At 65.9% G+C, this 55,471-nt stretch carries 52 protein-coding genes, 1 tRNA gene and 1 pseudogene (1 of these 54 cut by a window edge); 26 read left to right on the forward strand and 28 right to left on the reverse strand.

Features of this window, described 5'->3' with window-relative positions; genetic code table 11:
* From ACQR50_RS08025 to ACQR50_RS08040, 4 genes are all read left to right on the forward strand, one after another.
* Positions 1 to 768, forward strand: the 3' portion of a protein-coding gene (locus ACQR50_RS08025) for an MFS transporter (protein ID WP_428970666.1). Its footprint begins 555 nt before the window's first position; only the last 768 of its 1,323 coding nucleotides appear in the window; its start codon lies beyond the left edge, outside the window; it ends in the stop codon at positions 766 to 768.
* Positions 769 to 844: 76 nt separating this feature from the next.
* Positions 845 to 2,116, forward strand: a complete 1,272-nt coding sequence (locus ACQR50_RS08030) for a PQQ-dependent sugar dehydrogenase (protein WP_428970530.1) — start codon at positions 845 to 847, stop codon at positions 2,114 to 2,116.
* A gap of 20 nt (positions 2,117 to 2,136) precedes the next feature.
* The gene (locus ACQR50_RS08035; RefSeq protein WP_428970531.1) at positions 2,137 to 3,003 is read left to right on the forward strand and encodes a hypothetical protein; all 867 of its coding nucleotides are present in this window, start codon (positions 2,137 to 2,139) and stop codon (positions 3,001 to 3,003) included.
* A gap of 75 nt (positions 3,004 to 3,078) precedes the next feature.
* Positions 3,079 to 4,503, forward strand: coding sequence for a L,D-transpeptidase family protein (locus ACQR50_RS08040; RefSeq protein ID WP_428970532.1), 1,425 nt, complete (start codon positions 3,079 to 3,081; stop codon positions 4,501 to 4,503).
* A gap of 12 nt (positions 4,504 to 4,515) precedes the next feature.
* Here ACQR50_RS08040 and ACQR50_RS08045 read toward each other — a convergent pair whose 3' ends face one another.
* Positions 4,516 to 5,358 carry a type 1 glutamine amidotransferase gene (locus tag ACQR50_RS08045; protein ID WP_428970533.1) on the reverse strand — a complete coding sequence of 281 codons (843 nt, stop codon included), beginning with the start codon at positions 5,356 to 5,358 and terminating at the stop codon, positions 4,516 to 4,518.
* A 278-nt stretch (positions 5,359 to 5,636) separates the two neighbouring features.
* On the opposite strand from ACQR50_RS08045, the gene ACQR50_RS08050 reads away from it, so the two are divergent.
* Complete coding sequence (locus tag ACQR50_RS08050; protein ID WP_428970667.1) at positions 5,637 to 7,721, forward strand: TonB-dependent receptor; 2,085 nt, start codon at positions 5,637 to 5,639, stop codon at positions 7,719 to 7,721.
* Between the two features lie 2 nt (positions 7,722 to 7,723).
* Positions 7,724 to 8,794 carry a PepSY-associated TM helix domain-containing protein gene (locus ACQR50_RS08055; protein ID WP_428970534.1) on the forward strand — a complete coding sequence of 357 codons (1,071 nt, stop codon included), beginning with the start codon at positions 7,724 to 7,726 and terminating at the stop codon, positions 8,792 to 8,794.
* Positions 8,795 to 8,798: 4 nt separating this feature from the next.
* Here ACQR50_RS08055 and ACQR50_RS08060 read toward each other — a convergent pair whose 3' ends face one another.
* The 3 genes from ACQR50_RS08060 to ACQR50_RS08070 form a co-directional block, all read right to left on the reverse strand.
* Positions 8,799 to 9,050, reverse strand: coding sequence for a hypothetical protein (locus ACQR50_RS08060; RefSeq protein WP_428970535.1), 252 nt, complete (start codon positions 9,048 to 9,050; stop codon positions 8,799 to 8,801).
* Positions 9,051 to 9,121: 71 nt separating this feature from the next.
* A complete protein-coding gene (locus tag ACQR50_RS08065) occupies positions 9,122 to 9,292 on the reverse strand; it encodes a (2Fe-2S)-binding protein (protein WP_042489390.1) in 171 nt (56 codons plus the stop codon).
* A gap of 80 nt (positions 9,293 to 9,372) precedes the next feature.
* The gene (locus ACQR50_RS08070) at positions 9,373 to 10,620 is read right to left on the reverse strand and encodes a DUF418 domain-containing protein (protein WP_428970536.1); all 1,248 of its coding nucleotides are present in this window, start codon (positions 10,618 to 10,620) and stop codon (positions 9,373 to 9,375) included.
* Positions 10,621 to 10,702: 82 nt separating this feature from the next.
* Between ACQR50_RS08070 and nhaA the strand changes: the two genes are divergently transcribed.
* Positions 10,703 to 12,109: a Na+/H+ antiporter NhaA gene (gene nhaA / locus ACQR50_RS08075; RefSeq protein ID WP_428970537.1), complete on the forward strand. Its 1,407-nt coding sequence runs from the start codon at positions 10,703 to 10,705 to the stop codon at positions 12,107 to 12,109.
* Between the two features lie 10 nt (positions 12,110 to 12,119).
* On the opposite strand, the gene purL is transcribed toward nhaA, so the two are convergent.
* Positions 12,120 to 14,345, reverse strand: a complete 2,226-nt coding sequence (gene purL / locus ACQR50_RS08080; protein ID WP_428970538.1) for a phosphoribosylformylglycinamidine synthase subunit PurL — start codon at positions 14,343 to 14,345, stop codon at positions 12,120 to 12,122.
* A gap of 98 nt (positions 14,346 to 14,443) precedes the next feature.
* Between purL and ACQR50_RS08085 the strand changes: the two genes are divergently transcribed.
* A complete protein-coding gene (locus ACQR50_RS08085) occupies positions 14,444 to 15,385 on the forward strand; it encodes a hypothetical protein (RefSeq protein WP_428970539.1) in 942 nt (313 codons plus the stop codon).
* Here the strand turns inward: ACQR50_RS08085 and ACQR50_RS08090 are convergent.
* Both ACQR50_RS08090 and map read right to left on the reverse strand, forming a co-directional pair.
* Entirely contained in the window at positions 15,382 to 16,893 is a 1,512-nt protein-coding gene (locus ACQR50_RS08090) for an ABC1 kinase family protein (RefSeq protein ID WP_428970668.1), read from the reverse strand. The genes ACQR50_RS08085 and ACQR50_RS08090 overlap by 4 nt on opposite strands.
* 7 nt (positions 16,894 to 16,900) lie before the next feature.
* A complete protein-coding gene (map, locus tag ACQR50_RS08095; RefSeq protein WP_428970540.1) occupies positions 16,901 to 17,728 on the reverse strand; it encodes a type I methionyl aminopeptidase in 828 nt (275 codons plus the stop codon).
* Positions 17,729 to 17,778: 50 nt separating this feature from the next.
* Between map and ACQR50_RS08100 the strand changes: the two genes are divergently transcribed.
* Both ACQR50_RS08100 and ACQR50_RS08105 read left to right on the forward strand, forming a co-directional pair.
* Entirely contained in the window at positions 17,779 to 18,549 is a 771-nt protein-coding gene (locus tag ACQR50_RS08100; RefSeq protein ID WP_428970541.1) for a competence/damage-inducible protein A, read from the forward strand.
* Between the two features lie 178 nt (positions 18,550 to 18,727).
* Positions 18,728 to 19,705, forward strand: a complete 978-nt coding sequence (locus ACQR50_RS08105) for an NAD-dependent epimerase/dehydratase family protein (RefSeq protein WP_428970542.1) — start codon at positions 18,728 to 18,730, stop codon at positions 19,703 to 19,705.
* Between the two features lie 25 nt (positions 19,706 to 19,730).
* Here ACQR50_RS08105 and ACQR50_RS08110 read toward each other — a convergent pair.
* From ACQR50_RS08110 to ACQR50_RS08125, 4 genes are all read right to left on the reverse strand, one after another.
* Positions 19,731 to 19,804: transfer RNA gene (locus ACQR50_RS08110), tRNA-Gly, on the reverse strand.
* A gap of 68 nt (positions 19,805 to 19,872) precedes the next feature.
* A complete protein-coding gene (locus tag ACQR50_RS08115; protein WP_428970543.1) occupies positions 19,873 to 20,505 on the reverse strand; it encodes a L,D-transpeptidase family protein in 633 nt (210 codons plus the stop codon).
* A 35-nt stretch (positions 20,506 to 20,540) separates the two neighbouring features.
* Positions 20,541 to 21,497, reverse strand: a complete 957-nt coding sequence (gene dmeF, locus ACQR50_RS08120) for a CDF family Co(II)/Ni(II) efflux transporter DmeF (RefSeq protein ID WP_428970544.1) — start codon at positions 21,495 to 21,497, stop codon at positions 20,541 to 20,543.
* Between the two features lie 47 nt (positions 21,498 to 21,544).
* Entirely contained in the window at positions 21,545 to 21,820 is a 276-nt protein-coding gene (locus ACQR50_RS08125; protein WP_428970545.1) for a metal/formaldehyde-sensitive transcriptional repressor, read from the reverse strand.
* A 141-nt stretch (positions 21,821 to 21,961) separates the two neighbouring features.
* Here ACQR50_RS08125 and ACQR50_RS08130 point away from each other — a divergent pair, with 141 nt between their 5' ends.
* Positions 21,962 to 22,792: a PEP-CTERM sorting domain-containing protein gene (locus ACQR50_RS08130; RefSeq protein WP_428970546.1), complete on the forward strand. Its 831-nt coding sequence runs from the start codon at positions 21,962 to 21,964 to the stop codon at positions 22,790 to 22,792.
* On the opposite strand, the gene ACQR50_RS08135 is transcribed toward ACQR50_RS08130, so the two are convergent.
* The 4 genes from ACQR50_RS08135 to hppD form a co-directional block, all read right to left on the reverse strand.
* Positions 22,782 to 23,141 carry a Rieske (2Fe-2S) protein gene (locus ACQR50_RS08135; RefSeq protein ID WP_428970547.1) on the reverse strand — a complete coding sequence of 120 codons (360 nt, stop codon included), beginning with the start codon at positions 23,139 to 23,141 and terminating at the stop codon, positions 22,782 to 22,784. The two genes, ACQR50_RS08130 and ACQR50_RS08135, sit on opposite strands and share 11 nt — an antisense overlap.
* The gene (gene maiA / locus ACQR50_RS08140) at positions 23,138 to 23,770 is read right to left on the reverse strand and encodes a maleylacetoacetate isomerase (RefSeq protein WP_428970548.1); all 633 of its coding nucleotides are present in this window, start codon (positions 23,768 to 23,770) and stop codon (positions 23,138 to 23,140) included. Before maiA ends, ACQR50_RS08135 begins: the two co-directional genes overlap by 4 nt.
* The gene (gene hmgA / locus ACQR50_RS08145; RefSeq protein ID WP_428970549.1) at positions 23,767 to 25,047 is read right to left on the reverse strand and encodes a homogentisate 1,2-dioxygenase; all 1,281 of its coding nucleotides are present in this window, start codon (positions 25,045 to 25,047) and stop codon (positions 23,767 to 23,769) included. Before hmgA ends, maiA begins: the two co-directional genes overlap by 4 nt.
* Positions 25,048 to 25,166: 119 nt before the next feature.
* On the reverse strand, positions 25,167 to 26,228 hold the full coding sequence (gene hppD, locus ACQR50_RS08150) for a 4-hydroxyphenylpyruvate dioxygenase (protein ID WP_428970550.1): 1,062 nt from the start codon (positions 26,226 to 26,228) through the stop codon (positions 25,167 to 25,169).
* Positions 26,229 to 26,291: 63 nt separating this feature from the next.
* On the opposite strand from hppD, the gene ACQR50_RS08155 reads away from it, so the two are divergent.
* On the forward strand, positions 26,292 to 26,762 hold the full coding sequence (locus tag ACQR50_RS08155; RefSeq protein WP_076716162.1) for a MarR family winged helix-turn-helix transcriptional regulator: 471 nt from the start codon (positions 26,292 to 26,294) through the stop codon (positions 26,760 to 26,762).
* Here ACQR50_RS08155 and ACQR50_RS08160 read toward each other — a convergent pair.
* The 5 genes and pseudogenes from ACQR50_RS08160 to ACQR50_RS08180 all read right to left on the reverse strand — a co-directional run.
* A complete protein-coding gene (locus ACQR50_RS08160; protein ID WP_428970551.1) occupies positions 26,741 to 27,748 on the reverse strand; it encodes a glycosyltransferase family 4 protein in 1,008 nt (335 codons plus the stop codon). The genes ACQR50_RS08155 and ACQR50_RS08160 overlap by 22 nt on opposite strands.
* Positions 27,745 to 29,334, reverse strand: a complete 1,590-nt coding sequence (locus tag ACQR50_RS08165; RefSeq protein ID WP_428970552.1) for an alpha-amylase family glycosyl hydrolase — start codon at positions 29,332 to 29,334, stop codon at positions 27,745 to 27,747. The genes ACQR50_RS08160 and ACQR50_RS08165 overlap by 4 nt, the downstream gene beginning before the upstream one ends.
* Positions 29,331 to 30,446: a glycosidase gene (locus ACQR50_RS08170; protein ID WP_428970553.1), complete on the reverse strand. Its 1,116-nt coding sequence runs from the start codon at positions 30,444 to 30,446 to the stop codon at positions 29,331 to 29,333. Before ACQR50_RS08170 ends, ACQR50_RS08165 begins: the two co-directional genes overlap by 4 nt.
* Before the next feature lie 56 nt (positions 30,447 to 30,502).
* A complete protein-coding gene (locus tag ACQR50_RS08175; RefSeq protein WP_428970749.1) occupies positions 30,503 to 30,949 on the reverse strand; it encodes a TetR/AcrR family transcriptional regulator in 447 nt (148 codons plus the stop codon).
* Between the two features lie 39 nt (positions 30,950 to 30,988).
* Positions 30,989 to 31,135 (reverse strand): annotated as a pseudogene (locus tag ACQR50_RS08180) (hypothetical protein); the annotation flags it as partial.
* A gap of 128 nt (positions 31,136 to 31,263) precedes the next feature.
* Here ACQR50_RS08180 and ACQR50_RS08185 point away from each other — a divergent pair.
* The 4 genes from ACQR50_RS08185 to mtnP all read left to right on the forward strand — a co-directional run bounded on the left by ACQR50_RS08185 (position 31,264) and on the right by mtnP (position 38,147).
* Entirely contained in the window at positions 31,264 to 32,457 is a 1,194-nt protein-coding gene (locus tag ACQR50_RS08185; RefSeq protein WP_428970554.1) for an efflux RND transporter periplasmic adaptor subunit, read from the forward strand.
* Positions 32,458 to 32,475: 18 nt separating this feature from the next.
* Positions 32,476 to 35,688 carry a multidrug efflux RND transporter permease subunit gene (locus ACQR50_RS08190; RefSeq protein WP_428970555.1) on the forward strand — a complete coding sequence of 1,071 codons (3,213 nt, stop codon included), beginning with the start codon at positions 32,476 to 32,478 and terminating at the stop codon, positions 35,686 to 35,688.
* Positions 35,681 to 37,150, forward strand: coding sequence for an efflux transporter outer membrane subunit (locus tag ACQR50_RS08195; protein ID WP_428970556.1), 1,470 nt, complete (start codon positions 35,681 to 35,683; stop codon positions 37,148 to 37,150). The genes ACQR50_RS08190 and ACQR50_RS08195 overlap by 8 nt, the downstream gene beginning before the upstream one ends.
* A 118-nt stretch (positions 37,151 to 37,268) precedes the next feature.
* Positions 37,269 to 38,147, forward strand: a complete 879-nt coding sequence (mtnP, locus tag ACQR50_RS08200; RefSeq protein WP_428970557.1) for an S-methyl-5'-thioadenosine phosphorylase — start codon at positions 37,269 to 37,271, stop codon at positions 38,145 to 38,147.
* A gap of 3 nt (positions 38,148 to 38,150) precedes the next feature.
* Here the strand turns inward: mtnP and ACQR50_RS08205 are convergent, their stop codons facing one another.
* From ACQR50_RS08205 to ACQR50_RS08215, 3 genes are all read right to left on the reverse strand, one after another.
* Complete coding sequence (locus ACQR50_RS08205) at positions 38,151 to 39,443, reverse strand: MFS transporter (RefSeq protein WP_184104472.1); 1,293 nt, start codon at positions 39,441 to 39,443, stop codon at positions 38,151 to 38,153.
* A gap of 40 nt (positions 39,444 to 39,483) precedes the next feature.
* Positions 39,484 to 40,971 carry an alginate export family protein gene (locus tag ACQR50_RS08210; RefSeq protein ID WP_428970558.1) on the reverse strand — a complete coding sequence of 496 codons (1,488 nt, stop codon included), beginning with the start codon at positions 40,969 to 40,971 and terminating at the stop codon, positions 39,484 to 39,486.
* Between the two features lie 112 nt (positions 40,972 to 41,083).
* The gene (locus tag ACQR50_RS08215; RefSeq protein ID WP_056434979.1) at positions 41,084 to 42,415 is read right to left on the reverse strand and encodes a dicarboxylate/amino acid:cation symporter; all 1,332 of its coding nucleotides are present in this window, start codon (positions 42,413 to 42,415) and stop codon (positions 41,084 to 41,086) included.
* Between the two features lie 209 nt (positions 42,416 to 42,624).
* Between ACQR50_RS08215 and ACQR50_RS08220 the strand changes: the two genes are divergently transcribed.
* The 5 genes from ACQR50_RS08220 (at position 42,625) to ACQR50_RS08240 (ending at position 48,068) form a co-directional block, all read left to right on the forward strand.
* On the forward strand, positions 42,625 to 44,415 hold the full coding sequence (locus ACQR50_RS08220) for a sensor histidine kinase (protein ID WP_428970559.1): 1,791 nt from the start codon (positions 42,625 to 42,627) through the stop codon (positions 44,413 to 44,415).
* Positions 44,412 to 45,728, forward strand: a complete 1,317-nt coding sequence (locus ACQR50_RS08225; RefSeq protein ID WP_428970560.1) for a sigma-54-dependent transcriptional regulator — start codon at positions 44,412 to 44,414, stop codon at positions 45,726 to 45,728. The genes ACQR50_RS08220 and ACQR50_RS08225 overlap by 4 nt, the downstream gene beginning before the upstream one ends.
* A 70-nt stretch (positions 45,729 to 45,798) precedes the next feature.
* On the forward strand, positions 45,799 to 46,104 hold the full coding sequence (locus ACQR50_RS08230) for a DUF485 domain-containing protein (protein ID WP_056434975.1): 306 nt from the start codon (positions 45,799 to 45,801) through the stop codon (positions 46,102 to 46,104).
* Positions 46,101 to 47,804, forward strand: a complete 1,704-nt coding sequence (locus tag ACQR50_RS08235; protein WP_428970561.1) for a cation acetate symporter — start codon at positions 46,101 to 46,103, stop codon at positions 47,802 to 47,804. The genes ACQR50_RS08230 and ACQR50_RS08235 overlap by 4 nt, the downstream gene beginning before the upstream one ends.
* 96 nt (positions 47,805 to 47,900) lie before the next feature.
* The gene (locus ACQR50_RS08240; protein WP_167345429.1) at positions 47,901 to 48,068 is read left to right on the forward strand and encodes a hypothetical protein; all 168 of its coding nucleotides are present in this window, start codon (positions 47,901 to 47,903) and stop codon (positions 48,066 to 48,068) included.
* Here ACQR50_RS08240 and ACQR50_RS08245 read toward each other — a convergent pair.
* A complete protein-coding gene (locus ACQR50_RS08245) occupies positions 48,065 to 49,375 on the reverse strand; it encodes an MFS transporter (protein ID WP_428970562.1) in 1,311 nt (436 codons plus the stop codon). The genes ACQR50_RS08240 and ACQR50_RS08245 overlap by 4 nt on opposite strands.
* Positions 49,376 to 49,489: 114 nt before the next feature.
* Here ACQR50_RS08245 and pgsA point away from each other — a divergent pair, with 114 nt between their 5' ends.
* From pgsA to ACQR50_RS08260, 3 genes are read left to right on the forward strand one after another with little or no spacing between them, the layout of a single operon-like run.
* The gene (gene pgsA / locus ACQR50_RS08250; RefSeq protein WP_428970563.1) at positions 49,490 to 50,044 is read left to right on the forward strand and encodes a CDP-diacylglycerol--glycerol-3-phosphate 3-phosphatidyltransferase; all 555 of its coding nucleotides are present in this window, start codon (positions 49,490 to 49,492) and stop codon (positions 50,042 to 50,044) included.
* Positions 50,044 to 50,301: a molybdopterin converting factor subunit 1 gene (gene moaD, locus ACQR50_RS08255; RefSeq protein WP_428970564.1), complete on the forward strand. Its 258-nt coding sequence runs from the start codon at positions 50,044 to 50,046 to the stop codon at positions 50,299 to 50,301. Before pgsA ends, moaD begins: the two co-directional genes overlap by 1 nt.
* Positions 50,298 to 50,738: a molybdenum cofactor biosynthesis protein MoaE gene (locus ACQR50_RS08260; protein ID WP_428970565.1), complete on the forward strand. Its 441-nt coding sequence runs from the start codon at positions 50,298 to 50,300 to the stop codon at positions 50,736 to 50,738. The genes moaD and ACQR50_RS08260 overlap by 4 nt, the downstream gene beginning before the upstream one ends.
* Positions 50,739 to 50,788: 50 nt before the next feature.
* Here the strand turns inward: ACQR50_RS08260 and ACQR50_RS08265 are convergent, their stop codons facing one another.
* The 3 genes from ACQR50_RS08265 to ACQR50_RS08275 all read right to left on the reverse strand — a co-directional run bounded on the left by ACQR50_RS08265 (position 50,789) and on the right by ACQR50_RS08275 (position 53,113).
* Positions 50,789 to 51,409 carry a fasciclin domain-containing protein gene (locus tag ACQR50_RS08265; RefSeq protein ID WP_428970566.1) on the reverse strand — a complete coding sequence of 207 codons (621 nt, stop codon included), beginning with the start codon at positions 51,407 to 51,409 and terminating at the stop codon, positions 50,789 to 50,791.
* Positions 51,410 to 51,523: 114 nt separating this feature from the next.
* Positions 51,524 to 52,144 (reverse strand): fasciclin domain-containing protein, encoded by a 621-nt coding sequence (locus ACQR50_RS08270; RefSeq protein ID WP_076716182.1) that lies wholly within the window; start codon positions 52,142 to 52,144, stop codon positions 51,524 to 51,526.
* Between the two features lie 66 nt (positions 52,145 to 52,210).
* Positions 52,211 to 53,113 (reverse strand): hydrogen peroxide-inducible genes activator, encoded by a 903-nt coding sequence (locus tag ACQR50_RS08275; protein WP_056434969.1) that lies wholly within the window; start codon positions 53,111 to 53,113, stop codon positions 52,211 to 52,213.
* A 156-nt stretch (positions 53,114 to 53,269) separates the two neighbouring features.
* On the opposite strand from ACQR50_RS08275, the gene ACQR50_RS08280 reads away from it, so the two are divergent.
* Positions 53,270 to 53,815: a peroxiredoxin gene (locus ACQR50_RS08280; RefSeq protein WP_042488670.1), complete on the forward strand. Its 546-nt coding sequence runs from the start codon at positions 53,270 to 53,272 to the stop codon at positions 53,813 to 53,815.
* Between the two features lie 124 nt (positions 53,816 to 53,939).
* On the forward strand, positions 53,940 to 54,461 hold the full coding sequence (locus ACQR50_RS08285) for a carboxymuconolactone decarboxylase family protein (RefSeq protein WP_056434968.1): 522 nt from the start codon (positions 53,940 to 53,942) through the stop codon (positions 54,459 to 54,461).
* A gap of 132 nt (positions 54,462 to 54,593) precedes the next feature.
* Here ACQR50_RS08285 and ACQR50_RS08290 read toward each other — a convergent pair whose 3' ends face one another.
* Positions 54,594 to 55,358, reverse strand: coding sequence for a sulfite exporter TauE/SafE family protein (locus ACQR50_RS08290; RefSeq protein ID WP_428970567.1), 765 nt, complete (start codon positions 55,356 to 55,358; stop codon positions 54,594 to 54,596).
* Positions 55,359 to 55,471: the final 113 nt, after the last annotated feature.

Below are 55,471 nucleotides of genomic sequence, written 5' to 3' on the forward strand. Positions count from 1 at the left end.
GTCATCACCGGACTGTTCAACCTCGTCTGGCTGACCGCCTGGTGGCGGCTCTATCACCCGCCGCAGAGCCATCCGCGCATCACGCCCGAGGAACGTGCCTGGATCGAGGCCGAGCCGGTCGAGGCGACGGGCAGCGCGGGGGGCCGCGCGGGCTTCCTGACTGTCCTGCGCCACCGCGAGTCCTGGTCCTATATGACCGGGCGCTTCCTGATCGATCCGGTCTGGTGGACCTTCCTGTTCTGGCTGCCGGACTTCTTCCACAGCCGCTATGGTTATGACCTGAAGAATTTCGGGCCGCCCCTGGTCGCCATCTATATCATGGCCGATGTCGGGGCGATCGTCGGCGGCTGGTATTCGTCACGGCTGCTCAAGCGCGGCGTCGAGACGGGCCGGGCGCGCAAGCAGGCGATGTTCGCCTGTGCACTGTTCGCGCTGCCCGTGATGTTCGCCGCACAGGCGAGCAGCATCTGGATCGCAGTGGCGATGATCGGCCTGGCCTGTGCCGCGCATCAGGGCTTTTCGACCAATCTCTTCGCGCTGCCCGGCGACCAGTTCCCGCGCTATGCGCAAGGAACATTGATCGGTCTGGGCGGCTTTGCCGGGGCGACCGGCGGGTTCATCGCGTCCAAGGCGCTGGGCGCGCTGCTCGACCGGGTAGGGAGCTATCAGCCCTTCTTCATCGCATGCGGCGTCGCCTATCTGGTCGCGCTGCTGATCTTCCATATCCTCAATCCGCGCTACCGCGACGTAAGGATCGGCTCCATGTAACATTTCATGTCCCGATCGCGGCGGCGGATATATGGCCGGATCGGGTGGTTTCTCGCTGACACAGCCGGGAGCCAATATGAACAGGATCGCCTTCGCCCATCTTCTTCTCGCTTCGACGATGGTCGCAGGCGGGGTTTCTGCCCAGTCGACGTCGCAAGTCGTCGGACTGCCGCCCCAGCCCGAGCCCTATGCAACCGAGTCGGTGGTCAATCACCCCAAGACCATCGGCTGGCCGGAAGGGCGCAAGCCCGTCGCACCGCGCGGCTATGAGGTGGTGAAGTTCGCAGGTGGGCTCGATTACCCGCGTCAGGCACTGCTGCTGCCCAATGGCGATGTGATCGTCGCGGAGGCGCGGACCAAGCCCAAGCTCGACGCCGATCCCGAGGTTCAACGCGGTCAGGCGCTGTCCAAGACCACCGGTTTCAGCGCCAACCGCCTGACGCTGCTCCGCGATGCGGACCGGGACGGGGTGGCGGAGCAACGCTTCGTGTTGCGCGAAGGGCTGAACCAGCCGTTCGGGATGCAATATGTCGGCGGGCGGCTTTATGTCGCGAACACCGACGGCGTGGTGAGCTTCCCCTACCAGCCCGGCCAGACGACGATCACTGCCGCCCCCAAGACGCTGATGACGCTGCCCGCCGGGGGTTATAACAACCACTGGACCCGCAACCTGCTGCTCAGCCCCGATGGCCGTACGCTCTATGTCTCGGTCGGCTCGGCGTCGAATGTCGGTGAGTTCGGCATGGACGAGGAAACTCGCCGCGCCGCCATCCTCGCGGTCGATCTGGCTAGCGGGCGCGAGCGTCTCTACGCCTCGGGCTTGCGCAACCCGGTCGGCATGGCCTGGGCGCCCGGCGGGGTGTTGTGGACGGCGGTCAACGAACGGGATGAGATCGGCGACGATATCTCGCCCGATTATCTGGTCGGCGTGAAGGAAGGCGGCTTCTATGGCTGGCCGTATAGCTATTACGGAAAGCAGGATCCCCGCCATGCCAATGAGCGTCGTGATCTGCTCGCGACGACGCTGATGCCCGACGTTGCGGTCGGCGCCCATGCCGCCGCGCTCGGCGTGGCGTTCGACAAGGGAAATGCGGGGCAAACCGCCTATGTCGCACGGCACGGTTCGTGGAACCGGTCCAGCTTCAGCGGCTATGACGTGCTGGCCGTGCCCTTTGCGAGCGGACGCCCGACCGCCGCGCCGCAGCCCTTCCTGACCGGCTTCGTGGCCGACGCCAAGAAGGGCGAGGTCTATGGCCGTCCGGTCAGCATCCAGACCCGCGAGGACGGCGCGATCTTCGTGCTGGATGATGCGGGCGATACGGTCTGGCTGGTCCGTCGGAGTTCGTGAGACGCGGACATGGTGCGGCGATGGCGGCTATCTTGTTCGCCATCGTCGCGGTCGCAGGCCCCGCCCGGGGTCAATCCATCCCCTTCGCCGATACCGAGGATGCCACGCTTTCCGAAATCGACGTGAAGGACGGGGTCAGGAATTGGCATCCGGTCGTGACGCTCGACATCCGCAACGGGGATTATGCTCGCGGTGCATTGGATGACGACGATGCCGCGCTCGATCGGGTGCCGGTGCATGTCGCCTTCGGCGGTGCGTTGGTGCTTCGGCGCGGACGGGATGGCAGCGGCGACCTGTTCGTCATCGGGCAAAGCTCGAACGGCTTTCACGCGCCGCGAGCCGACGAGCGCGCCGCGCCGCGCGCCTGGTATGAGAGCAACAACCTGCTCGGACTTGCCTGGCGTCCGGCGGACGGGCTGACGACCGCTGCGACCTATACGATCAAGACCAGCCCCAATGGGGTCGCCTCCACCACGCATGAAGCGAGCCTGAGCATCCTCTACACGGCGGATCGAGGCCTCGGACGGTTGAAGCCCCGTGCGGCGATCACCCGCCGGACGCAGGGGGAGGGCGGTCTCTATACGATTGCCGGGATCAGTCCGTCCTTCGCGCTTACGGGGCGCGAGGAAGGGCCGTCGCTCAGCGTGCCGGTACTGGTCGGCGTCGGCTGGAACGGCTTCTATGCGGAGGATAGCGGCACGCGCGTTTACGGAAGCGGGGGTCTGTCCATCGCCTATCCCATCAAGCTCGGCGACAGCGCCGCGACCTTGCAGGGCGATATCCTCGCCCTGGTCCGGGATGACAGGCTGCGCCGACTCGACGCGCCGGGCGGTACGACGGCGGCGGTGGTCCCGCACGCCACCATCTCGCTGATGCTGGCGTGGTAAGCCATTCCAAACGAAGCGGGAGCCGACTTCATTTCGGTGCGTTTACGATCCGAAACGAGGGAGCGACGAACGGATATGCGGACGGGATCGGTATTGGCGCTGGGACTGCTGCTGTCGGCATGTGGCGGTCAGGTCGCGACGGATCAGAATGCGACGTCTCCGACGAACGAGCAGGCCGGTCCCGCCCAGTGGAGCGACCGCACGCGCGGGCAGTTGCGTCAGGCGATCGACGGACGGGCGGCGCATGGCCTGGACCATATGCCGTTCGACATGTCGGCCGGCGATGAGGTCAAGACCACCGAACAGGCACTCCGCTTCGCCACGGCCCTGGCACGGGGCGCGACCGATCCGACCAAGCTTTACGACGTCTATACCGTGCCGCGACCGTCACCCGACCTGAAGGCCGGACTGGCGGCGGCGCTGCGCAGCGGCGACCTGAGCAAATGGCTGAACAGCCTCGCGCCGCAGGACGGCAACTACAAGCGACTGTCCGAAGCCTATCTGAAGCTGCGTCAGCAGCCCCAGGATGCCGACGTCAAGATCGCGGGCACCGGCGAGCCGATCAAGCCAGGGGCGACCGACCCGCGCCTGCCGGTGATCATGCACGAGCTGGTCGTCCTCGACTATCTCGCACCCGAAGCCGCGCAGGGGACCAGCTATGCCCCGACCGTCGTCGATGCGGTGCGCCGGATGCAGGCCGATTACGGCATGAAGCCCGACGGCATCATCGGCAGCGAGGCGCTGGCGATCCTCAACATGTCCAACGCCGACCGGGCGCGGGCCATTGCGGTGGCGATGGAACGGCTGCGCTGGCTGGAGCGGACGCCGCCAGCGACGCGGATCGACGTCAACATCGCCGCCGCGCGCCTGACCTATTGGCGGGACGGTAAGATCGTCGACAGCCGCAAGGTCGTGGTCGGCGAGCCGGATACCGAGACGCCGCAGCTGGGGTCGCCCATCTATCGCCTCGTCGCCAACCCGACCTGGACCGTGCCGCGCTCGATCCAGCAGAAGGAACTTGCCAAGAAAGGCTCCGGTTATCTGAAGGCCAACAACATGGTCTGGAAGGACGGCTGGATCGTCCAGCAGCCGGGGCCGAAAAATTCGCTTGGGCTGGTCAAGTTCGACATGCTGAACGACCATGCCATCTATCTGCACGATACGCCTGCCAAGGCGCTGTTCGGCATGGTCCAGCGCCAGCGGAGCCATGGTTGCGTCCGCGTGGACGACGCGCTGGGCTTTGCCGAGATGCTTGCCAGGGACGAGGGCGTGCTGGACGAGTGGCACAAGGCACGCGAGACGGGCGATGAGAGCTTCGTCAAGCTGCCGCGACAGATCCCCGTCCGGCTTCTCTACCAGACGGTGCTGTTCGACGATGGTGGCGAGCCGATCGTGCGCAACGATCCCTATGGCTGGGACGACCGGGTCGGTGCGGCACTGGGCTTCAAGGCGGGCAAGGCGCTCCGGGTGGTGACGGGCGCAGCGGATGTCGGGCCGTAACGGCCCGGCGGCCTAGCCTCTCAACTTGCTGAGGTGGGACAGGAAATTGGCGATTTCGCGGCGGCGCAACCGTTCCTCCGCGAACTCTCCATCCACCCCGAGCCGCCAGCGAAGCGCCCGGTCGTCGGGTGCTTCGTGAAGCGCGTCGAGATCGCTGCTCCACGCTTCGACATCGCCTTCGGTATCCGCCAATCCCGCCTCGACAAGGTCACCGGCCTGTGCGGCGATGGCCAGCGCGATCTCGCGCAGCGCCAGTTCGGGATGATATTGCACACCCCAGAAGACGCCACGGTCGAAACGGATCTCCGCCGCCTGCACCCGTGTGACGGCATTGCTGGCGAGCAACGTCGCGCCGGGCGGGAGTACCTCCACTTCATCACCATGGATCGCGGGTGCGTCCCAGCTGAGCGGTCGACCCGCGAGCAGCGGATGGTCGCGCCCCGCCTCGGTCGGGGTGATGCGTCGGGCAATGCCTGCCTCCATCCGCTCCGGCATTTTGCGCACCCGTCCGCCCGCTGCCGCGACCGCGATCTGCAAACCGGCGCAGGAGCCGAAGGATGGTACGCCCGCCGCGAATACGCGCGTCATGAAATCGAGCTGACGCCGGACCTCGGGGCTGTCGTCATAGACGTGCATCGGCGAGCCCGTGAGGAACACCGCGTCGAACGTGGCCAAACGGTCGGTCGAAAAGCCGGAGGCGGCGTCGTCGGCCGGGGAGACGATCGTCGTGGCAATGTCCGGCTGCATCTGTTTCAGCGTTGCGGCATAGGTCTCGCCCGAGCTTTTGCCGGCACGGCGGCGACGGGCTTCGCGTTCCTCGGGCAATTCGCTTTGCGCGATCAGATAATGCGGCATTGCATGCTTTCGATGATGAGCCGCGACAACGCATGCCCGCGTCGGATGGTCCGTCTCTAAGCTTCGAATAATCCCCGGAATATGGGCGAGATAGTGGGTCCGGTGGCTGACGGCGAAAAGATTTGTCGCCGTCTAGCTAATGCGACCGATTTGCAATCCCGCATTCTTTTGCCTAAGAGCCGCCCACCGCAAAGGGGGTGGCGAATATGAATATGGGTTGGCGGCTTCTGGCGATGACCTCGGTCGCATTTTATCCGGCGATCGGTCACGCGCAGGATATGGCGCAGGTGCAAGATGCGGGCGATGCGCCGACGCAGGATATCGTCGTCAGCGCGGCGCGCTCGATCCTGCCGCCCAACGCCTTGCCGCTGACCATCGACATCATCGACAAGCAGGCGCTGGATCAGCAGATCGCCATCTCCGGCTCGGTGGTCGATGCGGTGGCGACGCTGACCCCGTCCTTCTCACCGACGCGCCAGAAGCTGTCGGGCGCGGGCGAGACCCTGCGCGGACGCTCGCCGCTCTACGCGATCAACGGCATTCCGCAGACGACGCCGCTGCGCGACGGCAGCCGGGACGGCTATACGATCGACGGCTTCTTCATCGACCGGGTCGAGCTGATCTATGGATCGAACGCGTTGCAGGGCGTCGGCGGAACGGGCGGTATCGTCAATCAGGTGACGGTCGGCGCGCCGCGTCGCGAGGGTCTGAGCGGCCGCGCCTTGGTACAGGGCACCGCCGACACCGATTTTCACGGCGAAGGACTGGGCGGCAAGGTCGGCGGACTGCTCCAGTACAAGTCGGGCCGCTTCGATATCAGCGCGGGCGCGGTCTATGAAAAGCGCGGTGTTTTCTATGACGGTGAGGGGCGCAGGGTCGGCCTGAACCTGACCCAGGGCGAGACGCAGGATTCGCGCACGACCTCTCTGTTCGCGCGAGCGGGCTATGCCGTGACCGACACGATGCGGCTCGACCTGATCGCCAGCAGGTTCGAGCTGAAGGGCGACGGTGATTATGTCGCGGTGGCGGGCAACCGCCTGACCGGCCTGCCGACCAGCGCCCGGCGCGGCAATCCGCCGGGTCGCAGTGCCGCCAGCCGGACGGAGAGCGTCGCGCTGTCGCTGACCGATCCCGACCTGGCCCAGGGCAACCTCGTCACCCAGATCTTCTGGAACCGCACCCGCGACACCTTCGGGGCGGAGATCAACCCGATCGCGACCTTCCAGGATCCGCTGATCGCGCCGGTGGGCACACTGATCGACCAGTCGCAGAACCGCAGCCGCAAGATCGGCGGCAAGATCAGCTATGAGCGCACGATCCCCGGTTTCGAGGCGCTGACCGCGATCGTCGGTTTCGATGCTCTGTGGGACAGGACCGAGCAGCGGCTGATCCTGACGAACCGCGTCTGGGTGCCGCCCAGCGACTTCCGCAGCCTGGCGCCGTTCGGCCAGTTGAACCTCGCGCTGTTCGACAAGGCGGTGCGACTGGCGGGCGGCGTGCGGTGGGAGAATGTCCGCATCCGCATCGACGACTATACCACCCTTGCCACCTCCAACCGCGTCGCGGTGAAGGGCGGCACGCCGACCTTCCAGGACGCGCTGTTCAACGGTGGCGTCATCGTCGAGCCGATCCGCGGCATCCGCGCCTATGCCAGCTATGCCGAGGGTTTCACCGTGCCCGATATCGGCCGCATTACCCGCGCCGTGAACCGGCCGGGCGTTTCGATCGACACCTTCCTCGACATCGCGCCCATCGTCTCGAACAATCGCGAGATCGGCGTCGAGGTGAAACGCGGGCCGTTCGATGCCAGCACCGCCTATTTCTGGTCGTCGAGCGACAAGGGGCAACTCCTGATCGCCAATCCGGGTGGCATCTTCGATGTGCAGCGGCTGCGGACCGAGATCCAGGGGCTGGAGATCAATCTGGGCATGCACCTGCCGCTGCCGGGGACGCGCCTGTCGATCGGCTATGCGCATCTGTCGGGCCGTTATGACAGCAAAACGCCGCCCGACGGGATCGTCGATACCGATCTAGACGGCGCCAACATCTCGCCCGACCGGCTCAACTTGGCGGCCAGCTATGATCGCGGGCCTTGGTCGGCGCGGTTGCAGAGCCAGTTCTTCCTGTCGCGCACCTTCAAGGGGCGTCTGCGCGATCCGCGTAACGACTTTGGCGGCTATACCGTCGTTGACGGGACCATCGCCTATAATATGGGCAAGGGGACCATCTACCTCGCGGCGCAGAACCTGCTCGACCGCTTCTATATCGACTATTCCAGCGACACCCGGTTGCCGACCGACAATTTCAGCTATTTCGCCGGGCGCGGGCGTACCGTTACGCTGGGCTGGGACGTGAGGTTCTGACGATGAAGTGGCTCGATCTGCTCCACCGCTGGACGGGCGGCGTCATCGGTCTGGTGCTGGGTCTGCTGGGTCTGACCGGATGCCTGCTGGTCTGGAAGACCGCGCTGATCCTAGTGCCGGGCAAGGCGATGCCGCTGATCCGCGATCCGGCCTCCGTCGCGGCGGCGGTCCAGCGCCTGCTCCCGCAGCCCAAGGGCGGCGAGAGCGTGGTGTTCGCCGACAACGGCTTTGCCCTGCACCAGCTTCGCCTTGCCCATGGGGCAGGGGCCTATGCCGATCAGGGTGGGCGGGTCGTCGATCGCTGGAGCAGCCAGTGGGAGCGGCCCGAGCTGTGGCTGTTCGATTTCCACCACCATCTGTTCGCCAGCGATATCGGCGAGACGGTGATCGGCATCGCCGGGTTGTGCGGGCTGTTCTTCGTGGTGTCGGGCACGATCCTGTGGTGGCGAACCCGGCGGACGTTCAAATGGCGGCTGTTGCCCAAGCGGATGAGCCGTCCGGCGATCCTCATGCATCACCGCGATCTGGGGATCATCGTTGCGCCGCTGCTGCTGCTGTCGAGCATCACCGGCGCGGCGATGGTGTTTCGGCCAGTGGCGATGATCGTCGTCGCACCCTTCGGCTCCCCCGCCAAGGCGCTGGCGGCGCTGCGGCCGGGCAAGGTGCATGGCGGACCGCTGGCGGCCAGCCCGCCCTGGCAAGCGATGCTGACGACGGCGAGCCGGCGTTTCCCCGACGCGGTTCCCCGTATCCTGACCATGCCGCGCAAGCCGGGGGACCCGATCATGCTGCGGATGCGGCGGGCAGACGAATGGTTGCCCAATGGGCGAACCACCCTGGTCTTCGACGCCGCCACCGGCCGTCTGTTGTCGAGCAACGACGCGATGGCGATGCCGCGAGCTGCCCGCGTTTATAACATGCTTTATCCGCTCCATGCCGGGCGTGTCGGCGGATTGGCGTGGAAGCTGCTGATGACCGTCAGCGGCCTGGCCCTGACCCTGCTGGGGTCGTTGGCGGTCTGGACCTTCTGGTTCCGGCGGCCACGCCGCCCCGTCAGAGCATCCCGCCTATAGAGGATTACCGAGGCTTTTGCAGGGCAGAGGCGAGTGCGATACCGGCCGCCAGTTGCAACAGGCCATAGGCTCGGCGGCGCAGGGGACGGTCGGCGAAGGGGCGGACGAGCAGATCGACCGCCGGGACGTCCGATCGCCAGAGTTCGACATGCCGTTTCGGCTGCAACAGGCCGAGCAGCCCGTCGCCGATCATGAAGACGGCGGCCATTTCGCCGCTGCGGCGCAGGCCGATCTGAAGGTTGGTCCGGTCGCTCATCGCCGCTCTCCCAAAACACCCCAACGCGAAAGAGGGGTTATGGTCGCATGGCGGCGGGCCTGCCGCGCGACTCAGGCGGCGGCGCGTTCTTCTTCGATGATGGCCCGTGCCAGGACCGCGCACTGGCCGCATTTGGGCTGGCGACCCAGCGCCTGATACATCTGACACGGGGTCATGGAACCGGCGCGAGCCGCGTCGCGGACCTGGGATTCCCGGATGGCATTGCAGACGCAGACGACCAAGGCGCTCTCCATCGATTACGCCTCCCGTCTAGCGCTAATGAGAGTGGATCGCAAGCATATTGCGAGGCGTTTGCAGAAAATTATCGCGTTCTGCCAACCATTCCCCGGCTCGCCAGTCGCCATAGGCGCTCGAGCGGTCCCTGTCCGAAACGGGCGAGCCAGGGCTGCGACCAAAGCATCATCAACCCCCACATCAGGGGCGCCAGCATATAGAGTTCTGCCCGGTTCCAGCGGGCGAACTGCCCCAGGCCGTGACCGTAGAAGACCGCCGTCATGAGGAGGCTGGTTGCGATATAGTTGGTGAAGGCCATCCGCCCCGCCGCCGCGATCCGGACCGTCCACCAGCCGCCCGGCCGCATCAGCAGCAGGATCAGTGCGGCATAGCCGATCGTCCCGATCAAGCGGAAGGGCACGTTCAGGAGCAGCTCGACCAGAGTGACCGCGCGAACGTCGTATCCGCTGGCCATGATACCGAAAGCCATCGCGGCATAGGCGGGGATGGTCAGGCCAAGGCCCATTATCGCCCAGCGGCGATAGGCGGCGCGCGGCCAGTCGCCCGTCAGGAAGCCCGACTTGAACGCGGCCATGCCCAGCAGCATGGCGCTGAGCGTGTCGGGGCCGATCTGAACGAGGTCGATCAACGGATTGCCGTTATTCTCCAGCCGAAAGTCGGTCGCCATGGCCCAGGACCCGCGCATCGCTGCGATCTCAGGCGCGAGGCTGGCGGCGGGAGGCGTGCCGAACGCCAATTGATAGCTATCCCACAGGCTCGCCATTTGGGGCGTATTCCGCGCGGCGGCGACGAACAGCCCCAGACAGTCCAGCGCACCGAATGCCATGGACAGTCCGGCAAAGCCCAGGGCGGTCCAACACAAGGCCCGTGGCGTCAGGCCGACAAAGGCGAGGGCGACGATCCCGACCAGCGCATAATGGGCCAGGATATCGCCGGTCCAGATGAAGGTCAGGTGGACCAGACCCAGGACGAACAGCACCGCCATCCGCCGCAGATGGAAGGACGCTCCGTTCCACCCCGCCGCATCCGCCCGCTGGATGACCAGCAGCGTCGATGCCCCGAACAGCAGCGAGAACAGCCCCCGCATCCGACCGTTGACGAAGCTTTCGGTCAGGAACCACATGGCGATGTCGATCGGTCGCCGCCCGCCCCATGCCATCGGGTTGGAATAGGCCGGGTCGGGCAAGGCGAAACCGGGCAGATTGGCGAGCAGGATCGCCATCACCGCCACCCCGCGCAGCACGTCCAGCGACAACAGCCGCTCACCGGGGGCGGCCGACGTCAGGGTGGGGGCAGGGGCAGGACTGTCGGCCAAGGAATAGCTCCGTCGCACTTGCCGGGGCTTAGCCTGCGTTGGCGGGGATGCAACCACCGTGCTGGCGACGCATTGGAATCCCATGGGATTATCGCCTCGCCTGACCGGCCGCGCCACCGCGCGCGCGCATCACTCGCCCGCCGCGTCGGCATTCCTGCGCAAGATCGAGCCGCTGTTCGCAGGACGGGAGGTCACGGGCGGGCCGTTGCTGCTCGCGACGATCTTGGCGCTGGCGATGACCAACAGCCCCTGGGCGGGCGGCTTCGAGCGCTTCTGGGATACGCCCGTCACCATCGGGTTCGGAACGAGCGAGGTGTCGCACCGGCTGGCCGAGTGGATCGACCACGCGCTTCTCCCGCTGTTCTTCGTGATCGTCGGCGCGGATGTGAAGCGGGAAATGGCGATAGGGCCATTGGCGCACTGGCGCAGCGCGGCGTTTCCCCTGTCGGGGGCGTTGGGCGGGATGCTGGTGCCGGTGGGGCTCTATCTGGCGGTCGCCGGGGGCACGCCCGCGCAACCCGGCTGGGGGGCGGTCATCACCACCGACACGGCTTTCGGCCTCGCGCTGATCGCGGTGTTTGCGAACCGGCTGCCTGCGGGCTTGCGCGCGACGATGCTGGCCTTCGCGGCCGTCGACGATGTCGGCGGGCTGCTGGTCATCGCCTTCGCCTATAGCGGCGCGATCGATCCATGGGGGCTGGTTGTCGCGGCGGCTGGGCTGGCGGGCATCATGGGGCTACGCCGGATCGGCTGGGTGTCGTCGGTGCCCTATGTGCTGCTCGCGTTGGTCGTGTGGGGCGGCGTTCTGGAGTCCGGCATCCATGCAACGATCGCCGGGGTTCTGATCGGCCTGACCGTCCCCGTCGAGCCCCGGCTGCAACAGCATGCCTTTGCGCAGCGGGTCCAGCGACGCGTCGACGAATTCCGCGACGCGCATGATGCGGCCGAGGATGCCCATGACGACGAGGAAGAGCATCGGCATCGCGAGCGGGCCGAGGAACGGCTGGGCTATCTGCACGAAATGGCGTCCGCGACCCGTGAGGCGAGCAGCCGGTTGATCGAGGTGCTGACCCCCTGGGTCAATTACGTCGTGCTGCCGCTGTTCGCGCTGTCGAACGTGCGCATCCACATTTCGGGGGATCTGCTGTCGATGATCGGGGGGCCGCTGGTGATGGGCGTGGTGCTGGGCCTCGTGATCGGCAAGCCGCTGGGCTTCCTGACCTTCACATGGGCGGCGACTGCGCTGGGTCTGGCGCGGCGGCCCGACCAGGTGACATGGCCGATGGTGGCGGGCGTCGGCGCTTTGGCCGGGATCGGCTTTACGATCTCGCTATTCATCGCGGGGCTGGCATTCGGCGACGGCGAGATGCGCGAGGCGGCGTCGCTGGGCGTGCTGCTGGCCTCGGTGCTGGCGGCGGCGATCGGCTATGCGATCCTACGCCACTGTGCGGAGCCCCGGCACGCCGCCGAGGCTCCGTCAGAGGATTAGGGGCAGAGCGTTAGGCGAGGGCGGCGTCCGCGCCCATCAGCGCGGGGAAAAAGCCCTCATGCGCGCGACGCAGATCGTCCAGCGCCACGACGAAATCGCCGTCCTCGCGCTCGAAGATCAGGCGCGTGCCCGCCGTGCGGCCGATCCGCTCGACCTCGACGCCCGCCTGATGCGCGTTCGCCAGGAAGTCCATCAGCGCGGTATCCTCGACCGTGGCGAGGTACAGGCCCTGATCCTCGGCGAAGAGCTGACGGCAGGCCTCGCCCTGTTCCGGGAACTGGATCAGCGCGCCGATATTGCCCGCCAGCGCCATCTCGGCGACCGTCACCGCGATGCCGCCGTCCGAGACGTCGTGCACGGCGGTCAGATGGCCAGCGGTGATCGCCTCGCGGACCAGATCGCCGGTACGACGTTCCGCATCTAGGTCGATCGACGGGGGCGGGCCAGCCTCGCGGCCTTCGATCCCATGCACCTCGCACAGCCAGAGCGACTGGCCGATTTCGCCCTTGGGGGTGCCGATCAGCACGATGACGTCACCCGTGCCCTTGAAGGCCACCGTCGCCGACTTGGACCAGTCGGCCATCAGACCGACGCCGCCGATCGCCGGGGTCGGCAGGATCGCCGAGCCCCCGCCGGTCGCCTTGGACTCGTTGTAAAGCGAGACGTTGCCCGACACGATCGGATAGTCGAGCGCGCGGCACGCCTGGCTCATGCCCTCGAGGCAACCGACGATCTGGCCCATGATCTCGGGGCGCTGCGGGTTGGCGAAGTTGAGGCAGTTGGTGATGGCGAGCGGCTTGGCACCGACCGCCGTGATATTGCGCCACGTCTCGACCACGGCCTGCATGCCGCCGGTCACCGGATCGGCATAGCAATAGCGCGGCGTGCAGTCGGTGCTCATTGCGAGCCCCTTTTGCGTGCCATGGACGCGGACCACGGCGGCGTCGCCTCCGGGGCGCTGCACCGTATCGCCGCCGACCATATGGTCATACTGCTCCCAGATCCACCGGCGCGAGGCGATGTCGGGCGAGCCCATCAGCTTCAGCAGATCGGCGGCCGGGTCCTGGCAACCCGGCGAGGTGATCGCGGCGGGCACCTCGGTCGGCACATGCGGACGGTCGTAGAGCGGGGCGTCGTCGGCCAGGGGGGCGAGCGGGATGTCGCACACCACCTCGCCCTTGTGGCGCAGGACCATACGGCCGGTCTCGGTAACATGGCCGATGACCGCGAAATCCAGTTCCCACTTGCGGAAGATCGCCTCGGCGAAATCCTCGCGGCCGGGCTTCAGCACCATGAGCATGCGCTCCTGGCTCTCCGACAGCATCATCTCATAGGCCGTCATGCCCTCTTCGCGCTGGGGCACGTCATCCATGATCAGTTCGATGCCGACGCCGCCCTTGGACGCCATCTCGACCGACGACGAGGTCAGGCCCGCCGCGCCCATGTCCTGGATCGCGACGATCGCGTCCGACGCCATGAGTTCCAGGCACGCCTCGATCAGCAGCTTCTCGGTGAAGGGGTCGCCGACCTGCACGGTCGGACGCTTCGCCTCCGCATCCTCGCCGAAATCGGCCGACGCCATGGTCGCGCCATGGATGCCGTCGCGGCCGGTCTTAGAGCCCACATAGACGATCGGATTGCCGACGCCGCTGGCGGCCGAATAGAAGATCTTGTCCTGATCGGCGACGCCCACGGTCATCGCGTTGACCAGGATGTTGCCGTCATAGGCCGGGTGGAAATTCACCTCGCCCCCCACGGTGGGCACGCCGACGCAGTTGCCGTAACCGCCGATGCCATGGACGACGCCCGAGATCAGGTGGCGCATCTTGGGGTGATCGGGACGGCCGAAGCGCAGCGCGTTCAGGTTGGCGACCGGCCTCGCACCCATGGTGAACACGTCGCGCAGAATGCCGCCGACGCCGGTCGCCGCGCCCTGATAGGGCTCGATGTACGAGGGATGGTTGTGGCTCTCCATCTTGAAGATGGCGGCCTGGCCGTCGCCGATATCGATGACGCCCGCATTTTCGCCGGGACCACAAATGACCTGGGGCCCCTCGGTGGGCAGCTTCTTCAGGTGGATGCGGCTCGACTTGTAGCTGCAATGCTCGGACCACATGACCGAGAAGATGCCAAGCTCCACGAGGTTCGGCTCGCGGCCCAGCGCGGTCAGGACGCGCTGATATTCTTCTTCGGACAGGCCGTGGTCGGCGACGATCTGGGGCGTGATCTCGGTCATGGCCCGCGCCTTTAACGTGGTGTCGCGGGTTCGTCACTATCGGTCTTGCGCCAGATGCGTCATGATCGCCGCGGGGCAACAAGCAAGGGGCGGGCGCAGTGATTCTGGCGTTGATGATGGGTGCCGCTCTGGCGGGGGGCGAACTGCCGCCCAAGCGGGAGCGGGCGATGCTGGCCGAGGCACAGCATATCTATCGAGGTGCTGGAAACCGTCTTTGGCCGGGCTTTGCCAAGGTGCCCCTGGACTTGGTGCTGATCGGGCCGAAGCGCGAGACCCTGTTTTGCCACCGGGCGGTCAAGGGCTTTGCGTCAGCGGGGCGTGATCCGCTCACAAAATGTTCGTTGCAGATCCGCCCTCGTGAACTGGATATCGGCCTGTCCGCCGCTGCCGATTTCTTTTCGGGCGGGGAGACGATCGCGATCGGTTATCCCGAGGCTTTGGAAATGAGCGCCGCCTATTGGAAAGCCATGGTGCTGCACGAGGCATTCCATCTCTATCAATCGCATATGCCCAACTACGCCCGAACAGTCGAAGCATTGGGCTTAAGTGCTGGATCGAGCGATGGCAGCTGGATGCTCAATTATCCATTCCCCTATGCCGACCCTGGAGTGGGGGCGGCCTTTTTGACGATGGGGAATGCGGCCTTGGCCTTTCTGGACGCCAAGTCGCCACAGGAGCGTCGTTCTGCGACCAATGCCTATGTGACGGCGCGTGAGGCGGCGCTGGCGAAGGTCAGTCCGGCGGACCGGCGCTATTACGAGTTTCAGGTCGGTCAGGAAGGCGTTGCGCGCTGGACCGAACTGACCCTGGCCCGGCAAGGCGATGCCGCCATGCGCAACGACTCGGCGGGACGCTGGAGCGGACTTGCAACGAGCCTGCGCGCGGTTCGCGACCAAGGCTTGAAGGTCTGGAAACGAAGCGCATTATACGTCTATGGCGCGATCGAAGCAGAGATGTTGGAGCAAGCGGGCGTGAATTGGCGCGAGGAGTATCGCCGCCATCCCTTCGGTCTTGGTGATCAATTGAAGCGGCTGAACTAACCCAGCCGCATCGCCACCGCGATGGCGACGCCGGAAAAGGCCAGTGCGGTCGCGATCCAGCCTGCGCCGGTGCGGATCGCCGCTTCGATGCCGCTGGTGGAAAGGCCCGACTGTTCGCTCTCCAGCTTGCGGGTGGTCGCGCGGATCAGGCGGGGGAGGTCGTCGCCCAGCCGGTCGAGCTCCAGCGCCAGCGCTGCGGCCCGCCTGGTCCAGCGTTCGGGGGCGAGACGCGCCTCTACGATTCGTGTGCTGGCCCGGCGCAGCGCGGCCGACAGGTCGAAGTCGGGCTGGATGCCGCTCAGCACGCCGTCGATGGTGATGAGCGCCTTGAACAGCAGCAGCATGTCGGGCTGCAGGACGATGCGTTCTTCGCGCAGTACCGGGAATATGTCGCCGAGGATCGCCGCGAGCCGCAACGCGCCGCCACCATGCCGGGCCACCAGCCGGTCCGCGACCGCCTGAAAGCGATCGGGCGGAATATCATCGGTTTGCGACCATTGCTTCAGCGTCTCTGCCAGCAAGGCCGGGTCGCTGTTCGCGATCGACTGGGTAAAGGCGATCACCTCTTCGCGCCGACGCGGGGAAACATGGCCGATCAGGCCGAGGTCGAGCATGGCGATCCGGTTGCCGGGCAGGCAGAGCAGATTGCCGGGATGCGGGTCGCCGTGGAAGCGCCCGTTGATGAGCGTCATGTCGAGCACGATGTCCGCCCCGGCCGAGGCGATGGCCGACGGATCGATCCCCGCCTGTTGCAGGATCGCGGCGTTGCGCGGCGGCACGCCTTCGATGAAGTCCATCACCAGCAGTGTTTCGGACGTCTGCGTCCAGTGGATCGTCGGGACGACCACCCGCGTGTCGCCTGCGAAATCCTCACGCATGCGGTCGGCGTTACGGCCTTCGTTGGTGAAGTCGAGTTCTTCCAGGATGTCGCGGCCGAGTTCGCGCACCATTCGTACCGCGCCATAGCGCCGAGCTTCGGCATTGGTCGCCTCGACCATCACGGCGAATTGGGTCAGCAGGCGCAGGTCGGCTTCCATCACCGGGCGGATGCCGGGGCGGCGGATCTTGAGGACGACCTCCGTGCCATCCGCCAGCGCCGCGCGGTGAACCTGCGCGATCGAAGCGGCGGCCAGCGGTTCGGGATCGAACCGGGCGAAGGCGGTCTCGGGCGGCTCGCCCAGCGCGGCTTCCACCTGTTCGCGCAAGTCAGCGAAGGGCAGGCGCGGAGCGGCGCTGTGGAGTTGTTCGAGCTCGGCAATCCATTCGGGCGGCAGCAGGTCGGCGCGGGTGGCCAGGATCTGGCCGAGCTTGACCCAGACCGGGCCGAGGGCCTCCATCGCCTGCCGAGTGCGCGCGGGCAGGTCGAAGGGCAGGGCATCCGGATCCCGCCGCGCCGGATCGAGCCCGAGCCGCGCCAGCAGCATGTCCAATCCGAAGCGCGAAGTGGTCGCGATCACCTCGGCCAGTCGGGTGCGGTCGCGTGCGGCAACCCGGATCGCACCCAGCATCATGGCCTTAGATATAGGGCGGCTGGGTATAGCCCGCCGGGCTGAGCGTGAAAATTTCGCAGCCCTCTTCGGTAATGCCGATGGAATGCTCGAACTGTGCCGACAGCGAGCGGTCGCGTGTCACCGCCGTCCAGCCGTCATCGAGCAGCTTCACGTCGGGGCGCCCGATATTGATCATCGGTTCGATGGTGAAGATCATGCCGGGCTTCAGCTCGGGGCCGGTGCCGGGGCGACCGACATGGACGACTTCGGGCGCGTCGTGGAACAACAGGCCCAGGCCATGGCCGCAGAAATCGCGGACCACGCCGTAACGATGCTTTTCGGCATGCTGCTGAATGGCATGGGCGACATCGCCCATATGATTGCCGGGCCTGGCCTGCTCGATGCCCAGCATCAGGCACTCATAGGTCACCTCGACCAGCTTGCGCGCCTTGAGCGGCACGTCGCCGATCAGGTACATGCGGCTCGTATCGCCATGCCAGCCATCGACGATCGGGGTGACGTCGACATTGACGATATCGCCCGACTTCAACGTCTTTTCGGACGGAATGCCGTGGCAGACGACATGGTTGATCGAGATGCAGGTCGAATGGGTGTAACCGCGATAGCCCAGGGTCGCGGGCACGCCGCCGCGCTCGAGGATGAACTGGTGGATCAGGCGGTCGATCTCGGCGGTGCTGACGCCCGGCACCATGTGCGGGACCAGCATGTCCAGCGTCTCGGCGGCCAGACGGCCCGCCTTGTGCATCCCGTCGAACGCCTCGCGGCCCCAGAGCTTGATCGCGCCGGTCCGCCCCTGGGGCGCGTCGGCTGAAACGGTCACATAATCGGTCATGACGGCGATATAGCGTGGCGCGACTGTTTTTGCGAGGCTATGTCGGGCGCATGGAAACCGCGACCCCATCCGAGCGCATCTGGACCGCCGCGCTGATCGTCATCGGCGACGAAATCCTCTCGGGCCGGACGCAGGATCGCAACATCGCGCAGCTGGCCACCTGGTTGAACGTACAAGGCATAAGATTGGCCGAAGTGCGGGTCGTCGCCGACCGGCCGGACGCGATCGGCGAAGCGGTGAACACGCTGCGCGTCCGCAACGACTATCTGTTCACGACCGGCGGCATCGGGCCGACGCATGACGACATCACGGTCGACGCGATCGCTGCGGCGCTGGGCGTGCCGGTGATCGAGCATCCCGAAGCCCGCGCGGTCCTGGAGGATTATTATACAACACGCGGCGGGGTGACTGCCGCCCGCGCCCGGATGGCGCGGACGCCGGAAGGCGCCTCACTGATCCCCAATCGTGTGTCGGGCGCGCCGGGTATCCGCATCGGCAACATCTTCATCATGGCGGGCGTGCCGCACATTACGGCTGGCATGCTCGACGCGCTGACCGGCACGCTGGAGGGCGGCCGCCCGGTCGTGTCGGGAACAATCGGCTGCTGGGTCGGCGAGAGCGAGGTCGCCGAGTTGCTCCGTCAGACCGAAAAGACGCATGAGGGCGTGGCCATCGGCAGCTATCCCTTTTTCCGCGAGGGGCGGACGGGGGCGAATTTCGTCGTGCGAAGCCCCGATGCGGTGCAGGTCGACGCCTGTCTGCGGGATCTGACCCTCGCTCTGGAAGCCGATGGTCGCAACGTCATCGCGGGCGGCATCTGAGCCGCCGATCCTTTTGAATTGTTCGTACTTTTTCAAGACTGGCGCCCTAAAGGCGGGTCATGAGGTAGCGTATGCCTACCCCGAATGGTCGATGATATGGAGTGGTTCCGGATGCGGATTGCGGTGACTGGAACAGGGTGGATCGTTCGCCCCGATGCGGTTTTGGGACTCTAAGCCAATGGCCGCCCCCATCCTCGTTACCGGTGTGGCAGGCTTTATCGGTCACGCCACCGCCCATCGCCTGCTCGCACGTGGTGAGACGGTCATCGGGATCGATAATCTCAACGACTATTACGAACCGGCGCTGAAGCGAGCGCGGCTTGCCAGTTTGCAGGGCGTTCCCGGATTTTCCTTCCATGCGATGGATGTTGCGGATGCCGGAGCCGTCGCCGCGCTGTTGCGGGACCATGGCGTGGACCGCGTCGTCCACCTCGCGGCGCAGGCGGGCGTGCGCCACAGCATCGACCATCCCTTCGCCTATGAACGGTCCAATATCGGCGGGCAACTCGCGGTGCTGGAGGCCTGTCGCCACCAGCCGGGTTTCGTCCATCTCGTCTATGCCTCGTCCAGCTCGGTCTATGGCGACAAGCCGATGGGCGGGCAAGGGTTCAGCGAGGACGAGCCGTCCGTTTCCCCCGTGTCACTCTATGCCGCGACCAAGCGCGCCTGCGAATTGATGAGCCAGTCCTATGCGGCGCTCTACGGCTTTCCACAGACGGGGCTGCGCTTCTTCACCGTCTATGGCCCATGGGGGCGGCCGGACATGGCCTATTTCTCGTTCACCCGGAAAATCCTGAACGGCGAGCCGATCGAGATTTTCGGCGAGGGCCGGATGGCGCGCGACTTCACCTATATCGCGGACATCGTCGACGGCATCGTGGGTGCGCTGGACCACCCGCCCGAGCGCGGTAGCCACCGCATCCTGAACATCGGCGACAGCCAGCCGGTCGGTTTGATGGACATGATCTCCACGCTCGAGCGGACGCTGGGCCGCAACGCGATCAAGATCATGAAGCCGATGCAGCCGGGCGACGTGACCGCCACCTATGCCGATGTGTCGAAGCTCAACGCGCTGACCGGCTATGCCCCCAAGGTCGCACTGGCCGAAGGCCTGGAGCGCTTTGTCGCCTGGTATCGCGATTATTATCGCGTGTAAGAGGACGCGACGGCCATCGGTGTGATGGAGCGGGTGAAGGGAATCGAACCCTCGTATTCAGCTTGGGAAGCTGCTGCTCTACCATTGAGCTACACCCGCGTCGTGGTGCTGCCTATTCAAGCCATGGGAATTTAGCAAGCGGTTGGGGCCAAATTTCTTCGGGGTCGTCAGCCCAGGATCGACTGGCCCAGCGCCATGGTCTTGCCGTTGGTTACGATCACCCGGTCGCCCAGTTTCGTCGCGGCGAACAGCTTTTTGGCAAAGCCGGTAGGTACGCCGATACAGCCATGGGTGGCGTTGCCGTAGCGCACATCGCTGGCGTGGATGGCGACGCCGTCATTGGTCAGCCGCAGCATATAGGGCATGGGCGCGTCGTACAGATTGGAGACGTGGTCCGCGTCCTTTTGCAGGATGGGAAACACGCCGAGGGGCGTCGGCATATTGTCCGCACCATAGATGATCGCAGCTGTCCCGATCTCATAGCCGTCGCGGAAGATCGAGACGACCTGCGCGGTCAGATCCACCGTGATGACGATGGGACCGCCGGGCGCGCCGCTTTCATCCCATACGAAGTCGCCGTGCTTCAATGGCCCCTTCAGGTCCAGGATACGGCGGACGACGAAGGGCGCGGGCGTCGGGGTAGGCGAGGGGGCCGCGACCGGTGGCGGCGGAAGGATGCGTGGCGCTGTCGTCTTGGCGGGCCGGGGCGCGTCATCGCGAGCGGCATGGCGGGCCAGCATCACGCCGCCGCCCGCCACGCCCAGAAGTATGGCTCCCGCCAGAATTTGCAGCGCTCTCATCCCGCGCCTTCTACCACCCCTTCTTCAACAAGGGATTAGCGGATTTCGACCGTGACATGGCCGAGCGCGGCCATCCCCTCCAGCCGCCGATGGATCGTCGCGCTGGTCAGCGCCGTGTCGATGCCCTCGACCGACAGGACCACGGCATGGGCGGTGGGTCCGATCCGCCAGATGTGGAAGTCGTGGATGCGCAGGTCGCCGGGTGCCTCCACCCGGTCGCGGACCTGACTGGCGAGCTTGGGATCGGCCGCGTCGAGCAATACGGTCGAGGCCTGGCGCATCAGTCCGACCGACCAGTTGGCGATGACCGCCGCACCGAGCAGCCCGACCGCCGGATCGAGCCAGACCCAGCCCAGATAGCGCCCCGCCACCAAAGCCAGGATGGCCATGACCGAGGTCAGCGCATCCGCCAGGACATGGATATAGGCCGCGCGCATGTTGGTGTCGCCGCCATAGCGGTCATGCGAATGCCCGTGATCATGGTCATGATCGTGATGATCGTGCGAATGGCCGTGGCCATGGGAGTGGCCGTGGCTGTGTCCATGATCATGCCCGTGGCCATGGCCGAGCAGCCAGGCGCTGGCGATGTTGACCAGCAGACCCAGTACCGCGACGAAGATCGCATCCCCGAATGCAACCGCATGCGGATCGGCCAACCGCATGACCGACTCATAGGCGATGCCCAGCGACACCAGCCCCAGCACCATCGCCGATCCGAAGCCCGCCAGTTCGCCGACCTTGCCGGTGCCCCAGCTATAGCGCGGATTGGCGACATGACGCTTGGCATAGGAATAGGCGATCGCCGCGATCCCCAATGCCCCGACATGGGTCGCCATGTGGAAGCCATCGGCCAGCAGCGCCATCGATCCGGTCAGATAGCCCGCGACGATCTCGCCGACCATCATCCCCGTCGACAGCCACACCACCAGGCGGGTGCGGCGCGCATTCTCGTCATGGGCATGGCCCAGATAGTCATGGCTATGCGTATTCATGGGGGCGTTCACGGGGCTGTTCACGGCAAGACGTCCTTGATCGGCAATCAGCGGAAATGACGGCGGAGCAACTTGGCCAGCTCGGTCGCCGCGGCCTTGCGTTCCTCGTCGGACAGGTCGGGGGCTGCGACATGGGCGTGGAGGTGATCCTCGACCAGCTCGTCCATCAATCCCGCCACCGCGCCGCGAACGGCCGCGACAAGATGCAGCGTCTCGGCGCAATCGGCTTCGGCCGTCACCGACCGCTCGATCGCGGCCACCTGTCCCGCGATCCGCCGGACACGCGCGATGATCTTTTCCTTGCTGGTAGTGACATGCGCCATAATGGATAGGGGTATAGGGTATATGGCAGTTTCGATCAACTGGCGGGTTGCATATCCGCTGCGGCATCCGTCAGAAGGGCTGCCATGAAGAGCAAAGGTACGGGCATGATGGGAAAAATTCGGCGTGGGGGTTTGATAGCGGTGGCATTGACCGCATCCGCCCCGGCGGCGGCGGAGTCGATCCTGTTCGTCGGCAACAGCTTCACCTTCGGCGCGCATTCGCCGGTCATGCGCTATCGCCCCGATCTGGTCCGCGACCTGAACCGGGAAGGCATTGGCGGCGTGCCCGCGCTGTTCAAGACCTTTGCGAAGGAAGCGGGCCAGGACTGGCAGGTCAGCCTGGAAACCGCGCCCGGTCGCGACCTCGCCTATCATTACGAGCAGAAGCGCAAGGAGATCGACCGGCGCTGGGATGTCGTCGTGCTACAGGGCTATAGCACCCTCGATGCGCAGCGGCCGGGCGATCCGACGCGTCATGCCGAGGCCGCCGGGCTGCTGACCGCCATGCTGCGCCGGGCCAATCCGCGTGTTCGGGTCGAGCTGGTGTCCACCTGGAGCCGTGCGGACCTGACCTATCGTACCGCCAGTCCCTGGCGCGGCAAGCCGATCACCGCGATGGCGGACGATCTGGCGGTCGGCAACGCCTATGCCGTGCGACGCTATCCCGAAATCTCGGGTACGATCCCGGTGGGGCAGGCATGGAACAGGGCCTGGGCAGAGCGGGTCGCCGATCCGAACCCTTATGACGGCATCGCCTTCGGACAGGTCGATCTGTGGAGCTGGGACCAGTATCATGCCAGCGCGGCAGGCTATTATCTGGAGGCGCTGGTCGTCTTCGGAAAGATCACCGGGTTCGACGTCCGGCGGCTGGGCGAACAGGAGCGGGCGGGGATCGATCTCGGGCTGGAGCCGCGTCTCATCGGCCGGTTGCAGGCGATCGCCCATGCCGAGGTGACGGCCGTCACGCCGTAACGATCGCGCCATCGCGCACCGTGACCGGCCAGGGCGTCAGGCGCTGTCCCATACAGGGGCCGCCCAGACATTGGCCGTCCGCCACGTCGAAAATCGCACCGTGCCAGGAACAGACGATCCGTTCCCCATTCGGGGTCAGATAGGCGTCGAGTTCCTGTGCCAGCGGCAAGCCCATATGCGGGCAGCGGTCGACATAGCCTTGGACCGCTTCGCCACGCCGCACGACGAAGCCGTGAAAACGGCCCGCCCGCATCTGGAGCACGAAATTGCGTGCCGCGCCGTCGGCGACGGTATCGAGTGGGCCGAGCGTGATCCCGGCGGGCGTAGCGGTCAGGCGTTCGTCGCTCATGCCGCGTCGCCCTGAACCTCGGGTGATGCCTCGGGCACCCGTTCGCGCAGGCGCTGGGACGCCGCGACGAGCAGGGGAAAAGGCGACAGGTCGACAGCGAACCGCTGGGCATTATAGACTTGCGGGAGGATATGGCAGTCGGCCAGCGTCGGCGTATCGCCATAGGCATAGCCCGCGCCGTGCCGCTCGATCAGCGTCTCCAGTGCGGCGAAACCCTCCGTCACCCAATGGCCGATCCAGCGGGTGATGGTGGCTTCGTCGGTGCCCATATCCTGCCGCAGCATCGTCAGGACGCGCAGATTGTTGATCGGGTGGATATCGCACGCCACGATCGCCGCCATCGCCCGCACCACGGCCCGCCCGGCGCTGTCGCCGGGGAGTAGCGGCGGATCGGGATAGCGTTCCTCCACCCATTCGAGAATGGCGGGGCTCTGGATCAGCGGACCGTCCGGCCCCTCCAGCACCGGCACCAGGCCCTGCGGCTGGAGCGCGCGATAATCGGCGGCTCGCTGCGCCCCCATACGCAAGTCGTGAGCGACGCTGATATAGGACAAGCCTTTCAACGCCAGTGCCAATCGCACCCGATAGGCGGCGCTCGACCGCCAATAGCCGTGGAGAGTCAGGCTCATAGGGGCAGCTTGGCCTTGGGAAAGTCCTTCCACACGGCGTCGTAATCGAGCTGCGCATGCGACAGCGCATGGGTCGTCGGGCGATAGGGCCAGCAGCTTTCGACCATGAAGGCCATGGTGCCTTCGATCCGGTGCGGCTTCAGCTCCGCGTTGCTCGCCCCCTGCCAGCTGGCGAGGTCGGGGCCGTGGCCCGCCATCAGATTGTGGAGCGACAGGCCGCCGGGTCGGAAACCTTCCGCCTTGGCGTCATAGGCGCCGGTGATCAGGCCCATCGCCTCCGACATGACGTTGCGATGGAACCAGGGCGGACGGAACGTGTCCTCCGCGACCATCCAGCGCGGTGGAAACAGGACCAGATCGGCATTGGCGCGGCCCGGCACGTCGCTGGGTGAGGTCAGCAGGGTGAAGATCGACGGATCGGGATGGTCGAAGCTGACCGTGTTGATCGTGTTGAAATGCGACAGGTCGTAGCGCCAGGGCGCGAGATTGCCGTGCCACGCCACCACGTCGAGCGGGCTGTGGTCGAGCGTCATCGTCCAGAGCGAGCCGAGGAATTTCTGGACCACCTGGGTCGGCTCGTCGCGATCCTCGAACCAGGCAATGGGCGTCTCGAAATCGCGCGGATTGCCCAGCCCGTTCGCGCCGATGGGGCCCAGATCGGGCAGGCGGAACAGGCTGCCATGGTTTTCCGCGACATAGCCCGCCGCCTCGCCATCGGGCAGTTCGACGCGGAAGCGGACGCCGCGCGGGACCAGCGCGATCTGGCCTGGCGCGATGTCGATCCGGCCCAGCTCGGTCAGGATGACCAAGCGGCCCGATTGCGGCAGGAAGACGAGTTCGCCGTCCGCATCGACGAACACGCGTTCCATGTTGCGGTTGCAGGCATAGACATGGACGGCGACGCCCTCCAGATCCGCCGGATCGCGGTTGGCGAGCATCGTCGTCATCCCGTCGATCCAGTCGGTACCCGGCGGCGTCATCGGCGCCGGATCCCAGCGCAGGCGATTGGGGGGCAGGGGGCTGGTGCTGGTGCCGGGCGCGAAACGCGGCGCGCCGTCATAGGGCTCGTAGGGCGGATGCTCGGCGGTCGGGCGTAGGCGGTAAAGCCAGGAGCGACGATTTTCGTGACGCGGCGCGGTGAAGGCGGTGCCGGACAGTTGCTCTGCATAGAGACCGTAAGCCGGGCGCTTTGGTGAGTTGCGGCCGATGGGGAGGGCGCCGGGAGCCGCCTCGGTCGCGACGTGGTTGCCGAAGCCGGGGATGTAGGATCTCGTCATCTCTTTTCCTCTCCACAACACGCCAGCGCGTCAGACGCGGCCAAGCCGCGCCTTATGCGCTGGCTCGGCCGCGCTGGCCGGGCTTGCTCGCGCACCTTCGTGCGCGCATCGGCGGATGCTTATGCATCCACCGTGATGACGCCGCGCCGGATCTGGTCCAGCTCGATGCTCTCGAACAAGGCCTGAAAATTGCCGTTGCCGAAGCCTTCATTGCCCTTGCGCTGGATGATCTCGAAGAAGATCGGACCGACCATATTCTCGGTGAAGATCTGGAGCAGGATGCCCTCTTCGCCGACATTGCCGTCGATCAGGATACGGTTCTTGCGCAGCCGCTCCAGATCCTCGCCATGGTTGGGCACGCGCTTGTCGACCAGTTCGTAATAGGTCTCGATCGTGTCCTGCAACCGGACGCCGCGTGCGCGCAGCTTTTCGACGGTTTCGTAGATATTGTCGGTGGTCAGCGCGAGATGCTGGATGCCTTCGCCATTATACTCGCGGATGAATTCCTCGATCTGGCTCTTCTCATCCTGGCTCTCGTTCAACGGGATGCGGATCGCCTTGTCGGGGGCGATCATCGCCTGGCTGAACAGGCCGGTCGCCTTGCCCTTGATGTCGAAATACTTCTGTTCCTCAAAGCCGAACAGCTTGGAGTAGAAGCCCGACCAGGTGCGCATCTCGCCGCGCCGGACATTGTGGGTCAGGTGGTCGAGCAGGTCGAGCCCGACATTGTTCTCCATCTCGGCCTGCTGCCAGCCTTCGATCTCGGTCCAGTCGGCGAACAGGTCGCTGCCCGCCTCGACCAGATAAAGATAGCTGCCGCCGATCCCTTCGATCGCCTTGGCATCCGGGGTCAGGCACCCGCGCGCCGCGTCGACCGGGGTGGCACCGCCCTTGACCGCGTGGTCGAACGTCTCGGCCGGGTCGGCGACATAGAAGCCCATGCCGCTGGCCGATGGGCCGTGCTCAGCGCGGAAGTCCGCCGCCTGGCCCTGCTCCTCGGCGTTGAGCAACAGGGTGATGCGGCCCTGCTTGTACCGGGTGATCGCCTTTGCGGGATGGCGATGCGTCGGAACGAAGCCCATCGCGTCGAACTGGCGCGCCAGCGTATCGGGCTCGGGCGTCGTGAATTCGCAGAATGCGAAGCCGTCCAGGCCCAGCGGATTGTTCGGGGTGGTTGCCATGACGTCCAACTCCTGATCCAGTATCTTCCGTTACCAGATCGCAGAATGGAGAATTGGTGTCAAATGTTACGATCTCGCGAATTGCGGCTGGATGGCTTCCTTCCCTATCGCCTGTCGATTACGTCCAATCTGGTCAGTGACCATATCGCCAGCGCCTATCAGCAGCTGTTCGGGCTCACGATTCCCGAATGGCGGCTGATCGCGATCGTCGCGGAGGAAGGCGCGGTCGCCCAGTCGGCGGTGTGCGAGCGCAGCCGGATGGACAAGGTGACGGTCTCGCGCGCCGCCATCGCGATGGTCGGGCGCGGCCTTCTGGCCCGCAACGCGCATGACGGGGACCGGCGCTCGCACCTGCTCGTCCTGACCGAAGCAGGGCGTGAGCTTTACGCCGATGTCGCGCCCAAGGCATTGGAACTGGAGGCGCAGCTATTCGCCGGGTTCACGCCGGACGAGCTGGAGGCGTTCGTGACCATGCTCCACCGGATCGACGCCGTCGCGTTGGCGCAGCGGGATCAACCCAGGATCGTGCGGTAAAGCTGAAGATAGCGATCGGCCATGCGGTCGACGGAGAAGCGGTCGGCCGCCACCTTTCGGCAGGTCGCCCGGTCGATCTCGCCGATCCGGCCGACCGCTTCGATCGCCTGTTCGACGTTCTCGACGAGGAAGCCGTTCACCCCGTCCTCGATCAACTCGGGCATCGATCCACGCCGGATCGCGATGACCGGCGTGCCGCAGGCCATCGCCTCGACGACCGACAGCCCGAACGGCTCGTCGAAGTTGATGAGGTGGAGCAGCGCCTTGGCCTGTCCGAGGGCGTCAGTGCGATCCGTGCCGCCGACCGGACCGCGATAGACGATCCGGTCGTCATCGACATGGGGGCGGACTTCGCGCTCCCAATAGCCCTGATCCTGCACGATGCCCGCCATTACCAGACGGTGGCCGGTCGCCTGGGCGACGGCGATCGCTTCGGCGGCACCCTTGTCGGGATGGATGCGACCGAAGAAGAGAAGATCGTCGCTACCCATTGGATCGAAGGGAAATTCCTCGATCGGGATACCGTGATGGATGGTGTCGGCATAGTGTAGGCGGGGGTGGCGATCCGCGTCCGAGATCGCGACATAGTGTACGCGCTCCTGATACGGCTCGTACATCGGCACGATGCGCTCCGACGAGAAGCCATGGATGGTCGTCACCATCGGGGTGTCGACCAGTCCGGCAAAGGCGTGTGCCGGAAAATCGGCCTGATTGTGGATCAGGTCGAACTCGCCTGCCCGCTCGAACACGGCGGCGAGATGGCGCATTTCCCACACCTTGGCATCGACGCTCGGGTCTTCGGAATAGGGGGCGGGGACGGGGCCCGCCAGCGTGGCGGCGGTGATGCTGTCCTGCGTCGCAAAGAGGGTGACGTCGACGCCGCGCGCGACCAGCGCTTCGGTCAGCAGGCTCGTCACCAGCTCCCAGGGGCCATAGGCGCGCGGTGGGGTCCGCCACGCGATCGGGGCAATCATCGCGATCTTCATGCGGGCGCGTCGACTTTCAAAATAAGGCCCTCATTGGGGCGCAGATGGGAAGGCGTATCGCTCGGCAGATCGCCGAGCGTTGAGAGAATGGGGCGGCCGGTCAGGCGGAGGGGCGCCGATTCCGCACGGAGGTTGAGTGCGACGACGAAGCGTTCACCATCCTGTTCGCGCTCATAGGCGAGCACCGATCCCTCCGCCTCGATCAGCCGGATGGACCCGCTAGCCAGCGCCGGACTGCTTCGCCGGAGCGCCAGCAAGGCGCGGTGAAGGGCCAGCATGGAGTCGGGCTCGGCCAGTTCGTTGGCGACGTTGCGCGCTTGCCAACCGGCTCCCAATGGAAGCCATGGCTCACCGGTCGTGAAGCCGCCCTGCGCGCTGTCATTCCATGGCATCGGCGTGCGCACGGGATCGCGACCGAGCCCCAGGCCCGGCTCGCGCAACTCGCGCGGGTCGCGGACACGGTCGGGCGGAATGACGCCATTCTCCATGCCCAGCTCGTCGCCATAATAGAGCGTCGGCGTTCCGCGCAGCGTCAGCAACAGCATCGCCGCCACCCGCGCCTGCGCCGCACCGCGCTTGGTCGCGCTGCGCGGGCGGTCATGGTTGCCGAGCACCCAGTTGGGCCAGCCGCCAGGGGGCAGGGCGGCTTCATATTCCGCGATCATCCGCGCCAGATGGCGAGCGTCCCAGGGTGCGTCGATCAGCTGGAAGTTGAAGGGCAGATGCACGCCCTCGCCATGCTGCCCATAATAGCGCATCAGCCGCTCGACCGGCAGGTAGATCTCGCCGATCAGCACGCGGTCGTCCCCCTCACGGCCGAACGCATCGGCGATGGCCCGCATGTCGGCGGCGATGTCGTGGACCTCGGGCTGGTCGGTCGAATGGATCTGAAACACCCGGTGCATCTCGCCCGTCGCCGGGTCCCAGTCCGGATTGAGCGGATTGTCCGGGAAGCCCGCATGTTTGACGATGTGCCACAACACGTCGATCCGAAACCCGTCGACCCCGCGCGCGAACCAGAAGCGCAGCACGTCGAGCATCGCGGCGCGAACCTCCGGGTTGCGCCAGTTGAGGTCGGGCTGTTCCTTCAGAAAGGCGTGATAATAATATTGGCCGGTCGCCTCGTTCCAGGTCCAGGCGGGGCCACCGAAGTCGCTGATCCAGTTGTTGGGTGGGCCGCCGTCCGGGGCTGCATCGCGCCAGATATACCAGTCGCGCTTGGGATTATCGCGGCTCGACCGGCTCTCGACGAACCAGGGATGTTGGTCCGAGCTGTGATTGGGCACGAAGTCGAGCAGCAGCTTCAGCCCGCGCGCATGGGCCGAAGCGAGCAGCGAGTCGAAATCGGCCAGTGTTCCGAACCGGCTGTCGACACCGCAATAGTCCGCCACATCATAACCGAAGTCGGCCATAGGTGACGGAAAGATAGGGGAAAGCCAGATCGCGTCGACGCCCAGATCGACGAGATAATCGAGCCGCCGCTCGATCCCCCGGAGGTCACCGATGCCGTCCCCATCGCTGTCCTGAAACGACCAGGGATAGATTTGATAGAGGACAGCCGACTGCCACCAGGGCCGCGCACTCATGCGAACAGGTCCTTGGACAGGCGGGTCATGCGGCAGGCCAGATCGGCCTCGCCGCTCGCCACCAGATAATGGTCGCCCATATCGATGATGCCGGTGGAAAAGACGACGGGCGTCGGCAGATACATCTGGTGTGCGATCGAGGCGGTCAGTTCGGGCGCGGCCTCCATGATCGGCCGATCGTCGGCGAGGCGCAGGATGCGAGTGGGTTCGTCCCTGTCGAGCAATGCCCAGAAGCTGCGATAGATGCCGACCGACTCGCGCCGCTCGACCCCGTGATAAAGGGTCAGCCAGCCATGTTCGGTCAGGATCGGCGGCGTACCTCCGCCGACCTTCATCGCCGACACCGAGTCCTTGCGCGCCCGGATACCGGGCGCCTCCAGCGGTTTCCAATGCAGCGCATCGGGCGAGGTCGCAAAATTGATCGACGGTCCGCCGACAAAGGGGCTGTCGTCGGGATAGGCGAAATACACCTCACCCAGCGGCCGGGTCAGCGCCATGAACCGGCCGTCGACCAGCCCCTCGAAAAACAGCACATCCTTGTTCTGATGGTCGAGGATGATCCCCGCCAGCCGGTAATCCAGGCCGTTGTCCGAGATATGGAGCGTCGTCGAATGCCGCTCGGCCGACACCGAGCAGGTCGTCATGTACCATCGGTCGCCGACCCGGCTGATCCGGGCGTCCTCCACGCCATAGTCCTGCCAGGTTGCGGCCGGTTCGATCGCCTTGTCATAGTGGACCGCGACGATCGTCGAGCCGTCCGCCGATAGCTCGACCGGCAACAGCCATGACAGGGAGGTCAGGGCGAGTATGCGGTGCGCGCTGCTGCGAATGGCGAACTGGCGGGGGTCGGTCATGTCGACTGCCGAGAGCGGGTAGCGGTCGAGGACATAGCCCGTGGTCGTCCAGCGGATCGCACGAACATGATCGCCATCGACCGGCTGGCTCAACGCCTCGGCCACGCGAACCATCAGCAGGATGTTGCCATTGGCCAGCCGGGTCATGCCCGGGTTGAACGCCCCCAGAACATAGGTCGCCTCTGATATGCCGCGCCGAAGTGGGGAGCGGGACAGATCGACATCATCGGGGCGGAAGATCAGCAGGTCGTCGGACATGGCCCGCCAACGCCCGCTATACCCTCGCGTTCCCGATGAAGATCGCGCCCCGTCGCTCAACCCGCGGTTGCGACCTTCAGGAACACCGACCAGCGATGCTCGAAAAAGGCGTCCGGCGTCATCCCGTTGAAGGGGTCGGGAAGATCGAATTGCATCCGGCGGCTCGGTCCGTCGAGGATATCGGCCAGCAAACTGAACAGTGCCATCGCGCTGTCGTCACGCCGCAACAGCCCCGAATCCTGCGACGCCTGGATGCAGGCGATGATCGGATCGGCCAGTACGCGGTCCCAGGTCGCGAATCGCTGACGCAATTCCTCGGAGAAAATCGCCTCCGATGTCAGAAAAGCCATGAACCGGACCGAGTCCGGCTCGACGCAGAAAAAGAAGAAGCGGCGGGCGGAATTCTTCAACCGCTCCAACGGATTGGCCCCGCTGCTGTCGTCCAGCATGGCCTGGTTCAACCGGTCGAGGTCGCGCGTCACCACCGCGTCGAGAAGCGCCATCTTGCCGGCATAGCGGCGATAGATGGTATGCTTGCTAACCCCCACGGATAAGGCGATTTCTTCCATCGAGGTGCCCTCGATCCCGCGGCTGCAGAACGCCTCTCGCGCGCCGGAAAGGATGATATCGTCAATATGCTGCGCCTGCTCGCGAGTGGGGCGTCCAGCGGTCCGTTTCGTGACTGTCATGTTCCCCTCTTGCGTCCTCCCAGGGCATTGGTCAAATTTAATTGCACCTCCGCGTTGCTTTTTCGCAGGCGCGAAGTACAGGGGAACCGAATGACCGAAACGTCATGTGCTTCAGGGAGTTTCACGGGGTGTCCAAATTTACCGTCCTGGGGTCGTCGCTCGCGATGGCATTGGCGCTGACGGCGTGCGCGCAGGAAGCGTCGCAGCAGCAGGAGGCTGCTCCGCCACCGCCCCTCGTCACCGCGATCACCGTGCTGTCCGCTGCCGTGCCGAATATCATCGAGCTGCCCGGCCGGATTGAGGCGATCCGCACCGCCGAGGTGCGGGCCCGGACCGACGGTATCGTCGAGGCGCGGCTGTATCGTGAAGGTACCGACGTAGCCGAGGGGCAGCCATTGTTCCGCATCGACCAGCGCGACTACCGCGCGCAGGTGCAACAGGCCCAGGCCGCGCTGGCACGGGCCGAGGCGGCGCGGGTGAACGCCGCGTCGATCGTCCGACGTTACCAGCCGCTGGTGTCCGAACGCGCGGTCAGTGCGCAGGAGTTCGACGCCGCCCAGTCCACGCTGCGCCAGGCGGATGCCAGCGTCGCCGATGCTCGCGCCGCCCTGTCGCGTGCGCAGTTGCAGCTGAGCTACACCATCGTCCGCGCGCCCATCGCCGGTCGTGTCGGTCGCGCACAGGTGACCGAGGGCGCATTGGTCAGCGCAACCCAGGCGACACCACTGACCCAGGTCGACCAGCTCTCGCCGATCTACGCCGTCTTCACCCAGTCGAGCGCCGCGCTGAGCGAGTTGATCCAGCAGGCGCGCTCGGGCGGTCTGGCGCTGCCCGACCTGTCGCACATCACGGTGCGCCTGACGCTGGAGGACGGATCGGAATATGGTCCGACCGGCCAGCTTGACTTTGCCGGACAGACGGTGGACCCGACGACCGGCAGCCAGCAATTGCGTGCACGCTTCCCCAACCCGACCCGCGCCCTGCTGCCCGGACAGTTCGTCCGCGCGCATGTCAATGCGGGCACGATCCGCAACGGCATCTCGGTGCCGCAGCGCGCGGTCCAGCTGAGCAATCAGGCAGCCTCGGTCATGGTGGTCGATCAGGCGGGCACGGTCCAGTCGCGCCCGGTCACGCTGGGCGGTCAGGTCGGCAGCAACTGGGTGATCCTGTCCGGTCTGAAGCCGGGCGAGAAGGTCATCACCGAGGGCTGGCAGAAGGTACAGCCGGGCCAGAAGGTTCGCATCGGGCAACCGGGGCAGCCCGGCGGCGCGCAGGCACAGGCGCAGGCGCAGGCGGGCGGTCAACCCGCCACAGGCCGCTGATCGCCGGAGTAGAGCATCATGAACCGCTTCTTCGTCTATCACCCGGTATTCGCCTGGGTGATCGCGCTCTTCATCGCGCTGTTCGGTGTGATTTCGCTGCGGCTGCTGCCGATCGAGAGCTATCCGTCTGTCGCGCCGCCCGCGCTCAATCTGGCCGTCAGCTATAACGGTGCCGATGCCGAGGTGATGGACCGTTCGGTGACCGCGGTCATCGAGAAGGAACTGAACGGCGTCGACAATTTCCTCTACATGGCGTCGACCAGCCGTTCCAACGGCACTGCGCAGATCACCGTCACCTTCAAGCCCGGCACCGACTTGGACGTCGCGCGCACGCAGATCCAGGATCGCCTGAGCCGCGCCGAACCGCGCCTGCCGCAGGAGGTCCGCGCGCTGGGCATCCAGGTGACCGAGGGCTCGGCGGGCTTCCTGGAAGTCATCACGCTCAGTTCCAAGTCGGGCAAGACCAGCCCGGTCGAGATGGGCAACTTTGCCGAGAACAACATCCGCAACGAGCTTCGCCGTATCGACGGCGTGGGCGACGTGCAGTTGTTCGGCTCGCCCTATGCGATGCGTATCTGGCTCGATCCGCAGAAGCTGGCGGGCTATAGCCTGTCGGCGTCGGAAGCGCTGGCCGCCGTGCAGGAACAGAATAGCCAGACGGCGGGCGGTTCGATCGGTGCGCAGCCGCTTAACCGTACCGCCGAGTTCACCGCGCAGATCATAACCCAGAACCGCTTCGCCACCCCGGAGCAGTTCCGCCAGATCATCATTCGCGCGAACCCCGACGGTTCGGCCGTACGCCTGGGTGATGTGGCGCGCGTCGAGCTGGGCAAGGACAATTACGGTTTCCGCCTGACCCTGAACGGCAAGGAGACCGTGGGTCTGGCCGTCCAGCTGGCCAGCGGCGCGAATGCGCTGGCGACGGCGGACGCGGTCACGGCCAAGATGAAGCAGCTTCAGACAAGCTTCCCGGCCGATGTGACGTGGAGCGTGCCCTTCACCACGACGCCGTTCATCACCGCCTCGGTCGACAGCGTGATCCATACGCTGGTCGAGGCGATGATTCTCGTCTTCCTGGTGATGTTCCTGTTCCTCCAGAACTGGCGCGCCACGCTGATCCCCGCAATCGTCGTGCCGATCGCTTTGGGCGGCGCCTGTATCGGCCTGCTGGCCTTCGGCTTCTCGATCAACACCCTGTCGCTGTTCGGCATGGTGGTGGCGATCGGCATCCTGGTCGACGACGCGATCGTGGTCGTCGAGAATGTCGAGCGCATCATGTCGGAGGAGGGGCTGAGCCCCCGCCGCGCGACCGTGAAGGCGATGGGCCAGATCACGGGTGCGATCATCGGCATCACGCTGGTTCTGGTCGCGGTGTTCATCCCGATGGCGTTCTTCCCGGGCTCGACCGGCGGTATCTATCGCCAGTTCTCGGTGACGCTGGCCGTGTCGATCTTCTTCTCCGCCGTGCTCGCGCTGACGCTGACGCCTGCGCTGTGCGCGACGCTGTTGAAGCATGAGGATGCGCATCAGGAGGACCGACGCGAGCCCAAGCCGGGCGTGCGCGGCCTGCCGCAGCGTTTCTTCAACTGGTTCAACGACAAGTTCGGCCGAGGTACGGAGAAATATACGGGCGGCGTGAAGCGGATGATGTCGCGGCCGGTCCGCTGGCTGGCGGTGTTCGCCGTCGTCGTCGTCATCACCGGCCTGATGTTCACCCGCATCCCCGGCGGCTTCCTGCCGACCGAGGACCAGGGCTATATCTTCGTATCCTATGACGCGGCGCCCGGCGCGACGCTGGAGCGGACGGGTGAGGCGATCACCAAGGTCGAGAAGTTCCTCCATGACCAGCCGCAGGTGTCGGACATCGTGTCGGTCGCGGGCTTCAACTTCTTCGGCCAGGGCCAGGCGGCGGGTATCTCTTTCGTCAACCTGAAGCCCTGGCACGACCGCAAGGGGACCGAGAACAACTCGACCACGCTGGTCGGCAAGACGATGGGCTTTGTCCAGTCGATCCCGGAGGCGACCATCTTCGCGCTCGACCCGCCGCCGATCCAGGCACTGGGCAATGCGACGGGCTTCTCGATGAAGATCGAGGATCGGTCGGGCCTGGGCGCAGCGGCGTTGCAGCAGGCCCAGGGCGCGATCCTGGCCAAGGCGTCGCAGAACAAGGCACTGATGGGCGTCCGCCCCGAAGGTCTGGGACCGGCGCCGCAGCTCTACGTTGACATCGACCGTATCCAGGCGCGTGCGCTGGGGCTCCAGATCGCGGATGTGAACCAGACGCTGTCGATCGCCTTCGGCTCGGCCTACGCCAACGATTTCGTCCGCGAAGGCAATGTGTTGCGCGTCTATCTTCAGGCCGATGCGCCGCAGCGCATGTCGCCCGAGGACGTGTTGGCGCTTCGCGTCCGCAATGCGCAGGGCAATATGGTGCCCTTCTCGGCCTTCACGAAGGTGCGGTGGCAGAACGGGCCGCAGCAGCTGGAGCGGTATAACGGCTATCCGTCGCTGACCGTCTCGGGCATGGCAGCGCCCGGCCAGTCGACCGGCACCGCGCTGAAGCAGATGGAGCAGATCGCACGCGAGGTGATGCCGGCCGGCATGAGCTTCGAGTGGACCGGCACGGCCTATGAAGAGCAACAGGCGGGTGGCCAGATCGGCCTTCTGCTGGGCCTGTCGTTGGTCGTGGTCTTCCTGCTGCTCGCCGCGCTCTACGAAAGCTGGGCGATCCCGCTGGCGGTGTTGCTGGTGGTGCCGTTCGGCGTGCTGGGTGCGGTGTTGATGACCATCTTCCGGGGCTTCTCGGCGGACGTGTATTTCAACGTGGGTCTCATCACGATCATCGGTCTGGCCGCGAAAAACGCGATCCTGATCGTCGAATTCGCGATCGAGGACGAGGAGGGCGGCCGTTCACCCTTCGAGGCGACGCTGGAGGCGGCGCGCCAGCGTCTCCGCCCCATTCTGATGACCAGCCTCGCCTTCATCCTGGGCATGGTGCCGCTGTTCATCGCGACGGGGGCGGGCGCGGCCAGCCGTCGGGCGGTGGGCACCGGCGTCATGGGCGGCATGATCGCGGCGACGGCATTCGGCATCTTCTTCACGCCGGTCTTCTACATCGCGGCCAAGAAGTGGCTGGCGCGCGAGCATGACCATGAGGCCGCCGATGCCGAGGAGGAAGCGCGCGAGCGTGAGGCACGAACCGGCGAAGAGGAGGGCGCGGCCCATGCGTAAGGCTATGTCCCGTGCGGCCGCCATACTGGCGCTGACCAGCGCGCTGGCGGGCTGCAACCTGGCACCGCAATATCGTCAGCCCATCGCGCCCGTCTCCGCCACTTATCCCGAGGCGGCGAGCGGCACCCGGACGGCGGCCGAGATCGGCTGGCGCGAGTTCTTCGCCGACGAGCAGCTCAAGGCCTATATCGCCGCCGCCCTCGTCAACAACCGCGACCTCGCCCAGGCGGTGGCGCGGGTGGCGCAGGCGCGGGCGCAATATCGCATCCAGGATGCGCAGCGCCTGCCCGCGCTGGACGCCACGGTGGGGGCAGCGCGGACGCGGGTACCGCTCAACTCGCTGGGCTTCGGCAATGCGATCCCCGGCGCGGGGGATGCACAGAACCCCACCTCGATCACCTATAACCAGTTCTCGCTGGGCGCGCGGGTGTCGAGTTTCGAGCTGGATTTCTGGGGCCGGGTCCGCAACCTGGCCGAGGCGCAGCGACGGCAATATCTGGCGACGGTGGAGGCGGAGCGTGCCTTCCGCCTGTCGCTGGTCGGACAGGTCGCCGCGACCTATCTCCAGATCCGCGCCGCCGAAGAACAGATTGCGCTCGCAGAGCAGACCGTCACCAGCCGCCGTGAGGGGCTGGGCATTGCCAAGCGGCGGATGGATGCGGGCGTGACGTCCAGCGTCGATTACGACCAGGCGGCAGCCCTGCTGACCCAGGCCGAGACGCAGTTGGCCGAGCTTCGCCGCACCGTGGCGCAGTCGCAGAATTTGCTGACCGTGCTCGTCGGCGGCCCGATCACCGCGCCGCTGCCCGTCGGACGGCGGCTGGGCGACCAGAACCAGTTCGCTGCGATCGAGCCGGGCCTGCCTGCCGCACTGCTGGTCAACCGGCCGGACGTGCTCCAGGCCGAGCAGCAACTGCTTGCCGCGAACGCCAATATCGGCGCGGCGCGCGCGGCGTTCCTGCCCAGCATTTCGCTGACCGGGCTGGCGGGTTTCGTCTCGCCTGCGCTCAGCAGCCTGATCGACGGCAATTCGACCCAATATCAGGTGCAGGGGGCCGCCTTGCTGCCGATCTTCGACTGGGGCCGCCGCAACGCGCAGCTGAGGCTCAGCCGGGCGCAGGCGGACGAACTGACCGCCGCCTATCAGCGCACGGTGCAGGGTGCGTTCCGCGAAGTCGCCGACGCGCTGGTCGCCCGCCGCCGCTATGCCGAGCAGATCGAGGCGCAGACCCGCGCCGTCGATGCGCAGCGGCGGCTCGCCCGGACGGCGCGGCTTCGCTACACCAACGGCATCGCCATTTATCTCGAAGTGCTGGATGCCGAGCGCAACCTGTTCTCGGCCGAGCAGCAATTGCTGACCCTGCGCAGCGCGGCGCTTCAGAACGACGTTACCCTCTATGTCGCGCTGGGCGGTGGCCTGCGCGAGGGCGGAGCGGCGTCGACGGTTCCCGCGAGCGGCTAATCCCCACCTCCCCCGGCCGCCGCGGTTGAGCGAGGGGCGTACGGGGTCCCCCCCGTGCGCCCCTTTGCTTTGTCGCGCTGAGCGCCTAACCGGCATGGCGATGCAACAGGAGCGTGACATGACGGGCTGGACGATCGGGATCATCGGCGGCTCCGGCCTTTATGCGATCGACGCGCTGGAAGATGTCGAGACGCTGGCGCTCGACACGCCCTGGGGCGCGCCGTCCGACATGCTGGTGCGCGGGCGCATCGGGAATGTCCGCTTCGTCTTCCTGCCGCGCCATGGCCGGGGGCATCGCCTGTCGCCGACCGAGGTCAATGCGCGCGCCAATATCCATGCGCTGAAGCTGGCGGGATGCACCGACGTGCTGGCCATCTCCGCCATCGGGTCGCTGCGTGAGGAGTTGCCGCCCGGCCATTTCGTCGCGGTCGACCAGTTCATCGACCGGACCGTCCACCGCGATACCAGTTTCTTCGGCGAAGGGCTGGTCGCCCATGTCTCGATGGCCGATCCCGTCTGTCCGCGCCTGTCGACCCTGGCGGCGCAGGCGGGCGAGCGGGCAGGGGCCAGCATGGTCCATGGCGGCACCTATCTCGCGATGGAGGGGCCGCAATTCTCGACCCGCGCGGAAAGCCATCTGTATCGGCAATGGGGCGCGGACGTGATCGGCATGACCGCCATGCCCGAAGCCAAGCTCGCACGGGAGGCGGAGCTTCCCTATGCGCTGATCGGCATGGTCACCGACTATGACTGCTGGCGCGAGGACGAGGCGCATGTCGAGGTCGATGCGATCCTCGCACAACTCAGCCGGAACGCGGCGACCGCACGGGCGCTGGTCGAGGAACTGGCCGCCATGCTGCCCGAGGAGCGGACCGCCTCGCCGATCGATACCGTGCTCGACCAGGCGCTGATCACGCATGTTTCTCATGTGGACCGGGCCAAGGCGGATAGCCTTGGCCGGATCGTGTCGCGTGTCCTCGCCAGGCGAGGCGGTTGAGGATCAGTCCTCGACGATCTGGCTGTTCTTGCGGGTGTCGCGCATCCGCAGATACACGATCAGCGAGATGCCGATCATCGCGGTGACATACCAGTAGAAGCCCTGTTCGAAGCCCGCCTTCTTGAACAGCAGCGCGACCGATTCCGCCGTGCCGCCGAAGATGGTGTTGGCCAGCGCATAGGGCAGGGCGACGCCGAGGGCGCGAATATGCGCCGGGAACAGCTCGGCCTTCACCACGGCGTTGATCGAGGTATAGCCGGTGACGATTATGAGCGCGCCCATGACCAGCGCCCCCGCGACGATCGGATCGCGCGTCGTCTCCAGCGTCGAGAAGATCGGATAGGTCAGCAGCACGCCCGCGATGCCGAATGCGACCATCAATGGCTTGCGTCCGATCCGGTCCGACAGGCCGCCCGCCACCGGCTGGAGCAGCATGAAGACGAACAGGGTGACGGCGTTGATCTGGCTGGCGACCTCACGGCTGAAGCCGCTGGTGTTGACCAGGAACTTCTGCATGTAGATCGAATAGGCATAGAAGGCGAGGGTGCCGCCCGCGGTCAGCAGCATGACCGTCAGCGTTTCCTTCGGATGCTTGGTGAACAGTTGGACCAGGCCCGATTTGGGCGCCCCGTCCTTCTTGGCATTCTTGAAGCTGTCGGTCTCGGCCAGGCCACGCCGGATATAGAAGACGACGACCGCCAGCACCGCGCCCACGGCGAACGGGATGCGCCAGCCCCATTCGTCCAGCGCCGCCTCGCTCATGGTCGATTGCAGGATCAGCAGGACGCAGATGGCGAGCAGCTGGCCCGAGATCAGCGTGACATATTGGAAGGACGAGAAGAAACCGCGCCGATCCTTGCCCGCCATTTCGGACAGATAGGTCGCACTGGCGCCATATTCGCCGCCGACCGACAGCCCTTGCATCAGGCGCGCCAGCACCAGCAACGCCGGGGCGGCCAGGCCGATCGTCTGGTAGCCCGGCGTCACCGCGATGATCAGCGAGCCCGCGCACATCAGCGTGACCGACAGGCTGAGCCCCGCCTTGCGGCCCCGGCTATCGGCATAGATGCCCATGACCCATGCCCCGATCGGCCGCATGATGAAGCCGACCGCGAACACGGCCGCCGCGCTCAGCAACTGCGCGGTGCGATCCTCCGACGGGAAGAAATGCGGGGCAAAATACAGGGTGAAGGCGGAGTAGACATACCAGTCGAACCATTCGACGAGATTGCCGGTCGAGCCACCTATGATGGCCTTCAACCGCTCGCGCCCGGGATCGGCGGTGATACTGGTCATGTCATACTCCCCTTTTACAATTGTCGGCTTTTTCGCCTTGTTAGAAGCGGAAGCTCAACCATCCTGCCCAGAAATCCGAGCTTTTCAGGTTGGCGCGTTGCAGCACCGTGTCCGCCTTGAAATGTTCGTAACGGCCAACGAACGAAAGACGCGGCGTTATGGTCCATGTCGCCTGAAGACGAGCGACCTCGGCCACCTTCTTGCCGCGCACATTCTGCGTTCCGGCCAGCGCGGCGCCGCTTGCTCGGTACACGGCGTCGAACTCGTCGGGCCGCCAGGCAAAGCCGTATTCGGTCGCCAGACGCACGCCCTTGATCGGCGAGAAGGTGAAGTTCGGCGCGGTGTACAACAGGTTGGTCGGCGTCAGGAACAGGCCGTAGCTGTAATAGATGTTGTTGCCGAACAGGCCGTTGGTCGTGTTCAGCTCGCCGGTCCGCTGATAGGCACCGCCGCCCGAGCCATAGTCGAAATGCATGCCGACCCGCGGCGCGTCCGGCTTGTTACCCAGGCGATAGGTCTGGGCGATGAACGCCTGCCATGCCTCGATCGGGCGGTTGTTGAAGGTGCCGCGCTGGTTGTTGACGGTCCAGTCAATATTGACCGGCCCGGCATCGCCATAAGCGTGGAGGCCGAGGAAATAGCGTTCCTCCAGCCCGGTCGTCGGACCCCAGACCGCCCGGCGGTTGCGGAGGCGCCAGATGAACGGATCGAGATACAGTTTGGACCCGCCGAACAGCTTGGGTGACAGGCGGAAGCCGAAGGTCGCGCCTGAGAAGCGCACGTCCGGGTTGGTCTTGTCGTCGCTTATGCCCTTGAAGCCATAGGTGACGTAATTCAGGTCGAAAATGTCGACCCGCGCATCCTTGCCGCGCGCATAGGCGCGAACGCCGTCCAGCACGAAGAACAGCGTGTTGTTATCACGACCGACCGTCAGCAGCTGCGGCCCGTCGAAGAATTCCTGGCGACCGGCGCGCACACCGACGTCCAGACCCAGCGCCTTGCCCTTCACCTCGGCGAAGAGCTGCTGCACCGCCAGCTGGTTGCGCAGATTGCCGCCGGGGGTGCCGAGGTTGATGCCCTGGAGTTCGGCGCGGCCCAATTCGCCGAAGACACGGAAGTGATCGCCGAGGTGGACATCCGCGCCGCCGACGATGCGGGCGATATCCTGGCGCTGCTGCTGCACTTCGCGGAGGTTGGGATTGGTGGTGATGTTGACGCGGGTGCGGAGCTCGCCCGAGAAGGTGATATAGGACTTGCCGTCCTCGGTCAGCTTCACGCATTTCAGGGCGTCGATAAAGTCGTCGCGCTTGGACGGATCGCAATATTTGCGCCAGTCCTCGGCCCAGCGGGATTGGTTATAACCCGCCACGGTATTGCCGTCGCCCGCCGCGCTGGTAGGATAGGCGGTGCTGGCAGGGCTAGCGGGTTCGGCAGCGGCCTTCGGGGTGACGGTCTGTGCCATAGCCGGGGAAACGGCAACCCCCATCGCCGACACCATGGCGGTGCCGACAAGCCATAGAAACTTCATGGAAAAATCCCCCTCAATCAAACCAATATGTCGTCGTGTCGGTTGCCTTATAGCATCCCGGTAAACAAATGACCCGGCCGATGCGATCGGCCGGGTCGTGCCGGGATGGGGATCAGGCGATGGCCGGCTGGACAGTGGCAGGGGTGGAGAGCATCGGCTTGCCGCTGAGCGCGGCGTCTAGCGCGTCCTTGTCGAGGGCCCCTTCCCAACGGGCGACCACGACGGTGGCGACCGCGTTGCCGATGAAGTTGGTCAGGCTGCGGCATTCCGACATGAAGCGGTCGACACCCAAGATCAGGGCCATGCCCGCGACCGGCACGTCCGGCACGATCGACAGGGTGGCCGCCAGGGTGATGAAGCCCGCGCCGGTGACGCCCGCCGCGCCCTTGGACGAGAGCATCGCGACAAGGAGCAGCGCCAGCTGCTGGCCGAGCGACAGGTCGACGCCGCAGGCCTGGGCGATGAACAGCGCGGCCAGCGTCATGTAGATGTTGGTGCCGTCGAGGTTGAAGGAATAGCCGGTCGGGACGACCAGACCGACGACCGACTTTTCACAACCGGCCTTCTCCATCTTGACCAGGAGGTTCGGTAGGGCGGCTTCGGACGACGAGGTGCCCAGGACGAGCAGCAGCTCGGCCTTCAGGTAGCGGATCAGCTTCAGGACCGAGAAGCCGTTGGCGCGGGCGATGGTGCCCAGCACGACGACGACGAACAGGATCGAGGTGAGATAGAAGGTCGCGACCAGCGCGCCGAGATTGACGAGGCTGCCGACACCGTATTTGCCGATGGTGAAGGCGATGGCGCCGAAGGCACCGATCGGGGCGGCCCGCATCAGGATGCCGACCATGCGGAAGATGACGACGCTGATCCGCTCCAGGCTGTTCAGCAGCGGGCGGGCAGGCTCGCCGACCAGTGCCATCGAGATGCCGAACAGGATGGCAACCATCAGCACCTGCAGGATGTTGCCCTGCGTGAACGCGCTGATCAGCGTATCGGGGATGATGCCCAGCAGGAAGCCGGTGACCGTCGTGTCATGTGCCTTGGCGGTATATTCGGCGATCGACCCGACCTTCAGCGTGCTGGGATCGATGTTCATGCCCGCGCCCGGCTGGACGACATTGGCGACGACCAGACCGACGATCAGCGCGAAGGTCGAGACGGTGATGAAGTAGAAGAACGCCTTGCCGGCGACGCGGCCGACCGAACCCAGTTCGCGCATGCCAGCGATACCGGTGACGACGGTCAAGAAGATGACGGGGGCGATGATCATCTTCACCAGCTTGATGAAGGCGTCGCCGATCGGCTTCAGCGATTCGCCGAAGCTCGGCCAGAAATGACCGATGATCGCGCCCAGCGCGATCGCGAACAGAACCTGTACATAAAGGTGGGACCAGATACGCGCCCGGCGGGGCGCCTCTGCCACGGCATAATCTTGGGCGATCATGACTTTTCAGCATCCTCTACAAAAAGTGGGCCGGACGCGGTAGGCCGCGCTTCCGAATTGCCGTCAGTGTGCGGAATGCCGCCGGGGATTTCAATTTTATCGAAACGACCACTAAAAGCCTGAAATATAACTATAAATCACGCGACCTTGCCCTATGTCGCGCGAAAATCCGCATGGCATTCGGGCGCGCGTTGCGATATTTCGCACATATGTCGTTGCCGCCCTATCCCGGCCGCGCCCAGATCTGGCGCCATGCCTTGCCGCTGCTGGCGGTCGTGCTGTTGACTATCGTCGCGGGTTCGCTGCTGCGTCTCTACGCCCATCGGCAGGCGGTGTCCGATCTCCGGGGTGAAGCCGTGCGCATCGCCCGGCAGGAAGAAAGGCTGCTGAGCAGCGAGTTGCAGCGCTTCCGGCTGCTGCCCATCGTGCTGGTCGAATATCCCGATGTCGGTGACGCCTTGCGCAACGGGTCGTTGGAGGCTGCCGCACGGCTGAACGAGAAGCTGCGCGGCTTGGCGGAGCGGACCGGGGCGCCGGTCATCTACGCCATCGACAGGCGCGGACGCACTGTCGCTGCCTCCAATGCCGGGCGCGCGGACAGCTTTGTCGGGCGGGATTACGGGTTTCGCCCCTATTTCCGTCAGGCGATGCGAACCGGCACGTCCGAATATTTCGCCCTGGGCAATACGAGCCACCGGCCCGGCCTGTTTCTTGCTCGACGGATCGGTCCTGCGACTGCCCCGGACGGTGTGGTCGTGGTGAAGGTCGAATTCGCGCATATGGTACAGGCCTGGGCGAGCGATGCGGGGCAGACGCTGCTGCTCGACGATCACGGCGTGGTCGTGGTCACGACCGATCCCGCCGCGGAGTTCACGCTGACCCGTCCGCTGACCCCTTCGGCGAAGCTGGCGATCCGCGAAAGCCAGCAATTCGGCACGATCGCCCTTCGCCCCGGCCCCTACCGGATCGCGGGCGGCAATGCGACGGACCGGGAGGGGACTCGCTATATCGTCGGCGTCACGTCCGCGCCGCTGCCCCGGTGGCAACTGGTCCATGTCCTTCCCTCCAAGCCCGCACTGAAGGAGGCGGACGGCTGGGTCCGTTCGGTCACCGCCCTGATCGCGGTCGGGCTGATCGGGCTGACGCTGCTGGCGATCTGGCGACGGACACGCGCTGAGCGCGCGGCGATGGCGCGCGAGGCGTTGGAGGAGGAGGTCGCCCGGCGCACGGCGGAACTGCGCGCGACCAACGATCAGCTGACCGTCGAGATTTCCGAGCGTATCCGCGCCGACCAGCGCTTCCGCGCGGCGCGCGAGGAACTGGCCCAGGCCAATCGGCTGGGCTCGCTGGGCTCGATCACGGCGGGTGTGGCGCATGAGATCAATCAGCCGGTGGCGGCGATCCGAACGCTGGCGGACAATGCCCGCACCTTCCTGTCGCGCGACAAGCCCGACAAGGCCGCTGGCAATCTGGCCACCATCGTCGAACTGACCGAACGGATCGGCTCGATCGTCCAGGAGATGCGGCGCTTCGTCCGGCGCGGTACGCATGGGCTGGGCCCGGTGTCGCTGGAGGCGGTGCTGGACGGTACGATGCTGTTGATCGGCGACCGGTTCCGCACCGCCGGGGTCGCGCTGGAGCGGCCGAGGGGCGGGGCCCTGCCCCGGGTTGTGGCGGGGCGCGTGCGGCTGGAGCAGGTATTGGTCAATCTCCTCCAGAACGCACTGGACGCCGTGGCGGAGACCCCTTCGCCACGCGTGCGACTGACGGTCGTCGAGCATCCCGATGGGGTCGAACTGACCGTGGAGGACAACGGCCCCGGTCTGGACCCGGCCATCGCGACCGAGATTTTCACCCCCTTCGTGACCGGCAAGCCCGATGGGCTGGGCCTGGGACTGGGGATTGCGCGGGATATCATGACGGAGTTTGGCGGCATGCTGGAAACCATCCCCTCAAGTCTGGGCGGCGCAGGCTTTCGTCTGAGGATGCGGCGCGCATGAGCGAGACGTTGCGGGTCCTTCTGGTCGATGACGACACGGTGCTGCGTCAGGCACTGGCCCAGTCGTTCGAGCTGGCCGGTATCGATGTCGAGGCGCATGGCGATCCGCTGGCGGCGCTGGCGACGATCACCGCCGATTTTCCCGGCATGGTCGTGTCCGACATACGGATGCCGGGCCTGGACGGGATCGAATTGTCGAAGCGGGTGGCCGCGATCGACGCCGAAATCCCGGTGATCCTGATGACCGGGCACGGCGACGTACCGATGGCGGTCGCCGCCCTGAAGCAGGGCGTCTATGACTTCGTCGCCAAGCCCTTTGCCGCCGATCACCTGATCTCCAGCGCCGAGCGCGCGCTGGAGATGCGGCGACTGGTCCTCGACAACCGGCGGTTGCGACAGGCGGCGGAGGAGGCACAGGGCGCCTATCCGCTGATCGGGGAGACCCCGGTCATGATGCGGCTTCGCGATACGGTGCGACAGGTGGCGCAGGCCGATGTCGATGTGCTGGTCGAGGGAGAGACGGGGACCGGCAAGGAACTGGTCGCGCTGCTGCTCCACCGCTGGAGCTCCAGGCGGACGCGGCCCTTCATCGCGGTCGACTGCGCCGCCTTGCCCGAGGCGATCGCCGAGGACGAGCTGTTCGGCCAGGCGCATGGCCGAACGCCGGGGCGGATCGCGGCGGCGCATCGCGGCACGCTGTTCCTCGACGAGGTGGACAGCATGGCCCCCGCGCTCCAGGGCCGGATGCTCCGCGTGGTCGAGGAGCGGGAGGTCCGCGCGATCGGGGCGGAGGATCCGCAACTGCTCGACCTGCGCATCGTGGCCGCCGCCAAATCCGATCTGGCCCGCGCGGTGGAGGAGGGGCGTTTCCGCGCCGACCTGCTCTACCGGCTCGACGCGGTGCGGCTGCGCGTGCCGCCGTTGCGCGAGCGGCGGGCCGACGTGCCGTTGCTCTTTGCCCATTTCCTGCGCGAGGCGGCGGAGCGTTTCGGGCGGCCGGTGCCGATGATCGACGGCAGTATCCAGGCGCGGCTGCTGTCGCACGACTGGCCGGGCAATGTGCGCGAGGTACGCAACTATGCCAATCGCGTCGCGCTGGGCCTGTTCGGCGAAGCGCGCGAGGCGGGGGATCCGCTGCCCCTGCCCGAACGGGTCGAGCAATTCGAGGGCGCGACGATCCGCGCAGTGCTCGAGGAAGTGGCCGGCGACGTCCGCGCGGCGCTCGCCGTGCTGGGCATCCCGCGCAAGACCTTTTACGACAAGGTCGCAAGGCACGGCATAGACCTGAACGCCTATCGCCCCAATCGCGCTTGACGTTACGGCGGGGGCGGGGGAGCATGGCGGTCACGACACCGATGTACGGTGCGGGGGTTAGGAGATTGCCATGGAGGATGCCGCAGCCCGTCTGGCCAGCGATCCGCGCTATATCGCGCTGGTTCGCAAGCGAGGGCGATTTACCACTGTCCTGACGGTCATCATGCTGATCGTCTATTTCGGGTTCGTCCTGACCATCGCCTTCGACAAGGCGTTGCTCGCCCATTCGGTCAGCGGGGGCGCGACAAGCTGGGGCATACCGATCGGACTGGGGGTGATCGCCCTCGCGATCGTGCTGACCGGCCTGTACGTATGGCGGGCCAATCGCGATTTCGATCCGGTCATCGACGCACTCCGGGCGGAGTATGGCGCATGACGCGCGGGGGGATCACGCTTGCCGCCGCCCTGACGCTGCTGCCCGTCTCGGCGGCCGAGGCTCATGCCATCGGTCCTGCCGTCCAGCAGGCGACGAACTGGACCGCGATCGGCATGTTCGCGGCCTTTGTCGCGCTGACGTTGGCTATCACCCGTTGGGCCGCGCGGCGAACCCGGACGGCCTCCGACTTCTATACGGCCGGGGGCGGGATTACCGGCTTCCAGAACGGGCTGGCGATCGCGGGCGACTTCATGTCCGCCGCATCCTTCCTGGGCATTTCGGCGCAGATCTATGCCGATGGCTATGACGGGCTGATCTATTCGATCGGCTTTCTCGTGGGCTGGCCGATCCTGTTGTTCCTGATGGCCGAGCGGCTGCGCAATCTGGGGCGGTTCACTTTTGCCGATGTCGCGTCCTTCCGCTTCGCCCAGACGCCGGTGCGGATGGTGGCGGCGTGTTCGACATTGCTCGTCGTCCTGTTCTATCTGATCGCGCAGATGGTCGGGGCGGGGCAGTTGATCCGCCTGCTGTTCGGCCTGCCCTATGGCTATGCGGTGATCATCGTCGGCGTGCTGATGACGATGTACGTCCTGTTCGGCGGCATGACCGCGACGACCTGGGTCCAGATCGTCAAGGCGATGATGCTGCTGGGTGCTGCCAGCTTCATGGCGATCGCCGTGCTGGCGCGGTTCGGGTTCAGCCCCGAGGCGCTGTTCGCCCGCGCGGTCGAGGTGAAGACGGCACTGGCGGCGCTGGCGGGCGCAGGGCCGGACGAAGCGGTGACGAAGGGCCGGGCGATCATGGGGCCGGGCGGGTTCATCAAGGATCCGATCTCCGCGATCTCGATCGGCGCTGCGCTGATGTTCGGCACGGCGGGCCTGCCGCATATCCTGATGCGCTTCTTCACGGTGCCCAATGCCAAGGCGGCACGCAGCTCGGTGCTGTGGGCGACGGGCTGGATCGGTTATTTCTACATCCTGACCTTCGTCATCGGCTTCGGCGCGATCGTGCTGGTCGCGACCGACCCTGGCTTCCTCGATGCGGATGGCGCGCTGCGTGGCGGCAGCAACATGGCGGCGATCCACCTGGCGCAGGCGGTCGGCGGCAACCTGTTCCTAGGCTTCATCTCGGCGGTGGCGTTCGCGACCATCTTGGCGGTGGTGGCCGGTCTGACCCTGTCGGGAGCCTCGGCGGTCAGTCATGACCTCTATGCGACCGTCATCAAGAAGGGGAAGGCGGACTCCGCTTCCGAGCTTCGGGTGTCGCGGATCACCGTGCTGGTGCTGGCGGTCATCGCGATCCTGTTGGGCATCCTGTTCGAGAAGCAAAATGTCGCCTTCATGGTCAGCCTGGCCTTCGCGCTGGCGGCGTCGGCCAACTTTCCGGTGCTGTTCCTGTCGCTGCTCTGGTCGGGCTGCACGACGCGCGGCGTGGTGGCGGGCGGCCTGGTCGGCTTGTTGACCGCGCTCGTGCTGACCATCCTGTCGCCTGCCATCTGGGTGAACGTCTTGGGCCATGCCGCGCCCATCTTCCCCTATGGCTCGCCGACCATCTTCTCGATGCCGCTGGCGTTCCTGACCATCTGGCTGGTGTCGATCACCGACAGCAGCGGTCGTGCGGCGGTCGACAAGGCGGGCTATCCGGCGCAGCGCATCCGCTCGGAGATGGGTATCGGCGCGTCGGGCGCACACGACCATTAAGTCTCGATCCCCGCTGTCTCGATACGGGGCAGCGGGGACAGACGGTCCGATATCGGGCCGCTGCCGAAACGGTAAACGAGACGTTAACAGGGGGCTATGAGACGCCGCCTAGTCCTGACCAACGAAGCCGCCCGCCACCCCTTTCGGCGCACGCTGCCGCCCCCCGTCAAAGCGCGGAGGCGACAGGACGACGATCAGGATATCCGGCTGTTCGTCCTCAGCTTCACGGCCTTCTTCATCAGCATCTACACGTTTCTGTTTTAAGCCGGTTCGACGGAAACCTCGTCGCAGGCACGATGCAGCAGCAGTGCGAGCCAGGCGGATACGAGGCACATGCCCGCGACCACGAACAGCATGTCGGCCGATGAGACACCCGCCGCGCTGATCGCAAAGGCCAGGACCGAGCCGATCGTCATGGCGAAGCAGTTGACGATGTTGTTCGCCGCCACCGTCCGCGCGGTCTGATCCTTTTCGACCGTGGTGGTCAGAAAGGCATAGAGCGGCACGACGAACATGCCCCCGGTCGTGGCGATCGCTAGAAGCGTGGCGAGGATGCCGATGGCCCGCGGTTCGGCCAGGAATGCCTGCCAGCTATACAGACCGCCGCCGACCGCCGGGGTCCAGTTGCGGCACAGGAACGAGAACAGCACGACGAAGGCGCCCATGGCGATGACCGACATCGGCGAATAGCGCGCCGAAATCTCGCCCTTCAGCATTGTATTGATGACCACCGATCCGATGGCGACCCCGATCGAGAAGATGGCGATGGCGAGGCTGGCGACTTCCTTGTCCGCCGTCAGGACATTCTTCACCAGCGGCGGGAAGATGATGATGAGCACCGCGCCGATCGTCCAGAAGAAGCTGATCGCGATGATCGCCAGAAACAGGCGGCGGATATGCAGCGTCGCCGAGATCAGCCGCCACGAGGCGGTAAAGGGGTTGTAGTTGAGCTTCAGCGGCGGCCCCTCGCGCGGCGCCGGGGGCACCTGACGCCCCAGGAACCAGCCGATCACCGCGACCACCAGCACACCGATGGCGGCCGCCTCGATCGGGATCCACCCCGCCGCGACCGTGCCGAGCAGGATCGCCAGATAGGTCCCCGCCTCGACCAGGCCGGTACCGCCCAATATGTCCTCGGCCTCCAGATGCTGGGGCAGGATGGCGTATTTGATCGGCCCGAAAAAGGTCGAATGGACGCCCAGCGCCAGCACCGTGCCCAGCATCAGCGCCAGTCCGGCGGTCGTGTACCCCGCCTTGGCGATCAGCAGGCCGCCCGCACCGACCAGCATGATGCCGATCTCGACCGTCTTCACGATGCGGATGATCCTGGCCTTGTCGTGGCTGTCGGCCAATTGCCCGGACAGTGCCGACAGGAAGACGAAGGGCAGGATGGCGGCGCCGGTCGCGGCGCAGTTGAAATAGAATTCGGAATGGGGATCGGTGAAGATCGCATAGGTGGCGAACAACACCATCGACGTCTTGAACAGGTTGTCGTTGAACGCGCCGAGAAACTGGGTGGCAAACAGCGGCAGGAAGCGACGCTGTTTGAGAAGCCCGAGGGCATTGAGCATAACGAAAAATGGCCCGATCGTGGCAACAGGATGACAGCAACATAGCCATGCGTACCCGTATCGCCAACCGCTTAAAGCGGTTTGTCATGTGCGAACGAGCGGTTAGAAGGCGGCATGCTGACGCTGCCCAACCTGTTGACGCTCTCGCGAATCCTGGCCGTGCCGCTGCTCGCGGGGCTGTTGTGGCAACCCGATTGGGCGCTGGGCTACGGCATCGCCTTCGCCCTCTACTGCCTGATGGGCATTACCGATTATTTCGACGGCTATCTCGCGCGCGCGCAGGGAGCGGTGTCGAAACTGGGCGTCTTTCTCGATCCGATCGCCGACAAGATCATGGTCGCCTCCGTCATCCTGGTACTGGTCGCGGTACAGGTCCTGAGCGGGGTGAGCGTGGTCGCTGGCCTCGTCATCCTGCTGCGCGAGATCGCGGTGTCGGGACTGCGCGAGTTCCTGGCGCAATTGCAGGTGTCGGTGCCCGTCTCGCGACTGGCCAAGTGGAAGACGACGCTGCAACTGATCGCGCTCGGCGGTCTGATCCTGGGCGGTGCGCTGCCCGGTTGGCCGTGGCTGCATGTGGCGGCCCTGGCGGCGCTCTGGGCCGCGGCGGTGCTGACGCTCGTCACCGGCTGGGATTATCTCCGCGTCGGCCTCAAGCATATGGATAGCTGATGACGCTGACGATCCTGTATTTCGCCTGGGTCCGGGAACGGATCGGACAGGCCGAAGAGACGGTGAGGCCGCCCGATCATGTCGTGACGGTCGCCGATCTGATCGCATGGCTCGCGACGCGCGGCGGCGGCTATGCCGAGGCGATGGCCGAGCCGGAGCGGCTGCGCGCCGCGGTCGACCAGACTTTCGTTGGCCTCGACGCCGCCATCGGCAATGCCCGTGAGGTCGCGATCTTTCCGCCGGTGACGGGCGGATGATCCGTATCCTGGTATCGGTCGCCCCGATCGATCTCGCCGAGGAAATGGTGCGGATCGAGGGACAGGATGTCGGCGCGGTGGCGAGCTTTTGCGGGCTGGTCCGCGCCGATGACGGGGTCGACTGCCTCGAACTCGAACATTATCCCGGCGCGACCGAGGCGGCGTTGGAGCGGATTGCGCGCGAGGCGGGGGAGCGCTGGTCGCTTCAGGCCGCGACGATCGTCCACCGCGTCGGCCCCATGCGGCCGGGCGAACGGATCGTGCTGGTCCTGGCGGCGGCCCCGCATCGCGGCGACGCACTCGACGCCTGCGCCTATCTGATCGACCGGCTGAAGACCGACGCGCCCTTTTGGAAGCGCGAGACGCGGGGGCATGATGCCCGCTGGGTCGAGGCGCGTGACAGCGACACGGCGGCCGCCGAACGCTGGACTGCATAAAAAAGGCGAGGCCGAAGCCCCGCCTTTTCCTGTTTCGGCGTTCCGCCGACTTAGCCGATCTTCGGCACGTTGATGCCGTTGGTCAAATGCACGACGCCGTTGGTCGCCTGCACATCGGCCTTGTCGACATAGGCCTTCTGGCCGTTCACGTCGGTCAGCATGATATTGCCGTTGGGGCCGAGCTGCGCCGTCAGCGGCTGACCGGCGAGGGTCGTGAGCGTGGCGGTGCCGTTGCCCGCCGCGATCTGCGCCTTCAGCTGGTCGGCGGTCACCTTGCCCGACACGACATGGTATTTCAGGATCGTCGCCAGCGTGGCCTTGTTCTCCGGCTTGCTCAGCGTGTCGAGCGCGCCCGGGGGCATACGGCTGAACGCCTCGTTGCTCGGCGCGAAGACGGTGAAGGGGCCGGGGCCGGACAGATCGGCGGTCAGGCCCGCCGTGGTGACGAGGCGTGCGAGCGTGCTGCGATCCGGCGTAGCAGCCAGGATCTGGACGATGGTGCCGGTTGCGGCGGGCGTCGCGGTGTTCGGGGCTGCCGGAGCGGTCTGGGCCGGGGCCGTCTGGGCAGGCGCGGGCTGCATCGGTGCCGTCTGGGGCGCCGTCTGGGCCATAGCGGCAGTCGCGCCGGTCAGGGCCGTGGCGGACACGAGAATAGTAAAAGTCTTCAACATGAATAGCATACTCCCGTTCTTCTGGCGGCGGAGCGGGGTCGCATCGCGCCGCATGGTGAAGGGCAGGCCAGCCGTTCCTCAAGCGAAACGGCCGTCCTGACGGGAGTAACGCACTTAATCCAGTTTTGGCACCAAAACGCCGTTGACGATGTGGATGACCCCGTTCGCCTGGGTCATGTCACCCGCCTCGATATAGCTCTTGTTGCCGCCGCTGTCGGTCAGGGTGATGACCGACTGGGTCATGCTGACGGTCAGCCATTCGCCCTGGACGGTCATCAGCTTGGCGGTCCCGCCACCGGCCGCGATCTGCTGTTGCAGGTCGGCGATACCGACGACGCCGGGCACCATATGGAAGCGGATCAGCTTGACCAGCGAGTCCCGGTTGGCGGGCTGCAACAGCTGCTCCTGCACACCGGGAGCCAGTCGAGCGAAAGCCTCGTTCGATGGTGCGAACAGCGTATAGGGGCCGGGGCCTGCGAGCGTCGTCGCCAACCCGGAGGCGCGGATCGCGGCGACCAGCGAGGATAGCGAAGGCGTGGCCGTCGCATTGTCGAGGATGGTGCGGGTCGGGACCATCGGCTGGTCCGGCTGAGGAGCCGCCGGGGTCGCGACGACCGGGGCGCTGGACGGGGCCGCAGGGGCCTCCCGCTGATCCCGCCCGCGTCCGCAGCCGCCCAGTCCGATCATGGCGATGAGCGGCAGAACGGCCACCAGCCGCCGTGCATTATGGGTCATGGGCGAAATCTCCTGTAGATGGGATGATATCGAAGGGGACGCGCAAGGCACCACCCGGGTTGCGCTTCACGCTGCTTCCGCGAGCACCTGTGCCAACAAACGAAAGTCCTTCTCGCGGGGGCTGGCACGACGCCAGACCAGCGCGATCTTGCGTACCGCATTCTCGGCGTCGAGCGGCCGCGCGGTGATCTGGGTATTGTCCAGAATCCCTGAGCGCAGCGCCATTTCCGGCAGCATCGTCATGCCCAGGCCATTGTCGACCATCTGGACGATGGTGTGGAGCGACGTGCCCAGCATCGTCGCCTCCGCGCGCAGTTCGGGGCGGTTGCAGGCGGCCAGGGCATGGTCCTTCAGACAATGCCCGTCTTCCAGCAGCAACAGCCGCGCCTCGTCGATCGCAGAGGCCGGGAAGGCGGCGGGCGGCGTCACATCCTCGTCGGTCGGGAAGGCGACGAACAGCCGGTCGTCGAACAGGGGCTCGGCCGTCACCTCGCCACAGGCATAGGGGAGCGCGAGCAGCACGCAGTCGGTGCGGCCGTTGTGCAGACGCTCGCAGGCCGGGCCGCTCGGCTCCTCGCGCAGGAACAGCTTCAGGTCGGGAAAGTCGCGCCGCAGCCGGGGAAGGATGCGCGGCAGCATGAAGGGCGCGATGGTCGGGATCACCGACATGCGCATCTCGCCCGACAAAGGCCGTCCGGCGGCGCGGGCCATGTCGCCCAGTTCGTCCGCCTCGCGCAGGACGCGGCGCGCCTTGTCGGCGATCCGCTCGCCCAGCGGCGTGAAGCGCACCACACGCCGCGTCCGCTCGACCAGCGTCACGCCGATCAGCGTTTCCAGTTCGCGCAGGCCCGCCGACAGGGTGGATTGCGTGACGAAACACGCATCCGCCGCCCGGCCGAAATGGCCATGGTCCTGCAGGGCCACGAGATATTGTAACTGTTTCAGCGTCGGTAGATAGGTCGCGGCCATTGATCGTCTCAGTCGATTGCGATGTGACAAATAGCTTGTTGGATCAAAGGCGCCAGTCCCCATATCTGTCGCGGCAACGAATACAGGCGGGCCAACCGCCGGTCGTGCGAGAGGATGGCTGAAGCCGAATTTTGTAGAAGAATGGAGGCTATTGCCATGTTGACCGTTGGAGACAAGCTCCCCGCATTCACCGTTCCCGTCCAGCAGGGCACCAACGCGCTGCCCGCCGGCGAGACGATCAGCGACACCTCCTATGAGGGCAAGTGGAAGGTCCTGTTCTACTGGCCGAAGGACTTCACCTTCGTCTGCCCGACCGAAATCGTGGGCTATTCCGAGCTGAAGGGCGATTTCGAGGATCGCGACGCCGTGCTGATCGGCGCGTCGACCGACACCGCGCACGTCCACCTGGCATGGCGCAAGTCGGACCCGGATCTGGCCGCGGCCGACTTCCCCTGGATCGCGGACAATGGCCGCGTCCTGGCCGACGCGCTGGGCATCGTCGACAAGAATGAGCATGTCGCCTACCGCGCGACCTTCATCATCGACCCCGACAATGTCATCCAGCACGTCACGATCAACGGCCTGAACGTCGGCCGCAACCCGGCCGAGACGCTGCGTGTCCTCGACGCGCTGCAGACCGACGAGCTGTGCCCGTGCAACTGGAACAAGGGCGACGACGTCCTCCAGCTCGCCGCCGAGTAATCCTGTCGTCCGGGGGCGGTGACGTCCCTGGGCCCAACATTTCCGACGCCCCGGCGAGGGTTGCTGGTCCATCGCGGATCGGCGGCCCGGACTGGGGCGTCGTTTATCCGGAGCAATCCCTTTCATGTCGCTCAAGGAATTTGCCGGGCAGCTGCCCGACTTCGCCAAGGACATCCGCCTGAACGTCGGCTCGCTGCTCAACGAGCCGGTGCTGAACGATCAGCGCAAGTACGGCCTGCTGCTCGCCTGCGCGCACGGCACCGGCCACAAGCCGCTGGTCGAGGCCGCCGAGGCGGAATGCGCCCCCAAGCTCTCGCCCGAAGCCGCCAATGCGGCGCGCGCGGCGGCGGCAGTGATGGCGATGAACAATGTCTATTACCGCTTCACCCACCTGGCCGGGAACCAGGAATATCGCAACATGCCCGCCAAGCTGCGCATGAACGTGATCGGCGCGCCGGGCATCGACAAGATCGATTTCGAGCTGTTCAGCCTGGCGGTGTCGGCAATCAACGGCTGCGGCATGTGCATCGACGCGCATGAGGCAGTGCTGAAGAAGGCCGGTGCGTCGGCCGAGGTCATCCAGACCGCCGTCCGCATCGCGGCGGTGATGCAGGCCGTGGCCACCGTCCACTCGGCGATCGCGTAAAAATATCCTCCCCGGCACGGGGAGGGGGACCATGCGTAGCATGGTGGAGGGGGCTCTCCGCCAAGGACGGACTCTGCGGAAGCCCCCCTCCGTCACGCCTTTGGCCTGCCACCTCCCCGTGCCGGGGAGGATTTATCCTTTAACCGCCTGATACAGCCCCCAGAGGCTGGTCAGGGTCAGGATCACCCCGACCAGCGTCAACAGGGTTCGCGCCGGGACCCGCTTGGCCAGCATCGCCCCGAACGGCGCCGCACAGATGCCGCCGATCAGCAGCCCGACCGTCGCCATGGTGAAGGCGCCCCAGCCCAGCTGCGTGATGAACGTCGCCGAGATGGTTGCCGTCAGAAAGAATTCGGCCGTGTTGACCGTACCGATGGTCGTGCGCGGCGCAGCGCCTTGCGCCAGCAGGTTCGACGTCACGACAGGCCCCCAGCCGCCGCCGCCCGCCGCGTCCAGAAAGCCGCCGAGGAACCCCAGGGGCTCGACGATCCTGGGTTCGCGCGTCGCCGCCTTGTGCCGCCAGGCGCGGATCAGCAGATAGATGCCGATGCCGGTCAGATAGGCCAGGATGAAGGGCTTCACCACGGCCGCATCAATGTTGGACAGCACATAGGCGCCCAGCGCCCCGCCGATCACGCCGGGGATCATCAGCCGCAGGAACAGCCGCCAGTTGACGTTGCGATGCACCGCATGGCTGATCCCCGAGACGGCGGTGGTGAAGGTCTCGACGCTGTGCACGCCCGCCGACGCGGCGGCAGGCGGCACGCCCAGGCTGATCAGCAGCGTGTTGGAGATCACCCCGAAGGCCATGCCCAGCGCACCGTCGACCACCTGCGCGGCAAACCCCACGGCCACGAACGGCAGGATGTGGATCAGTTCGGTACTGGTCGGGTCCATCACGTCTCCTGTGCTTTATGACCGGCGGCCATGCCGTGTCCCGGCCAACGCTGCAACCGCGATAGAGTTTGCCCGATACCAAGCGAGAGTGGGTCGATCTGGATTTTGACCGA

The sequence above is a fragment of the Sphingomonas sp. Xoc002 genome (assembly GCF_050408055.1).
GTDB classification, from domain to species: Bacteria; Pseudomonadota; Alphaproteobacteria; order Sphingomonadales; family Sphingomonadaceae; genus Sphingomonas; species Sphingomonas yabuuchiae.

Coding starts and splice junctions, on each gene's coding strand:
- ACQR50_RS08030 (WP_428970530.1), top strand. CDS start 845: ATGAACAGGATCGCCTTCGCCCATCTTCTTCTCGCTTCGACGATGGTC.
- ACQR50_RS08035 (WP_428970531.1), top strand. CDS start 2,137: ATGGCGGCTATCTTGTTCGCCATCGTCGCGGTCGCAGGCCCCGCCCGG.
- ACQR50_RS08040 (WP_428970532.1), top strand. CDS start 3,079: ATGCGGACGGGATCGGTATTGGCGCTGGGACTGCTGCTGTCGGCATGT.
- ACQR50_RS08045 (WP_428970533.1), bottom strand. CDS start 5,358: ATGCCGCATTATCTGATCGCGCAAAGCGAATTGCCCGAGGAACGCGAA.
- ACQR50_RS08050 (WP_428970667.1), top strand. CDS start 5,637: ATGGCGCAGGTGCAAGATGCGGGCGATGCGCCGACGCAGGATATCGTC.
- ACQR50_RS08055 (WP_428970534.1), top strand. CDS start 7,724: ATGAAGTGGCTCGATCTGCTCCACCGCTGGACGGGCGGCGTCATCGGT.
- ACQR50_RS08060 (WP_428970535.1), bottom strand. CDS start 9,050: ATGAGCGACCGGACCAACCTTCAGATCGGCCTGCGCCGCAGCGGCGAA.
- nhaA (WP_428970537.1), top strand. CDS start 10,703: ATGGGATTATCGCCTCGCCTGACCGGCCGCGCCACCGCGCGCGCGCAT.
- purL (WP_428970538.1), bottom strand. CDS start 14,345: ATGACCGAGATCACGCCCCAGATCGTCGCCGACCACGGCCTGTCCGAA.
- ACQR50_RS08090 (WP_428970668.1), bottom strand. CDS start 16,893: ATGCTGGGTGCGATCCGGGTTGCCGCACGCGACCGCACCCGACTGGCC.
- map (WP_428970540.1), bottom strand. CDS start 17,728: ATGACCGATTATGTGACCGTTTCAGCCGACGCGCCCCAGGGGCGGACC.
- ACQR50_RS08100 (WP_428970541.1), top strand. CDS start 17,779: ATGGAAACCGCGACCCCATCCGAGCGCATCTGGACCGCCGCGCTGATC.
- ACQR50_RS08105 (WP_428970542.1), top strand. CDS start 18,728: ATGGCCGCCCCCATCCTCGTTACCGGTGTGGCAGGCTTTATCGGTCAC.
- ACQR50_RS08115 (WP_428970543.1), bottom strand. CDS start 20,505: ATGAGAGCGCTGCAAATTCTGGCGGGAGCCATACTTCTGGGCGTGGCG.
- dmeF (WP_428970544.1), bottom strand. CDS start 21,497: ATGAATACGCATAGCCATGACTATCTGGGCCATGCCCATGACGAGAAT.
- ACQR50_RS08125 (WP_428970545.1), bottom strand. CDS start 21,820: ATGGCGCATGTCACTACCAGCAAGGAAAAGATCATCGCGCGTGTCCGG.
- ACQR50_RS08135 (WP_428970547.1), bottom strand. CDS start 23,141: ATGAGCGACGAACGCCTGACCGCTACGCCCGCCGGGATCACGCTCGGC.
- maiA (WP_428970548.1), bottom strand. CDS start 23,770: ATGAGCCTGACTCTCCACGGCTATTGGCGGTCGAGCGCCGCCTATCGG.
- hmgA (WP_428970549.1), bottom strand. CDS start 25,047: ATGACGAGATCCTACATCCCCGGCTTCGGCAACCACGTCGCGACCGAG.
- hppD (WP_428970550.1), bottom strand. CDS start 26,228: ATGGCAACCACCCCGAACAATCCGCTGGGCCTGGACGGCTTCGCATTC.
- ACQR50_RS08155 (WP_076716162.1), top strand. CDS start 26,292: ATGTTACGATCTCGCGAATTGCGGCTGGATGGCTTCCTTCCCTATCGC.
- ACQR50_RS08160 (WP_428970551.1), bottom strand. CDS start 27,748: ATGAAGATCGCGATGATTGCCCCGATCGCGTGGCGGACCCCACCGCGC.
- ACQR50_RS08165 (WP_428970552.1), bottom strand. CDS start 29,334: ATGAGTGCGCGGCCCTGGTGGCAGTCGGCTGTCCTCTATCAAATCTAT.
- ACQR50_RS08170 (WP_428970553.1), bottom strand. CDS start 30,446: ATGTCCGACGACCTGCTGATCTTCCGCCCCGATGATGTCGATCTGTCC.
- ACQR50_RS08175 (WP_428970749.1), bottom strand. CDS start 30,949: ATGGCGCTTCTCGACGCGGTGGTGACGCGCGACCTCGACCGGTTGAAC.
- ACQR50_RS08190 (WP_428970555.1), top strand. CDS start 32,476: ATGAACCGCTTCTTCGTCTATCACCCGGTATTCGCCTGGGTGATCGCG.
- ACQR50_RS08195 (WP_428970556.1), top strand. CDS start 35,681: ATGCGTAAGGCTATGTCCCGTGCGGCCGCCATACTGGCGCTGACCAGC.
- mtnP (WP_428970557.1), top strand. CDS start 37,269: ATGACGGGCTGGACGATCGGGATCATCGGCGGCTCCGGCCTTTATGCG.
- ACQR50_RS08205 (WP_184104472.1), bottom strand. CDS start 39,443: ATGACCAGTATCACCGCCGATCCCGGGCGCGAGCGGTTGAAGGCCATC.
- ACQR50_RS08210 (WP_428970558.1), bottom strand. CDS start 40,971: ATGAAGTTTCTATGGCTTGTCGGCACCGCCATGGTGTCGGCGATGGGG.
- ACQR50_RS08215 (WP_056434979.1), bottom strand. CDS start 42,415: ATGATCGCCCAAGATTATGCCGTGGCAGAGGCGCCCCGCCGGGCGCGT.
- ACQR50_RS08220 (WP_428970559.1), top strand. CDS start 42,625: ATGTCGTTGCCGCCCTATCCCGGCCGCGCCCAGATCTGGCGCCATGCC.
- ACQR50_RS08225 (WP_428970560.1), top strand. CDS start 44,412: ATGAGCGAGACGTTGCGGGTCCTTCTGGTCGATGACGACACGGTGCTG.
- ACQR50_RS08230 (WP_056434975.1), top strand. CDS start 45,799: ATGGAGGATGCCGCAGCCCGTCTGGCCAGCGATCCGCGCTATATCGCG.
- ACQR50_RS08235 (WP_428970561.1), top strand. CDS start 46,101: ATGACGCGCGGGGGGATCACGCTTGCCGCCGCCCTGACGCTGCTGCCC.
- ACQR50_RS08240 (WP_167345429.1), top strand. CDS start 47,901: ATGAGACGCCGCCTAGTCCTGACCAACGAAGCCGCCCGCCACCCCTTT.
- ACQR50_RS08245 (WP_428970562.1), bottom strand. CDS start 49,375: ATGCTCAATGCCCTCGGGCTTCTCAAACAGCGTCGCTTCCTGCCGCTG.
- pgsA (WP_428970563.1), top strand. CDS start 49,490: ATGCTGACGCTGCCCAACCTGTTGACGCTCTCGCGAATCCTGGCCGTG.
- moaD (WP_428970564.1), top strand. CDS start 50,044: ATGACGCTGACGATCCTGTATTTCGCCTGGGTCCGGGAACGGATCGGA.
- ACQR50_RS08260 (WP_428970565.1), top strand. CDS start 50,298: ATGATCCGTATCCTGGTATCGGTCGCCCCGATCGATCTCGCCGAGGAA.
- ACQR50_RS08265 (WP_428970566.1), bottom strand. CDS start 51,409: ATGTTGAAGACTTTTACTATTCTCGTGTCCGCCACGGCCCTGACCGGC.
- ACQR50_RS08270 (WP_076716182.1), bottom strand. CDS start 52,144: ATGACCCATAATGCACGGCGGCTGGTGGCCGTTCTGCCGCTCATCGCC.
- ACQR50_RS08275 (WP_056434969.1), bottom strand. CDS start 53,113: ATGGCCGCGACCTATCTACCGACGCTGAAACAGTTACAATATCTCGTG.
- ACQR50_RS08280 (WP_042488670.1), top strand. CDS start 53,270: ATGTTGACCGTTGGAGACAAGCTCCCCGCATTCACCGTTCCCGTCCAG.
- ACQR50_RS08285 (WP_056434968.1), top strand. CDS start 53,940: ATGTCGCTCAAGGAATTTGCCGGGCAGCTGCCCGACTTCGCCAAGGAC.
- ACQR50_RS08290 (WP_428970567.1), bottom strand. CDS start 55,358: ATGGACCCGACCAGTACCGAACTGATCCACATCCTGCCGTTCGTGGCC.